Origin of the sequence: Streptomyces sp. NPDC048275 (assembly GCF_040652275.1) — a bacterium.
Classification (GTDB): Bacteria; Actinomycetota; Actinomycetes; order Streptomycetales; family Streptomycetaceae; genus Streptomyces.
In genome coordinates this window covers 1-48,125 of sequence record NZ_JBEZLR010000076.1, presented here as the reverse complement: position 1 = coordinate 48,125, position 48,125 = coordinate 1, and the positions used below count along the sequence as shown (strand labels likewise).

Below are 48,125 nucleotides of genomic sequence, written 5' to 3'. Positions count from 1 at the left end.
TCCGCGCACCGTGCAGACGTACACACTGGGCTTCAAGATGGTCAAGGACGGAGACATTGACGCCGGGCCTGACGGCTAACGCAACGGCGTTGCACGTCGCGGGACACGGCCATCTAGTGCCGCATCAGGCAACGTTCGCCCTGTAGGGCATGGTGGTGTCGGTAGGCCGTGGTCAGTCGTTGCGGGCAAAGACGTGATGGGAAATCCGCTTCAATCTTCGAGATTGTGACCGCAAGGTCTGAGCCGGTTCGAGTCCGGTAGCCCGCGGCGGTGCGTCTTTGCTCTGGGTCGGTGCAACGGCGCGAGGTGTTTGTGCCCGGTATCTCGTAACCGGTCAGGCTGTGCCCGTGGCAGTGCGAGTACGGGTACGTGAGATCGATGATGACGAGGACCGGCGGCTGCTGCGGATCATCCGCAGGGGTACCGGGTCGGTGGTGACCTGGCGGCGGGCCCAGATGGTGCTGTTATCTGCGCAGGGCATGCCCGTGGAAGGGTGGCCGGCCGAAGACTTTCACCCTCCCGGAACGCCGGGAGATCAAGAGGATCGCCAAGTCCAGGCCGACCGAGCACGGCCTGCCGGTCTCGACCTGGAGCCTGGCCAAGCTGGCCGACTTCCTGGTCGTCGAGGGGGTGGTCGACGACATCAGCCACGAGGGCCTTCGCCTCCTGCTCCGCGAGGAGGGAGTCTCGTTTCAACGCATAAAGACCTGGAAGACCTCACGCGACCCGGACTGTGCGGCCAAGAAGGCCCGCGTGGAGCATCTCTACGCGATCGCCGACGGTGAGGTCGTACCCGAGGAAGGCGAGGCCGACGTCGTCCTCTGCCTGGACGAGTTCGGGCCGCTCAAACGTTCACAGCCGGGACAGGGATTGTGCCGGAGGGCTGCTATGCCACAAGGCGGTGCTGACCCTGCCGCAGCAGATCACGCTCCGTGGCACTTCCCCCACGGACCGCACCCGCGGCGCTGCCCTGACGTCACCCGATGCTTTGCTCAGAGTCGGCTGCCGCGTACTCCACGACGAGCGGGCTCGCCACCACGCATCGCACTCAGGCGACATGCGAGGAGCGGCAGCTCTCTACGACCGACTTGGCCATGACTGTCAAGGCTTTTTCGGACCTTATGACGTGCGAGCCCTGAATGCCTTCGAGGGCGTCGCACGATAGATCACCAGATCAGGTGCAAAACCTGACATCTAAACCCGATATGGCTCGCGCTCTCCCTCTGTAGGTCCGTATGCCGGCGGCCTGCTCGGATCCACGAACGGAGTTACTGACTTCGGCGTTTTAGGGTCAGTCAGGTCGAGTGGCCCGATGAACTCGCCGCAGCAGCTTGACACGTTGAGCGCCTGAGGTGTTTATCCTGCCGTACTCGGCGTGCCTCACGCGCTGGCCGAGTGGCTCACCATGCTCATCGTCACCCGCGAGGGTGACCGCCGTTGCAAGCTCCCGCCGGGAGCCCCCGCGCACTCATCGGGGATTGCAAGTAGAGGGTTCTCGCGCGGGACTCCCGTCAGAGACAGGACGGGCAGGTGCCTGACTGCTGACGCGTCGGCCCGTGCGCCTGGGTCGGCCGAGGACGACTCCGGCCAGGACCAGGACCAGTCCGCACAGTTGCTGAACGGTCAGCACCTCGGCGGCGACCGCTGTGCCGAGCAGCACGCCCGTGACGGGGTTGAGCAGTCCGATCAGGCCCACTGTCCCCGCAGGCAGGTGCCGCAGCCCCGTGAACCAGGCGGCGAAGGCCAGCGCGGTGGCGACCAGGGCCACGTAGCCGAAGGCGAGGACGGCTGGCGTGGAGAGCGCGGGGGGTGGACCCTCCACGACTGCCGCGGCCGGGAGCAGGAACAGGCTTCCGGCGGTGAGCTGCCAGGCGGTCGAGGCGAGCACGTCGGCGTCGGTGCTCCACCGTTTGGCCAGGATGTGGCCGAAGGACGACACCAACATGGCGGCGGCCGAGGCGAGGACTCCCGGCACGCTCACCCTTTCTGCCCCCGTGAGCAGCATGAGACACACTCCGGCGAGCCCGATCGCGGCGCCGGCCAGGTGGGCGGTCCGGGGCCGCTCGGATACCAGGGGCCAGGCTATGAGCATCATGGTCAGCGGGGACACCGCCATGACGGTCGAGGCGACGCTCGTCGGCAGCATCTGGGATGCGACGTAGACGAGGACGAAGAACACGCTCACGTTCAGCAGGCCGAGCATCGCGGATCGCCACCACCACGCGCCACGCGGCCGCTGCCTGCACAGGGCCAGCAGGATGAGGCCGGCTGGCAGCGCACGCAGAGCAGCTCCGTACAGCGGGCTGCCTGCGGGGAGGAACTCACGCGTGACGAAATAGTTGGTCCCCCATGCCACCGGTGCGACCGCGGTCAGTGCCACCCAACGCGCATTAGCTTCCACGGAAGGCAATATAGCTTCCAGGGAAGCTATATTGGTGTCCATGGAAGACCGGCACCCGTTGGACCGCGTAGCCCGCATTCAGGCCGACTGGCGCCGCGAACGGCCCGACCTCGACGTCACCCCACAGGGAGTGATCGGCCGGCTGCACCGCCTGGCAGACCAGCTCACCGAAGAACTCTGCCTTGTATACGGTCGCTACGGTCTCAGCGAGGGGGAGTTCGACGTCCTGTGCGCACTACGCCGCGCCGGCCAGCCCTACGAACGGGCACCTGGCGAGCTCGCCGCGCACACCATGGTCACCACCGGCGCGATGTCGAAGAGAATCGACCGCCTGGAGCGGGCCGGACTCGTCACCCGCCGCCGCTCCGACGACGACCAACGCGGCCGGATCGTCGCCCTCACCAAGCCCGGGCGCGAGCTGATCGACCGTGCGTTCACCGACCACATGCGCAACGAACGCCACTTGCTAGACCTGCTGCTCCCCGCTGAGGCCGAGATGCTCGAAACACTGCTCACGACCTGGCTCTCCCGCATGGAACATCCGCGCCTTCCCAGCGGCGAGTGACCCGCACCCCTTCCGGCCTGTGACCAGTACAAAGAGGTTCAGGCACAGCTCTTCAAGGGCCGGAGGGCTAGAGCCTGTCTCTTTGAGGCTTCTAGGGGCGCCATTCCTGGCGGTAGGCGGGGTGTTCGGCGTACGACTGCGCGAGGACGCGGATCGCATAGGTGAGGCCCTCTTTGCGGGAGTCTGCTGGGTCCATGGCGTTGTAGTCCCGTGCCAGCATTTCGATCAGATCGAGCATGGGCAGGTGGCTGTCGAGCAGGGCTTCGCCGCCGAAGGTGTGGGCTACGTAGGCGTAGGCATGGTTGTCCTCCTCGATACGTGCGCGGAGGAACTTCAGGAGGTCGACCATGCGCTCATCTTCGCGTGCCGACCTTCTCGTCTGGGCGCCGCGTGCCCGCCATCGTCTCCGTGGTCAACCGCTTGTCCAGATGAAGATGGCGGCGAGGTGGAGTGCGGCCTGATAGGCGAGGGCAAGTTTGTCGGTTCGCGCCAGGCCGCGCCATTGCTTGAGTCGGGCGATCCAGCGTTCGACAGTATTGCGCTCTTTGTATGCCTCGGCATCGAGGCCGGGCGGGCGGCCGCCAGCGCGGCCTCGCCGGAGGCGGTGTCCGATCTGGTCGGCGGGCTGCGGGATGACAGCCCGGATGCCGCGTCGTCGGAGATGCGAGCGGAAGGCGCGGGAGGAGTAGGCACGGTCCGCGAGGACTGCGGCCGGTCGGGTTCTCGGTCTCCCGAGTCCGGTTCGCGGAACCCTGATCCTGGCCATGACGGCCTCGAAAGCCGGTGCGTCACCGGCCTGACCATCGGTGACGTGCAGGGCCAACGGTCGTGCACGACTGTCGCTGGCGAGGTGGACTTTCGTGCTCAGACCACCGCGGGAGCGTCCGAGTGCGTGATCGTCAGGTTCTGAACGGCCACGCACCCCTTTATTTCTTGCTCCGGCAGCGTGCCGGTGGGCCCGGCAGACGGTTGAGTCCACTGACACTGTCCAGCCCACATCCGTCACTGGGGTCCGCTGCGGACAGAATCGCCGCGAGAAGTCGTTCCCAGGTGCCGTCAACGGCCCATCTGATCAGGCGTTTGTGCGCGGTCTGGAACGAACCGAGCTCGCTGGGCAGGTCTCGCCATGGCGAGCAGGTGCGGTATTTCCACGCGATCGCCTCCAGGGTCCGACGGTGGTCCGCCCACCGTCGCCCACGGACCGGATCGGCCGGCATCAACGGCTCGGTAGGCCCAGCCGTTGTCCGTGAGGACCCGTTCGATGCGGGTGATGCCGTGGGTGTGGAAGAAGGCGGCGGCGCGGGTGAGGAAGCCCGCGTGGGTCGCGACTTTTTCGTCCGGGTGTATCTCGCTGTAGGCGAGGCGGGAGTGGTCGTCGACCGCGGAGTGGATGTAGTCGAATTTCATGCCGCGGATCGGTCGGCCGGCGTCCCGCCCACGGACTTTGTGGCCTCCTCCGTCGGGGATCCGGCCGAGTTTCTTCACGTCGATGTGGATCAGTTCACCCGGGCGCTCGCGTTCGTAGCGGCGGATGGTCTGGCCGGTGGGCCGGTCGATCCAGGCGAGGCGGTGCAGGCCATGGCGGGCAAGGATCCGGTGCACGGTCGAGGAGGGCAGGCCCAGTACCGGGCCGATCCTTGCGGGGCCCAGTTTGCGTGCTCGCCGTAGTTCGCATACGCGTGCCTCGGTCGCGGCCGGGGTCCCGTGCGGGGGCGGCTGGAGCGGTCGTGCAGGCTGGCCTGGCCCTCGGTTCGACACCGTCGCATCCACTTGTGGGCGGTGGCCCGGGAGATGCCCATTTCGGCGGCGACGTTGGCCACCGACCGGCCGGATACGACACGTTCGACCAGCAGAAGCCTCCCGAAGACGGTCAGCCCTGATCGCAGTGACTTGGCTTGGCTGTCAGACCTGCCTGCCATAGTGCCGCTGTGGATGACGAGATCTTCTGGAACATGATCGAGAGTAGCCGGCGGCAGACTCAGGACCCGGACGAGCGCCTGGCCTGGCTGCGGGGGCAGCTGGCCCTTCGGCCCGAGTTGGACGCCGTGCGGTTCCAGATATCTCTGGATCGTGTCCTCGCCCCGACATTCACCTGGGACGTGTGGGCAGCCGCGGATCGAATCATGGGCTGGTGTTCCGACGACAGCTTCTTCTACTTCCGGCTGTGGCTGGTAGGGCTTGGCCGGGACATGTTCGAGCGGGTGGCCCGTGAACCGGACGCGCTGGCCGAGGCGCCGGAGGTTCAACGCCTTGCAGGGCGGTTCCCGAGGTCCTGGGCGGACCACGAGTGGCCCGAGTGGGAGGAACTGGACTATGTCGCGGGACAAGCGTTTGAGGACGTGACCGGCAAGACTCACGACGACTTTCACGACGTCATCGATGCCCAGAACTTCGAGGATCCCGAGCCGAAGGACCCGGCTGGTGAACGCTGGGACGTGAATCGCGGCGAGGAAACCGCGCGTCGCTTGCCACGACTCAACGCACTGTTTTCCCATCTCTGAGGCAAAGTGACGGGCTCACGGTGCACCTTGTCGCCGAGGAGGGTTGCGTGAGCACTGACCGCGTCGGTTCATGGTGAGCAATCCGGTCCCTGGTGGTCGGCGAGGGCGGTTACTTTCCGTTGTGCCACCTGATTTCATCCGGGGACCCCCAACAGCTGGGGTTATGACGACGGGGCGGTGGCGTGTCCCAGGAACGCTGTGGTGGTTGCCACGAACCGGTCGGCGTCGTCGAGCCACGGGTAGTGTCCGGCGCTGGGCTGGACGACGAGTTCGGCGTTCGGGAAGAGGTCCGCGAACTCGGCCATGGTGTGAGGAGGCGCTCCCAGGTCAGCTTCCCCGGCCAGGAGGAGGACGGGCGGGGTGAACTGGGCGAGCGCGGTGCGGGTGGTGTCCGGGGCGAAAGCGCCGTCGGCGCCGAAGGCAGCGACTATCTCCGGGTTCATCCGTTCGTCCCCGGCGGCCTGATGCGCCTGGGCCGCCTCGTCCCAGCGGCCGTAGGAGAAGGGTGCGATGGCCTGCCAGCTGTCGGCGGTGGCCTTGCCCGCCACGATCGCCTCCAGGGCTGCGAACGCCTCCGGGAACCACGGTTCGTCCCGGCGGAGTTGTGCGGTCTCCAGCCGGAGGTCTCCTGCGATCGTGAGACCCACGGCCCTGACGCTTGGCGTGATCAGCGCGAGCTTGCTGACCTTTTCCGGATGACGGCTCACGTAGAGCGCGGCCAGATTGGCGCCGGCGCAATGCGCGAGCAGGTCCATCTGGGCGAGGCCAAGGTGCTCGCGCAGGGCCTGTACGTCGTCGACGAGTCGGTCGCAGCGGTAGGAGGCGATGTCCTGTGGTGTCGCGGACTGGCCGGTGCCCCGGAGGTCCAGCCTGATCAACTGCCGGTGGGCGGAGAGGCCGCCGAGGTCGCCGAGGTAAGCGGAATCCGTCGGGCCTCCGGGCAGGCAGACCACCGGAGGGCCGTCTCCGAACACGTGGTAGGCGAGCTTGGTCCCGTCGTGCGCGGAGAAGGTAGGCATGGCCGGGACATTGTCAGCGGCGTTCGGATCGGACAACTGGGTTTCCATGACGTGCTCGTTGTGGAGTAGGTCAAGCAGTGCCTCGTGCTGGTTTGACCTGTGGGAACGCCAAAGGGGCTTGCCCGAGGGTATTCATCCAGCTCGTTGCGTTTCTGATGGGGGCGCCGCCGAGTCCGGTGCTCTCCGTGCCGCGTTCTCCTGGGCTTCGAGAAGCTCTTCACTGTGCTCGATTGCCCAGCGTCCGAGCGCCATCATGGGGCCCTCGACGAGGCTCTGCCCCAAACTTGTCAGGCTGTACTCGACGCGAGGTGGCGCTTCGGCATGTGCGTGGCGGTCGACCAGACCGCTGGAGAGCAACCGATGCAAGGCGTCGGTCAGGACCTTGTCGCTGATGCCGCCGATCGTGGCGCGCAACTCGCGGCGCCGGCGCGGGCCCGCGCGAAGAGCCGCCAGCACGACGGGATCCCAGGTGTGGGCGAAGAGATCGGTGGCCGCGCGCAGACGGCAGTCAGCGACCAACTCGTAGCAGTGGCCTTCGTGATCAGTCATCTCGTCGCCCATCATCGCGCGGTCGTTGCGCACCGATCGGTGCGTAACGCCTTCCCTAATGTGACTGCCCAACTGACTGCCACTTGAGAGGAAGCGATGATGCGCATCGGGATCCTGGGAACAGGGACGCTGGCGGCGGCCTTGGGCGAGGGCTGGTCACGCGCAGGGCATGAGGTGGCGATCGGCGGGCGGTCGCAGGTCAAGGCGGAGAAGCTTGCTGAGCGGTTGGGCCACGGAGTCCTCGCCGTCGCGCCGCGTGAGGCGGTCATCGGACGCGACGCGGTACTGCTCGCCGTGTCATGGGACGGCGTCGAGGACATGCTGGCACTGGTGGGCGCGTCCGACGGCTTGCTCGAGGGGACGCCGTTGATCGATCCCACGAATGCTGTCGCGCATGGTGTCGGCGTTCTGCTCACCGAGCACGGTGAGTCGATGGCGAGGCGGATCGCCGGGCTTGCTCCAGGAGCTCATGTCGTCAAGGCGTTCCATCTCTTTCCCGCTGGTCAGTGGACGAGCTCTCCCGGCGGTGGCCCCTCCAGCGTGACTGTGGTGATGTGCGGCGACGATTCTGCGGCACTGCATGTCGTCGGCGAGTTGGTGCGTGACGTCGGCGGGACGCCAGCGATTCTTGGGGCGCTGGATCGCGTCCGCCAGCTGGAGGAGGTGGCGGGCTTCGTCATCGGATTGGCGTTCGCAGGCTTCGACCCCAACTCCGCAGTGCCTCGCGTGCCCTCATCGCCGGTGATGGACTGACCCGCTGTCCGCATCAGACGGGGAGAGCCAGTCCAGACTCGCGGTCCGAGGGCAGTGGAGATCGCCACTGACCGTAGCCATTGTCAACCGGATCGCGGATTTGCTAATCCACTGCTAACGAACCACCTTCATTGCTAACGAAGTCGCGGATCCTGGAAACGGGGTGGTTGGGTCAGCGGTCGGTGGACAGGGCCAGGAGTTCGGCGAACAGGCAGCCGCCGTGGGCGAGTTCGTCGTACGTTCGTGTTCGGCGATCCGGCCGTGTACCAGCACGAGAACCCGGTCGGCGATCTTCGTGTTGACCAGCTGGTGGGTCACCACGATCGTGATCCGGCCTGCCGCGATGGTCCTGATCTCTTCGAGGATGGCGTGCTCGCCGCGGGCGTCCATCTGGCTGGTCGGCTCGTCCAGGATCAGCAGGCTTGACCTGCAGTACAGGGCGCGTGCGCAGGCCAGGCGCTGCCACTGCCCGCCGGACAGTTCCGTCCCGCCCCACAGCTCCCTCGCCAGCAGCGTGTCCAGACCTTCGGGCAGTTCCTCGACAGCCTCGCGTAGCCCGACCTCCGTCAGGGCCCGCCAGACCAGGTCATCGCCCAGTTCGCGGGGCTGGCCGAGAGTGACGTTGTCGCGGACGGACAGCGGCCACTGCGCGAAGTTCTGCGGCACAACCAGCAGCTCGTGGACGCCATCGCCCTCGTCAGCGACGACGAGATCCGAGGCGCCATACACTTCGCCTTCGAGCGACTCAAGATCGTCCTCGAACCAAGCGGCGCAACCGCCCTGGCCGCCCTCCTCGCCGGACACATCGCCAACCACCCCCGGCGGATCGGCATCATCTCCTCCGGAGAAACATCAACACCCAGCGATTCACCGACATCATCAACGGCTGACAAACGCGGTCCCAGCACATGAGCCCCAGCGGCCGCCCCTGCCGCCGGGGTGACACTCCACCCGGTCAGCGGCAGAGGGCTGACTGCGCACCCACGTCCAGGTCAATGCCTACGCCTCCTGGAGCGCGGCAGAGGGGTTCGGCACCCACTGGAACGATCACTACGTGATCGTCGTACGGGTCGAGGACGCCAAGCGCCGGCGGCTCTTCGGGCAGGCCCGGCGCGCGCCGATGCACGGTCACCTTTGCCGGCGAGAGCACCGGCGTGCTCTCAGCGACAGCCACTCGTCTGGTACTAGCGGTGCCTGCGGGCGCGGGCGATGGAAGGTTGAGAGGTACTGGTCCGCGGTGCCGTCATCGACATGTCCGACACGGGCACTCCTTGGACGGTGGCCGCCACCTGGCGCCAGCAGACCGCCTGCGATGTGGACGTCGTCGCGTTCGCGGTCGACGCACAGGAACAGGTAGCGGGCGACGAGGACTTCGTCTTCTACGGCGCCCCCGAGCACCCAGACGGCACCATACGGCTCGCCACGGACGGCCCGACGGAACAGGCCGTCACCGCCGACCTGGAGCGCCTGCCCCTGGAGATCCACCGGGTCGATATCGCCGCCGCGATCGACGGCGCCGCGACCTTCTCCGACGTCGGAGCCATCGAGATCACCGCCAGCTGCGGGATCGGCGTGGCACCGACCGCCCGAGCCACCCTCGACGCCGCCACCACCGAGCGCACCATGATCCTCGCCGAGATCTACCGCAGGGGAGAGAGCTGGCGGCTGCGCGCCGTCGGCCAGGGCTACGACCATGGCCTGGCCGACTTTGCTCGCGGCTACGGCGTTGACGTCGCCGAATGACCGACGAGCTCCCAACCGGCCAGCTGCTGCTCCGGCTGGTCGTGACGCTCGTTTGACGCTCTGGGCACCCGAGGACCCATCCAAAAGAGCCATAAACTGGCACTGACCTGCGATTATGGCAGGTGCCTCCCGTGGTGATCTGTTTCCGATGACCCACCACGTGGAGTGCGTTGCCATCCTTGAACCTGTCGCTAAGGGCTCCTGTTCCGCACGGTCACCAGCGGGAACGGGAGCGGGCCGCCGCATCGTGTGGTGCGGCGGCCCGGCTCTTCCTGCCGTGTACGGGATCTGCTGGAGAGCGAGCGGGGACGGACCCGGTTCAGGAGTTCGCCGCCCGCAGCGTCCGCGCTGCCACCTCCAGCCCTTCCAGCTGCCCCAGCTCCATGTCCTCGTGCTCGATGTTCACTGCCATGCCGGGGTCGACCTTCCGCAGGGCGTCGAGGAAGCCCTGCCAGAACGCCTCGTCGTGCCCTCGCCCGACCGCGACGAAGTCCCAACTCGACTCGGCGGGCCAGGCGTTGAGCGTCCAGTGGCCGCCGAGTCCGAGCGGGTCCTCGGTGACCCGGGTGAAGCGGTCGTCGAGGACGCCGTTGACCCGGCAGCGTTCGTTGATCCGCGTGTCCTTGGCCGCCGCGTGAAAGACCAGCGGGCCCAGGTCCTCGATGGCAGCCACCGGGTCGATGCCCTGCCAGAAGAGGTGGCTGGGGTCCATCTCGGCCCCGATGTGCGTCGCGCCGACCCGCTCGACCAGCCGCTTCAGGGTCGCGGGGTTGAACACCAGGTTGTGCGGGTGCATCTCGATGCACACCTTCACACCGTGCTCGGCCGCCAGTGCCTCGATCTCACGCCAGAAGGGGACGGCGACGGTGTCCCACTGGTACTCCAGGGAGTCCAGGTAGGCGCTGTGCCATGGGTTGACGTTCCACGCGGGCGTGGCGCCGCCCGGCTCGGCGGCGGGCAGGCCCGACATGGTGACGACACGGCGTACGCCGAGCAGCCCCGCCACCTCGATGGCGCGCCGCAGGTCGGCCGCGTGCTTCGGGCCGGCCACGGGATCCGGGTCCAGCGGATTGCCGTTGACGTTGAGGCCCGTGAGCTCGACTCCCGTTTCGGAGAAGACCTTCAGGTAGTCCTCCGGCGCCAGCGCCCCCGACAGCAGCTCCTCCACCGGCAGATGCGGCGTGGCCAGGAAACCACCCGCGTTGATCTCGGCGCCGGTCAGGCCGAGGGACTTGATGACCTCCAGTGCCTCCCGCAGCGGACGGTCGTGCAGGATCGCCGTGTAGATGCCGAGCTTCATGCGGCCAGTTCCTTTCGCATACGGTCGAGCATGAACGCCGAGGACTCGCGGGCGCGTTCCTCCCAGGCGAAGACACACGCGGTGGCGATTCCGTCGAAGTTCATCTCGCGCAGGGTGCCGAAGAGGACGTCCCAGTCCACCTCGCCCTGGCCGATGTCGAGGTGCTGGTGGATGCGGGCGGTCGTGCCGGGCGGGTTGAGGATGTAGCGCAGGCCGCTGGATCCCTTGTGGTTGAAGGAGTCCGCGATGTGCAGGTGCTGGAGTTTGTCGCCCGCGTACCGCAGCATCGCCGCGATGTCCGCCGTGGGGTCCGAGCCCGAGAGGTGGAAGGAATGCGGGGCGCAGTAGAGGTAGTTCACCCAGGGCTTGTTGATCGCCCGGATCAGGTCGACCGCGGGGGTGTTCTCCTCGCAGAAGTCGTCCGGGTGCGCCTCCAGGTTGAGCGCGATGCCCTCCCGCTCGAAGATCGGCAGCAGCTCCTCCATCGAGCGCCAGAACGCGGCCTCGCTCTCGGCGGCCCGCTCGGGGCGTCCGTTGAACTCCGAGTTCATCAGCGGACATCCGAGGTCCGCGGTGATCTCGATCATCCGCTTCCAGTACCGTACGGCGGTCTGCCGCTCGGTCTCGTCGGGTGAAGACCACTTGTAGAGGGGGAGCACCGAGGACAGTTGCACGCCGTGCGTACGAAGCGAGTTCTTCAGCTCCGCCACGCGCTCGTCGTCCGCCCGCGGATGCAGGAAGAAGGGCATGAAGTCGTCACGCGGCGACAACTCGATGTACTCGTAGCCGAGTTCGGCGACGGTGCGCACCATGTCGTCGATGGGCAGCGCACGGAACATGTATGGGTCGATGGCGATCTTCACGCGGCACCTCCATAGAAGGCGGGACGGGGCTTCATGTCGACGGTGACGACCGGACCGCCGGACTCCAGGGACTGGACGGCGGCGTTGGTGATGACGGTCGCGGCGTAGCCGTCCCACGCGGACGGTCCGCTCGGCTCCTGGCCGGCCGCGATGCCCCCGATCCACTCGCGGAACTCGGTGTCGAAGGCGTCCACGAAGCGGCCCTGCCAGTCCTGCAGGACCGCAGAGCCACTCACCCCTTCGGTGCGCACGGCGACCGCGGCCGGGTCGGGCAGCCGGACCAGGCCCTTCTCGCCGACGGTCTCGCATTGGATGTCGTATCCGTACTGGCAGTTGACGAAGACCTCGAGGTCGATACGGACACCGCTCGCGGTCTCGAAGAGCATGATCTGCGGGTCGCGCAGGTGCTCGTGCCGGTGGGCGGTGGGGCGCGGGGTGATCACTTGCGCGGAGATGATCTCGTCGTCGAGCAGCCAGCGGAGGACGTCGATCTCGTGGACCGCGGTGTCCTGCGCGGCCATCCGGGAGGTGTACGACTCGGGGACGGTCGGGTTGCGGTGCGCACAGTGCACGATCAGCGGGGCGCCGATGTTCCCGGCGGCGATCACCTCCTTCATCTGCCGGTAGCCCGCGTCGTAGCGGCGCATGAAGCCGACCTGGACGAGGCGGCGCCCGTGTGCGCGCTCGGCCTCGACGATCCGCAGACAGTCCTCGGGCGTCGTCGCCAGGGGCTTCTCGCAGAACACCGGCTTCCCGGCGGCGATCGTGCCCAGGACGTGCTCGGCATGGGTCGGGCCCCAGGACGTGACCAGCACCGCGTCGACGTCGGCCGCGGCGATCAGGTCGGCGCCGGAGGCGTGCACCCGGGCGCCGACCCGGGCCGCCGCCTCCTCGGCACGCGCGGCGTCGATGTCCGTGACCGCGGTGACCTCGGCGCCGGTGACGGTGTCGGTGAGCCGGCGGATGTGTTCCTGGCCGATCCACCCGGCGCCGATGACCCCTACGCGCACAGTCATGGGTTTTCCTTTCTACGGCCCCCGGGCCGTCGTTGGCCCGGGGGCATGGGGGTGTTCAGGAGAAGCGGGCCTTGAGTTCCGTCTCGAGGTTCTCGAGGGTGCGACCGCGCGTCTCGGGGACGTAGAGCTTCACGAAGGTGACCGCCATGAGCCCGAGGGCGACGAAGACGAAGAACGTGCTGGACACGCCGACCGCGTCGACCAGTACCGGGAAGACGAGCCCGATGGTGAAGTTGGTGATCCACAGGGCGAAGGCCGCGATGCCGAGGCCGAAGCCGCGCATCTTCAGCGGGAAGATCTCGGACAGCATCAGCCAGGTCACCGGGGAGATCGCGCCCTGCTGGAAAGCGAGGAACATGACCGTCATGGCGAGCACGGCGTAGGCGCGGCCGTCCCCGGCGGGCAGGGTGAGAGAGAAGACGGCGATCATCAACTGAGCGACGATGGTGCCGAGCTGACCGACCATCAGCATCGGCCGCCGGTTCACCTTCCGCAGCAGATAGATACCGACAAAGGTCGCGAGCACGGAGATCACACCGTTGGCGATGTTCGCCGTGAGCGCGCTGTCGGCGGCGAATCCGGCGTCCGTAAGGATCTGGGTGCCGTAGTACATGATCGTGTTCACGCCGGTGATCTGCATGACGATCGCGATGCCGATGCCGATCCCGACCAGCTTGCGGACCCACGGGACCTTCAGGTCGGACCAGCCGCCGAGCTTCGCCTTCTCGTCCTCCACAGCGAGCGCGGTGACCTCGCGCATCTCCGCCTCGGCGCGCTGCTGCGAACGGACCTGCTTCAGCACGTCCAGCGCCTCGGAGTAGCGCGCCTTGGAGGCCAGCCAGCGCGGGCTCTCCGGCATCACCAGCATGCCGAACCAGAGCGCCACGGCGGGCAGCGTCGAGACGACCAGCATCCAGCGCCAGATCCCGTTGCCGTCCCCGCCGACATTGGCTATGACCGCGTTGAAGGTGAAGGCGGCCAGCTGGCCGGAGACGATCATCAACTCGTTGCGGGTGACCAGCCCGCCGCGGCGCTCCGCGGGGGAGATCTCCGCGAGATAGACCGGCACGGTCACCGAGGCGCCGCCGACCGCGAGGCCGAGCACGAAGCGCGCGACGACCATGAACGTGGTGTTGGGAGCCAGGGTGCAGGCCAGCGCCCCGATGAAGAAGAGCACGGCGAGCAGCAGGATGTTGCGGCGGCGCCCGCGGGCGTCGGAGAGCCTGCCGCCGAAGAGCGAGCCGAAAGCCGCGCCGAGCAACAGCGAACTGGTGACCATGCCCTCGGTGAAGGGGGTCAGGCCCAGGTCGTCGGTCATGTACGGCAACGCGCCGTTGATGACGCCCGTGTCGTAACCGAAAAGGAGTCCACCGAAGGTGGCGATCACGGTGATGACCCGCAGGCGCCGGGAAACCGCCGGCGGTGCGTCGTCGATCAGCGTGGAGGGTGGTGCGGTGCGTGCCTGTGTCGCGTCGTCCCTGACGTCCATGGCCGCCTCCTACCGGTTGTTGCTGGGGCGTCGGGTTCCGGAGAGGCCGCAGCCGGCCAGGTGCTCACGCGTGCGTACGGCGATGGGGAGCGGCACGTCGGGAGCGCACGGGTACAGGTCCTGCTCGACGATCACGAACAACTCGGCGTCGAGTGTGGCGAGTTCGACCACGACGTCGGCCGGGTTCGGCACACCGGCCGGGGGCGACACGCACACCCCGCGTTTGACGGCCTCGCCGAAGGAGAGATCCTCGGCGGCGACCTGGGCCAGGACCGTCGGGTCCATCTGCTTGATGTGCACGTAGCCGACGCGCTCGCCGTACCGCCGGATCAGGTCGAGGTTGTCCCCGCCGCCGTACGCGACATGCCCGGTGTCCAGGCAGAGATTGGTGTAGCGGGCGTCGGACTCGTTGAGCAGCCGCTCGATCTCCGGCTGCGTCTGGATGTGGCTGTCGGCGTGCGGATGCACGACCAGCCGTACGTCGTACTCTTCGAGGAGCAGCTTCCCGAGCCGGTCGGCGTTCTTGCCGAAGCCGGCCCACTGAGCAGCCGTCAGTTCGGGGGACTCCGTGAAGTCGCCGGTCTTCTCGTCCCGGTACATGGGCGGGATGAGGACGAGATGGTGGGCGCCCGCGGCGGCGGTCAGAGTGGCGACCTGCCGGACGTGGGCGAGCATCTCGTCCCAGGCCTCCGGGCGGTGCAGCGCGCCGAACGCGGTGCCGCCGGAGACCTTCAGGCCGCGGACTGCCAGCTCCTCGGCGAGGACGGCAGGGTCGGTGGGAAGGTATCCGTACGGTCCGAGCTCCAGCCACTCGTAGCCGGCCTGTGCCAGCTCGTCGAGGAAGCGGCTGTACGTGACCTGCTGTTCGTCCTCGGGGAACCAGATGCCCCAGGAGTCGGGGGCGGAGCCGAGACATAGGTTGCCCGCGACGGTGCGGAGCGGGGATGGCGCCGTTGCCATGATCCAAGTCCTTCGGGATGTCGGGATGGGGGACGGGGGTGTTTCCTGACGTGGGGGCTCTCTGCGGGGGGTGTGCGGGTTCAGCTGGAGGTGGGGAAGTTGAACCCGGCGCTCACCTGCTGTGCGGGCTGCGGCCAGCGCGTGGTGACGACCTTCGGCCGGGTGTAGAAGCGGATGCCCTCGGGGCCGTGGATGGGGGAGTCGCCGATGAGGGAGTCCTTCCAGCCGCCGAAGGAGTAGTACGACATCGGCACGGGCACCGGCACGTTGACGCCGATCATGCCGACCTTGACGTTGCGCTGGAAGCGGCGCGCGGCCTCGCCGGAGGCGGTGAACAGGGCGGTTCCATTGCCGTAGGGGTTGGAGTTGATCAGGGCGATCGCCTCGTCCAGGGTGTCGACGCGGACGACGGCGAGGACCGGACCGAACAGCTCCTCCTGGTAGGAGTCCATTTCGGTCGTGACGTGGTCGAGGAGGGAGGGGCCGGTGAAGAAGCCGTCGGCGCACTCGGGGTGGTCGTCGATTTTCAGGCCGCGTCCGTCGACGACGACGGTGGCACCCTGGGTGGCGGCGGTGCCGACGGCGTCCTCGACGCGCTCCTGGGCGGTCCTGGTGATCAGCGGGCCCATCTCGGTGCCGGGGGCGTCGCCGGGGCCGACCTTCACCTCGCGGGCCTTGCGCTCCAGCACCTCGACCAGACCGTCGGCCGCCGCTCCGACCGCGACGGCCACCGACACGGCCATGCAGCGCTCGCCCGCCGAACCGTAGGCGCCCGCCGTGATGTGGTTGGCGGCGAACTCCAGGTCGGCGTCGGGCAGGACGACGGCATGGTTCTTGGCGCCGCCGAGCGCCTGGACGCGCTTGCCCCGCGAAGTCGCGGTCTCATGCACGTACTTGGCGATCGGGGTCGACCCGACGAAGGAGACCGCCTCGATACCGGAGTGACCGAGGATCGCGTCGACCGCCTCCTTGCCGCCGTGGACGACATTGAACACGCCGTCGGGGAGGCCCGCCTTCTTGTACAGCTCGGCCACGAAGTTGGCGGCCGAGGGGTCGCGCTCGCTGGGCTTCAGGATGAAGGTGTTGCCGGTGGCGATGGCGATCGGGTGCATCCAAAGGGGCACCATGGCGGGGAAGTTGAAGGGCGTGATGCCCGCGACGACTCCCAGCGGCTGGCGGAAGTCGTGCACGTCCACCCCGCGCGACACCTGGTCCGAGAAGGACCCCTTCAGCACGTCGCCGAGGCCGCAGGCGAACTCCACGACCTCCCGGCCGCGGGTGATCTCGCCGCGCGCGTCGTCGACGGTCTTGCCGTGCTCGGCGGAGATGATCCGGCCCAGCTCCTCCTCGTGCTCGACGAGCAGCTGCCGGAAGGCGAACATCACCTGGGTGCGCTGGGTGAGCGACGACTCGGACCAGGTCTCGAAGGCCTGGGCGGCCGCCGCGACGGCGGCGTCCACGTCGGCGCGTGAGGCGAGTGCGACCTGCGCCTGTTCCTGACCGGTGGCCGGGTTGAACACGGGCGCCGTCTCCGGGCCGGCGCCGGGGGCGGGGGAGCCGTTGATCCAGTGCTGGATGGTCTTCACGTGGGGGTTCCTTGTCAGAGGTAGTGCCGCTGGGTGAGCTTGTGGGCGGCGTACGTCTCGTACGCGCCGCGGGTGGAGTCCAGAGCGGAGGCCTGGCTGACCGGCACGTCCCACCAGCCGTGCGCGGGCGGGTTCGGGCCGTACAGATCGGTCTCGACGTGCACGACGGTGGTGCGGTCGTTGGCCTTCGCTTTCTCCATCGCCGTACGGAACTCGTCCACGGAGGCGGCGTGCAGGACGTCCGCGCCGAGGGAGGAGGCGTTGGCGGCGAGGTCGACGGGCAGGACGTCACCGTCGATGAGGCCCGAATCGCCATTGCGGAAGCGGTACTTGGTGCCGAACCGCTGCGAGCCGAGCGACTCGGACAGTGCACCGATGGAGGCGAAGCCGTGATTCTGGACGAGGACGATGATGACCTTCAGGCCTTCGGAGACCATGGTCACGATTTCCTGAGCCATCATCAGATACGAGCCGTCGCCGACGAGTACGACGACCTCGCGGGACGGATCGGCCAACTTGACGCCGACGCCGGCGGCGATCTCGTATCCCATGCAGGAGTACGCGTACTCGACGTGGTAGGCCTTCGGGTCCCGCGCCCGCCACAGCTGCTGCAGGTCGCCGGGCATGGAGCCGGCGGCGTTGATGACGACGTCACGGTCGCCGAGGACGTCGTTGAGGGCGCCGAGGATCTGGGTCTGGGCGGGGAGCTCGCCGGTGTTGCGGTCCGAGGCGAAGCACTTGTCCTCGATCTCCCGTGTCCGGGCGATGAGTTGACGGATGCGGTCGCGGTACCCCTGATCCACCTCCCAGTCCGTCAACGCCCCCGCGAGTGCTTCGATGCCGAGTCGGGCGTCGGCGACCAGCGGCTCTGCCGAGTGCTTCACGGCGTCCAGGCGGGCCACGTTGAGGTTGACGAACGTGACGTCCGGGTTGCCGAACACCGTGTGGCTCGCGGTGGTGAAGTCGGAGTACCGGGTGCCGATGCCGAGGACGACGTCAGCGTCCTTCGCCAGCTCGTTGGCTGCGTACGAGCCGGTCGAGCCGATGCCGCCGACCGCGCAGGGTTGGTCCCAGGACACCGCGCCCTTGCCGGCGTGCGTGTCGGCGACGGGGATGCCGGTGGCCTCGGCGAAGGCCCGCAGCTGGATCTCCGCTCCGGAGTAGACGGCTCCGCCGCCGGCGACGACGAGTGGCTTCCTGGCCGTACGCAGGAGAGCTGCGGCCCGCTGGATCGCCTGGGGTTCCGGCACCGGGCGGCCGATGTGCCAGACCCGGCGCCGGAAGAACGCGACCGGCCAGTCGTACGCCTCGGCCTGGACGTCCTGCGGCAGCGCGAGGGTGACGGCGCCGGTCTCGACCGGGTCGGTCAGCACCCGCATGGCGGCCAGCGCGGCCGGGATCAGCTGCTCGGGGCGCGAGATCCGGTCGAAGTACTTGGATACGGCCCGGAAGGTGTCGTTGACCGTGACGTCCCCGCCGCGGGTGTCCTCCAGCTGCTGCAACACCGGGTCGGCGGCGCGGGTGGCGAACATGTCGCTGGGCAGCAGGAGCACCGGCAGCCGGTTGGTGGTGGCCAGCGCCGCACCCGTGATCATGTTCGTCGAGCCGGGTCCGGTGGACGCCGTACAGGCAAAGGCCGCCAGCCGGTCACGCATCTTCGCGTACGCCACCGCAGCGTGCACCATGCCCTGCTCGTTGCGGGCCAAGTAGTAGGGGAGATCCGCCTCTTGGGTGACGGCGGCCTGGAGCAGCGCCTGCCCGATCCCGGCGACGTTGCCGTGCCCGAAGATGCCCCACGCGCCGGGGATCAGCCGCTGCTCCTGGCCGTCGCGTTCGCTGTACTGGTTGGCCAGGAAGCGGACGAGCGCCTGGGCGGTGGTGAGCCTGATCGTTTCCATCACTCGGTCTCCTTGGCGCCGAACGGCAGCCGGGGGTCGGTCTCCTGGGACTCCCAGGTGCCGCGGACCCAGCCGTGCGCGGGGTCGTCGCAGATCAGCCAGGCGCGGTCCTGGCCGGGACCCGCCATGACGTTGAGGTAGTAGAGGTCGTAGCCGGGCGCGGCGATCGAGGGGCCGTGCCAGCCGTGCGGGATCAGGACGGTGTCGCCGGAACGGACCTCGGCGAGCACGTCGATCGGGCGCTCCTGGCTGCCGTAGACCCGCTGGTAGCCGAAGCCGCCCTCGCCCGCGACCTCGAAGTAGTAGATCTCCTCCAGCTCGGACTCCACGCCCGGGCGCGCCTTGTCGTGCTTGTGCGGCGGGTACGAGGACCAGTTGCCGCCGGGCGTGAGCACCTCGCACACCAGCAGCTGTTCGGCCTCGAACGTGCCGGGCAGGCAGTAGTTGTTGACCTGCCGGGAACAGGCGCCGGCGCCGCGCAGCTCCACCGGAATGTCCTCCTTGCGCCCGTACCGAGCGCGGAGGCCGCCGCGCTCGGTACGGGCGGAGGGCAGCGCATACGTCCCGCCGCACGCGCTGCTGATGAGGGCCTCCGACGCGCGCGGCAGGTACGCGAAGTCGGTGACCGAGGTGAACACCCCTGTTCGGCCGTCGAGTTCGAAGGTCTGCCCGTCGACGGTGACGGTGCAGCCGCCCGTCAGTGGCAGGACCAGGAACTCGGACTCCCCGGTCGGCAGGGGGTGCGTCTGGCCCGGCTCCAGGGTGAGGATCCTGAGGCCGGAGCAACCCCAGTCCGCCGACTCGGGCGTGACCAGGAGGTCGTAGGGGCCCTCGGCCGAAGTCCCCTTGGGTAGGTGGTACTTGCTCCCATTGCTCACAGCAGGCTCACCGCCCGGTCCACGGCGCCGGCGACGTCGCCGGTGGAGGGGTAGAGGAGGGAGCGGCCGACGACCAGACCCTGTGCGGTGGGGAGTTTGAGGGCCTTGCCCCAGGAGGCGAAGGCCGCTTCGGGGTCCTTGACCTCACCGCCGAGCAGCAGCGCGGGCAGCGTCGAGGAGGCGAGGACCCGTTCCATGTCGTCGACGACCGGCAGCTTCAGCCAGGTGTAGGCGGTGCGCCGGCCGAGCCCTGCGGCGATGGTGATCGACTTGATGACGGCGTCGGGGGAGAGGTCGTTGCGAATCCTCCCGTCCTGCCAGGTGGAGAGGAACGGCTCGACCATCGCGATGAGTTGACGGTCATTCAGCTCGTCGACCGCGTGCGCGGTGTTCTCCAGGACCGACGGGGTCGCCGGGTCGTCGAGCGCGATCCGCGTGAGCATCTTGCCGCCGTCGAAGCGCATCGCGGCGATCGTCTCGGCGTCGTATCCGGTGAACCGGTCGTCGATCTCGAAGACCGAACCCGCCAGCCCGGCCCGGTTCATGGAGCCGAAGACGCTCTTGCGGTCCAGGACGCCGAGCAGCAGCAGGTCTTCGAGGATGTCGGCGGTGCCGAGGACGCCGGTGACGCCGGGTCGTTCCAGGGCTGTGCACATGCGGTCGAGCAGTTCGAAGCGGTCGGCCATGGCGGACGGGGCGCCACCCACCGCGTTGGCGCCGCGCGCCGGGTGGTCGGCGGCGATGATCATCGCCTTGCCGTGCTCACCGAGAGGTGACGAAGCTCTGACGCGCCGGGCGGCCGCCGCGGCGATGGCACCCGGGTCCTTGACCCTGGCGTCCACGATCCGGCTCACCTTCTCAGACCGCACTGCTCACCTCTCGCAGCTTGTTGTCGACCTCGGCCTCGGTGGGCATGGCGTCGGAGCACGCGAGGCGGCCCGCGACCAGGGCGCCCGCCGCGTTCGCGAAGGACACCGCGCGTGCGGTGTCCCAGCCGGACAGCAGGCCGTGGCAGAGCGCGCCGCCGAAAGCATCACCGGCGCCGAGCCCGTTGACGACGTCGACCGGGACGGGCGGGGTCTCGCAGACGCCGCCGTCGCGGTCCATGGCCAGGACGCCCTTGGGGCCCTGCTTCACGACGGCCAGTTCTACACCGGCGCCGAGAAGTGCCTTGGCGGCGGCGTACGGCTCACGCTCCCCGGTGGCCACCTCGCACTCGTCGAGGTTGCCGACGGCCACGGTGGTGTGCCGGAGAGCCTCCGCGTAGTACGCACGCGCCTCGGCGGTGTCCTGCCAGAACATGGGCCGCCAGTCGAGGTCGAAGACGGTGGTCCCGGACTTGGCCCGGTGCGCCAGGGCCGCGAGTGTGGCGGAGCGGCTCGGCTCCTCGCTCAGGCCGGTGCCGGTGATCCAGAAGATCTTGGCCTGGCGCACGGCGTCGAGGTCCGTTTCGTCCGGGCGTAGGTCCAGGTCAGGAGCTTTGGGCAGCCGGTAGAAGTACAGCGGGAAGTCGTCCGGCGGGAAGATCTCGCAGAACGTCACCGGGGTCGGCGCGATGTCCGACGTCCCGACGAAGCGACTGTCTACGCCGTAGCTCTCGAGGGCCTTGCGCACGAAGTCGCCGAACGGGTCCCGGCCCGTCTTGGTGATCACGGCGGCGCTGCGTCCGTGCCGCGCGGCGGCCACGGCGACATTGGTGGGGCTGCCGCCCAGGTACTTCCCGAACGAGGTGACGTCCGCAAGCCCCACGCCTGTCTGGAGCGGGTATACGTCCACGCCTACTCGGCCCATGGTCAGCACTTCGAACGACATCACGCTGGTTGTCCCTTCGCTCCGGAGATCCCGGGCTGACGAGTTGTGACTGCCGCGCTCTACTAGCGCGCTCTAGTGCGAGTACGATGGCCTCTGTCCAAATGTCATGTCAATAGGTTGTTGCCGCGAGATTTCGTGAGCGGCTGACGGGGTGGGGAGCGCGGGAGGATGGGTTCACAGGTGGACGGGTCGGGGAAGCAGCGCCCCACCATGGCGGATGTGGCCACACGGGCCGGGGTGTCCCGGGCGCTGGTCTCGATCGTCTTCCGCAACCAACCGGGAGCGAGTCAGGACACCCGCGAGCGAGTGCTGCGCGTCGCCGACGAGATCGGCTACCGCCCCGACAGCGCGGCCCGGCTCCTTGCTCGCGGCCGTAGCCGCACGCTCGGTGTGATGCTGACCGTCCACCAGTCGTTCCAGGCGGACCTCGTCGAAGGCATCTACCCGGAGGCCGAACGCCTCGGTTATGAGGTCCTGCTCTCCGCCAACGCTCCGGGCCGCAACGAGGCCAAGGCGATCGAGGCCCTGCTCAGCCACCGCTGCGGCGCGTTGATCCTGCTGGGACCGGGGTCCGACGCAGCCGACCTGGACGCTCTCGGGCACCGCACGGTCGCCGTCTCGGTCGGCCGCCGGGTGCCGGGCGCCCACCTCGACAGCGTCCACACGGCCGAGAGCAAGGGCGTACGACAGGCCATGGACCATCTGATCGAACTGGGCCACCGGCGGATCGTGCACATCGACGGCGGCCGTCAGTCCGGCTCGGTGGAACGCCGCCGCGCTTACCGCGCCGCGATGCGCCACCACGGCCTCGCTGAAGAAATCCGGGTGATTCCGGGCGCCCACGACGAGGACGCGGGCATCGACGCGGGCCGACTGCTGGTCGCGGAGCGCGACCGCGGGCAGCCCCTACCGACAGCGGTCCTCGCGGGCAACGACCGTTGTGCGACGGGCCTGTTGATGGCGCTCACGCGCGCGGGCGTCGACGTTCCGGGCGAGGTGTCGGTCGTCGGCTACGACGACAGCCACCTTTCCCACCTGATGCCGCTCGGCCTGACGACGGTCCGTCAGGATGCCCTGCTCATGGCGGAGTACGCGGTGCGATTCGCCGTGGAGCGGCTGGAGAACGGGGAGTTGGAACTCAGGGAGGCGGTACTGGATCCGAAGCTGGTGGTACGGGGGACCAGCGGCCCGCCTCGCGAAGGGCGAGAGGTGTAGGACGGGTCCGCCCTGGATCGGGGCTTCTCACACCGGCTTCACTTCGTCGCTCTCCCCGCGCGCATGGCCCGTGCCGGCAACCCGCGTGGCACCACAGCGATGTGGATCCACGATCACCTCGACGGACTGGGGCGTGATGAGGACTTCGCCTCCTGGTGTCCCCGCGATGGCCGTCCGGGGCTCTCGCCTGCCGGGCTGACCATCGCCGATGGAGGTGGCTGCGGCGTCGCGGACCAGGGCCACTGCTTCCTTGAGCTGGTGGGTGAGGCAACGGCCGTCATGACGCCGCATCCGAGTTGGCCCCGTCGCCCAGGCGGATCATCGTGCGACGGCCGGACAAACACGGAGTGCGTCTGCGTCAGGGGGCAGGTGACCGTGCCGGTGCGATTCCGTACTGGCACGGTGGCGCCCGCGACGAAGTCTCTACGCGCTTGTAGGTGCAGCCTGTTGTACGACCTCGAAGGACCACAGTGTGGACCCGCTCGCTGCCGGCTTGGGGCGCTCGCTGCTCTCCGCGTCACCGCTCTGGTGGGCCGCCTTCATGGGGCCCTCCATCCAGGCTTGGAAGGACTCCTCGTCACGCCACCGCGTGTAGACGAGGTAGCTGTCGGTGCCCTCGACGGGGCGGAGGAGTTCGAACCACTCGAATCCGTCGGAGTTCTCCACGGCATGGGCACGGGAGGCGAAGCGCTTCTCCAGCGTCTCCCGCTGCTCGGTGGGGACGGTCAGTACGTTGATTTTGACGACGCTCATGTCCCCATCCTGCCGTACGGCGGTCGCCAGGCGAGGAGCGGCTCGTACAGGTGTGTCTCCGCTGGGCACCGCCCGGCCACGTGAGCGCCGCGAATGCCGCCGGCAAGGGCGTGCAGGCGGCGTCCGGGTCGAGGTCGGTGATGTCCAGGCAGAGGAAGGGCGGACAGGGCTCATCGCCGTGCGCGCCCAGCAGGGCGTAGGCGTCGGCGGCGTGCAGGCCCTGGTCCAGATCGCCATCGCCGCGATGGTCCCGCCCCGCGAACGCGGCCGGTACAGCGGCTACCTCAGCAGCGTCACGGCTCTGTCCACCATCGGCGGACCGCTGCTCGGCGGTTTCATCGTCGACACCTCATGGCTGGGCTCGCGGTGGTGCTTCCTCATCAGCCTCCCGGTCCTCCGACGCGACAACGTGAAGATCGACTACCTGGGCGCAACTCTGATCGCCCCGGGCGTCAGCCTGGTGCTCATCTGGATCTCGTTCGCCGACAGTTCGTTCGGCTGGGCGGCCCTCCGGTTCATGGCGCCGTTCGTGGAGCCGACGTGCTGCGGCGGACCACGAGGCGAGGTGTCATCGTCGTCTGCATGGCGCGGTCGCGGTGACCCTCGACCCGCTCGATGAGCATCTTCGCGGCGGTGGCCCCCATGGTGTGGCCGGCCTGGTCGACGCTGGTGAGCTGTACGGGCGTCAGTGCGGCGAGGGCGGTGTTGTTGTAGCCGGCGAGGGACAGGTCGTCCGGCACGGTCAGGCCCAGTTCGTGTGCCGCGCGGTAGACGCCGAGAGCGGCGACGTCCGCGCCGGTCATGATGGCCGTGGGCGGCTCAGGGCTGGCCAGCAGCCGCATCCCTGCTTTGTAACCGCCGTCGTCGGAGTAGGCGGCGTGGAAGACGTGTGCCCGGTCCCCCAGGCCATGGCGTTCCATCGCCTCCAGATATCCCTCGGTCAGCACGATTTCGGGGGTGCGCTTCCACAGGCTCGACTTGGTTCCGGGCGACGCCACCAGGGCGATCCCGTGGTGGCCGAGGGACACGAGGTGGTCCACGACGAGCCCCGCTCCGACGCCGTCCGCGTCCACGACCGAGTCGTGGACGTCGGCGTTGTCGTGGTGGCCGATGACGACTGTGGGTGTGGTGGAGGCCATGGCGAGTACTTCGCTGCGCGGTGTGCCGGGGGCGATCAGGATCAGGCCGTCCATCTGGCGGTCCGCCATCGCGCGAATGGTTCTGGCCTGGTTGTCCGCACCGAATCCGGCCGCCCCGATCAGCACGGTGTACTCGCTGTCGTGCAACTGGTCGCGGATGCCCTCGAGGATGTCGGCGAAGAAGGTGTTGCGGATGTTGTCCAGCAGCACACCGATCGTGTAGGTGCGACCGCGCATGCCACGGGCGGCGGCGTGCGGCCGGTAGTCCAGTTCGGCCATGGCGGCCCGGACCCGCTCCTGCATCGCGGCGCTCACCCCGTAGGCGTTGCGCAGCACTCTGGAGACCACGGCGGTGGACACGCCGGCGTGCTGAGCCACATCCGTGATCGTCACGCGCTTCTTCTGCTTCGGCGCCGATCCCATGCCTGGCAACCCCCGAGTCTTCAGTGATCTATACAACGTTCTCCATGATGGCATGCGCAAGCCGCTGGCCTGGAACTTTTTTCTACGAGGTTACGGGCTTATGTCTTGACGCAACAGTGGGTGGAGTGCAATCTAGTCCCCACTTCGGATAGAGAACGTTATCTAAAACGTCTCCCGTTCGGGCCCTCGGCCCTGGACCTTGCCACCCCGTACCTGAAGCTTCACTGCCGAGAGGGAGCCAGCTGTGATCGTTGATTCGTCCCGTGCCTCAAGAGCACGGATCACCGGCCTGACCGCGAGCGCCGCCGCCGTGGTGGTGTTCGTCTCCGCATGTGGCGGCACGGGTGGGGGCTCCGCTTCGTCGCCCAAGAACTTCAGCTATCTCACGAACGTCGAGAACGCCACGGTGAAGACGGCCCTGGGCACGTTGTCGAAGGGCGCGTGCGCAGCGGAGAACAAGGCGCTGCCGCTGAAGGTGGACACCGTCCCGCAGACGAGCCTGGACCAGAAGCTGCAACTGCTGGCCGGCCAGAACGCCCTGCCGGTGCAGTTCGCGGCGGGGAACGCCCCGGCTCTGACCGATCAGCTCTACAAGTCAGGCAAGATCGCCGACCTGGAGAAGAAGCTGACGGATCTGGGCGTCTACGACCAGATCGAGCCCTCCGCCGTCTCCACCATCAAGGCGCTCTACGACGGCAAGCTCGAGGTGCTGCCGTACGAGTACAACATCGAGGGGATCTTCTACAACAAAAAGATCTTCAGCGACAACGGGCTGTCGGTGCCCGCCACCTGGGACGAGCTGGTGTCCGCCGCGGCCAAGCTGGAGTCGAAGGGCATCCAGCCGTTCTCCGCCTCCGGTCAGCAGGGCTGGCCGATCACCCGGCTGGTCAGCGGCTACCTGTACCGCAGCCTGGGCCCGGACGCGCTGAGGGACGTCGCCGACGGCAAGGCCAAGCTGACCGACCCGGCCTACGTCAAGGCGGCCCAGGAGGTCGCGGACCTGGGTAAGAAGGGCTACTTCGGCAAGGGCGTCGGGTCGATCGACTACGACACGTCGTTCAACACGTTTCTGACCGGCAAGGCCGCCATGTTGTACATGGGCAGCTGGGCCCTGATGAACATCGCCGACCCCGAGCAGGACAAGATCGGCGCCGAGAACGTCGGCTTCATGCCGTTCCCCGCGGTCGCCGGCGGCAAGGGATCCATCGACCAGTACCCGTCCAACGTCGGTCTGGCGATGACCTTGGGCGACAGGACCTTCGACAGCAAGGTCGGCAACTGGGTGAAGTGCATCGGCACGAACTACGGCAGCACGGCGCTGAAGGACCAGGGCTCCATCTCGGGGTTCAAGGCCAACACGCCCGTCAAGGACCCCAATGAGCTGACCGCGCAGGTCCGCAAGACCATCGGGGACTCGAAGCAGAACGTGCTGTGGTTCGAGGCCCTGTTCAGCACCAAGGCAACGACCGTGAGTCAGACCAATGCGGCGAGCCTGCTGAGCGGCAGCATGAGCGCGGCGAACTTCATGCAGACCGTGCAGGACGCGCTGTCCAGTCCGTGAGGTCCGGCGCTGCCGGCTCAGGAGCACCAGACGCACCGCTCCTGACCCGCCGCCTCACCCGACAGGCTCGGCTTCCCAAAGAAGTGGACACCACTCATGCACCGCGTACTCGGTGACCGCAGGGCCATCGCGATCCTGGTAGGTCCCGCCCTCCTCGTCTACTCCCTCATCATGCTGATCCCGATGGTGTGGTCACTGGGCTACTCCTTCACCAAGGGCAACACCATCGACGGCTTCACCGGCAACGGCGTCGCCAACTTCACCCGCCTTTTCGACGACCCGGCCGTCGGCGACGCGCTCTGGTTCACGCTCAAGTACGCCGTCGTCGTGACCATCGGACAGGTTCTCGCCGGCTACCTCCTCGCTCTGCTGTACGTCTTCTTCCTCAAGCGTGCCTCCGCGCTCGTGCGCACGCTGGCGTTCTTCCCGGTCGTCCTGCCGACCGTGGCCGTCGGCCTGCTCTTCCAGAAGCTCTTCCAGGTCGCCCCGCAGACCGGCCCCGTCAACTCGCTGCTCAACGCCGTCGGCCTGGAGTCCATCGACTGGTTCGGCACGGCCGGACACGCCTTCTGGGTCCTGGTCGTCATGGACATCTGGCGGTCGATGGGCTTCTACGCCGTCCTTCTCTTCGCGGGCCTGGTCGACATCCCCGAGGAGGTGCTGGAGTCGGCCCGCCTGGACGGGGCCTCGGGGCTTCGGCTGGTGCGCCACATCGTGATGCCGCTGTCGTTCCCGGTGCTGATGTCGTCCCTGATCTTCAGTATCAACGGAACGCTGAAGGTCTTCGACTCCATAGTCGCCCTGACCAACGGCGGCCCCGGCAGCGGCACCACCCCGCTGACCCTCTACATGTTCCAGACGTCGTTCACGTACAGCGACTACGGCTACGGAAGCACCATCGCCCTGCTGCTGACCGTGGTGTGTCTGCTGGTGACCCTGGTCGTCTTCCGCATCTCGCGGCGCGACCTCACGAAGGGCTGAAGCCATGCCAGTCGACTTGCCCCTCAAGAGCGCGGCGGCCCGCGGCGGAGGCCACGGGCCCGTGGGGACCGGCACCCGGCCGAGGCGTCGCCGCCCGGGACGGATCTGGGTGAAGGTCGTCACCGGCCTGCTGCTCGTCGTCGAGATCTACCCCCTGCTGTGGATGTTCCTGACCTCGCTCAAGTCCAACAGCGACTACCTGAACAACTCCACCTGGAGCCTGCCGACGACGTGGGAGTGGGGCAACTACAGCGAGGCCTGGAGCACCGGCCACATAGGCCTGTACGTCCGTAACAGCCTGCTGGCCGTCGTCCCTTCCCTCGCGCTGATCCTCCTGCTCGGCACCGCGGCCGGATTCGCCCTGCAGATCATGGTCTGGAAGGGCCGCAGCCTCACTCTCCTCATCTTCCTCGCGGGCATCATGGTGCCCTCCCAGATGATCCTGCTGCCCCTGTTCACGGTCTACTTCCAGGCCGGGCTGTCCGGCACCCTGTGGCCGCTGATCCTCACCTACACCGGCACCGGCCTGCCGCTCACGGTGTTCATGATGGCCACGTACTACAAGACGGTGCCCCGGGAGCTGTTCGAGGCGGCCACCATCGACGGCGCCGGCATCCTGCGCGCCTTCTGGACCATCAGCATCCCCATGGTCCGCAACGCCATCCTGACCGTCGGCCTGGTGCAGTTCTTCTTCATCTGGAACGACCTGCTGATCGCGCTGACCTTCACCAACAACCAGGACCTGCGCACCATCCAGGTCGGCCTGCTCAACTTCACCGGTGATTTCGGTGCCACCCAGTACGGACCGCTGTTCGCGGCCATCTGCATCAACATCTTCGGCACGCTCGTGATCTACCTGTTCCTGAACCAGAAGGTCATGAAGGGCCTGACCGGAGGGGCCGTCAAGGGCTGAACCCCGCACAACTCCCCGCACCCTGCCGGTCGTTGCACCGCCCACATCACGGAAGGTCCCCCCATTGATGTCCCTTCAGCCTGCCCCGGTGTCGTTCGAGCACCTGCCCGACAGTCTCGGTATCGGCGTCGCCGAACCGCGCCTGTCGTGGTCGCTGCCGTCCGGCGCGGGTGCTCAGGACGGGTACGAGATCGAGCTCGACCGCGGTGGCCGAGTCCACCGCACGGGTCATATCGACGGCGTCGACCAGGTCTTCGTCCCGTGGCCCGGCGAGCCCCTCGCCTCCCGCGAACGTGTCACTGTCCGGGTGCGGGTGTGGACAGGGCCCGGGGAGCCGTCCGAGTGGAGCCCGCCCAGCGTCGTGGAGGCCGGCCTGCTGGAGCCGGCCGACTGGTCGGCCGTCCCGGTCGGAGCCCCCTGGTCCGAGAATCCGGACAGCGACCGGCGCCCGGCCCGCGTCCGCAAGGACTTCACCCTCGTACGACCCGTCGCGCGCGCCCGCCTCTACATCACCGCGCACGGCCTGTACGAGGCGGAGATCAACGGCCGCCGGGTCGGCGACGACGCGCTGTCCCCCGGCTGGACCGTCTACGGTCATCGCCTGCGCTACTACACCTACGACGTGACCGACCACCTCACCGAGGGCACCAACACCCTCGGCGCCTGGCTCGGCGACGGCTGGTACCGCGGCCTCCTCGGCTTTGACGGCGGCACCCGCAACATCTACGGCACCGACCAGTCCCTCATCGCCCAACTCGAAGTCACCCACGACGACGGCACCAGCACCGTCATCGCCACCGACAGGTCGTGGACCGCCGCCTTCGGGCCGATCCTCACCAGCGGTCTGTACGAGGGCGAGACCTTCGACGCCCGCCCCGACGACCCCGACTGGGCGACCCCGCAAGGAATATGGGACGGCACTCCCGTCGCCGTGGGAAGCCGCGACCCCCGCACCCTCGTGGCCCCGCAGGGACCTCCGGTGCGCTGCACCCAGGAGGTCGCCCCGGTCACGGTCACCCGCAAGGACGACGGCCGCCACCTGCTCGACTTCGGGCAGAACCTCGTCGGCCGACTGCGCATCACCGTCGACGGGCCGGCGGGCACGACCATCACCCTGCGCCACGCGGAAGTCCTGGAGAACGGCGAACTGGCCACGCGCCCGCTGCGCGGAGCCCAGGCCACGGACACGTACATCCTCGCCGGCGACGGCCCCCGTACCTGGCAGCCACGGTTCACCCTGCACGGCTTCCGCCATGCCGAGATCACCGGCTGGCCCGGCGACCTTCCCGAGGGCGCCGTCACCGCGCTGGTCCACCACACCGACATGCGCCGCACCGGCTGGTTCGAGTGCAGCGACGACCTGGTCAACCGCCTGCACGAGAACGTCGTATGGAGCATGCGCGGCAACTTCGTCGACATCCCCACCGACTGCCCGGCCCGCGACGAACGCCTGGGCTGGACCGGCGACCTGCAGGTCTTCGCGCCCACCGCGAGCTTCCTCTACGACTGCGCGGGCATGCTCGACTCCTGGCTCGCCGACGTGGCGGTCGAACAACTCCCCGACGGGACCGTGCCCTGGTACGTGCCGGTCATCCCCGGCGGCCCGCAGTGGACGCCCATCAAGCCGGGCGCCGCCTGGGGCGACGTCGCCGCTCTCACTCCCTGGGTGCTCTACCAGCGCTTCGGCGACCTCGAACTGCTCCGCCGGCACTTCGCCACCGGCCGCGCCTGGGTCGACCTGATAGAGCGGCTCGCCGGACCCGGCCGCCTGTGGCACACCGGCTACCAGCTGGGGGACTGGCTCGACCCCAGCGCCCCGCCGGACGACCCGGCCGCCACCCGCACCGACCGCTACCTCGTAGCCACCGGCTACTTCGCCTGGTCCGCCCGCCACCTCGCCCGGTCGGCAAGGGAGTTGGGCGACACGGAAGCGGCGCAGCGGTACGGCACGCTGGCCGACGAGGTCGCCCAGGCGTTCCGCGGCCGCTACGTACTGCCGTCGGGCCTCATGACCAGTGACAGCCCCACCGCGTACTGCGTCGCCCTGGCCTTCGGTCTGCTCGACGATCCCGCGCAGCGCCAGTACGCCGGTGACCGTCTCGCCGGCCTGGTCCTGGAGGACGACGCCCGCATCGCGACCGGCTTCGTGGGTACGCCGCTGATCTGCGACGCGCTCACCGACACCGGCCACCTCGACGTCGCCTACCGGCTGCTCACGCAGACCGAGTGCCCGTCGTGGCTCTACCCGGTCACCCAGGGGGCGACGACCATCTGGGAGCGCTGGGACAGCCTGCGCCCCGACGGCACCCTCAACCCCGGCGGGATGACCTCCTTCAACCACTACGCCCTCGGCGCCGTCGCCGACTGGCTGCACCGCGTCGTAGGCGGCCTGTCCGCCTCCTCGCCCGGCTACCGCACCATCGCCTTCCGGCCTCGCCCCGGGGGCGGCATCACCTGGGCCAACACCCGCCACGAGACCCCGTACGGCACAGCGGCCCTGTCCTGGGAACTGACCGCGGCCGGCATGACCGCCCGCGTCACGGTGCCCGAGGGATGCCGGGGGACGGTGGAACTCCCCGGCCGCGAGCCACTGGACGTGGGTCCCGGCGACCATGTCGTCGACACCGGCGGCCTTCGTCAGGACGCCGCCTGAAGACCCGGTGCCGGGCCGACCTGACACGGCTCGGCACCGTTCCAGCCCCACTGCTGAACCACACCGCAGTACCGCCCGAGCACCAGCACCTCCCCTGAGCACCTTCACCTCCCGTCCGAAGGAGCACGGAAGTAATGAATCGTTTCAGAGGTATGACCCGCCGTCAGGTCGTGACCGCCGCAGTGCTGGGTACCGCCGGCGCCATGGCCACCGGGACCCCCGCCTTCGGAGCCGCACGGACCGAGCGGACCGCCCAACCGTGGCGGGACACCGCCAAGTCGCCGGACTGGCGCACCGATTCCCTGCTGTCGGCGCTGACCCACGACGAGAAGGTCATCCTCGTCACCGCCGTGGAAGTCGCCGACACCAAACCCCTTGAGCACCTGGGCATCCCGGCGATGACGCGCGTGGACGCCTCGGACGGCCTGCGCGGCGACACGGGCGTGACCGCCTTCCCCGCACCGAACGCACTGGCCGCGACCTTCGACACCGCGCTCGCGGAGGAATACGGGCGGGCGATCGGCGCCGAGGCTCGCGCCAAAGGCTGGAACGTCCTGCTCGGTCCGACCCTCGACATCGACCGCGACCCCCGCCACGGCCGTGAGGCGGAGTCGTACGGCGAAGACCCCCTCGTCAACGGTGCGATGGGCGCCGCTGTGGCGAAGGGCTTCCAGAAGAACCACGTCATCGCCCAGCTCAAGCACTTCACCGTGTACAACCAGGAGGACGGCCGCAACTCCCTGGATGTCAGGGTCTGCGAGCGGGCGCTGCGCGAGGTCTACTACCCGGCCTTCGAGCAGGCGATCCGTGAGGGCGGCGCGCTCTCGGTCATGGGCTCGTATCCCAAGGTCAACGGCGTCTACGCCTGCGAGAACGAGCACATCATCACCGCGCTGAAGAAGGATCTCGGCCTCAAGGGCTACCTGGGCACCGACTATTTCCCGTCGGGTGACCGGGTGGAGGAGTTCAAGGCAGGTGTCGATTCCGGTGCGCTTGTTCCGGATACTCCGAAGGAGGCCTTCTCCGACGGCCGTATCCCCGAGGAGCGCACCCACGACGCGGCCCGCCGCATCCTGTACGCGCTCTTTGCCTCCGGCGCCTTCGATCATCCGCTGCCCGCACCGGCCGACGTCGTGACCACGCCCGAGCATCAGGCGCTGGCCCGCGTGGCGGGGGAGCAGGCCACCGTGCTGCTCAAGAACCGCGGCGGCATCCTCCCGCTGTCCAGGCGGAAGACCGTCGCCGTGATCGGCCCCGCCGGCAAGGATGCCATCACGGGTGTCGAGGGCTCCTCCTACGTCGCCCCCGGCGACTTCACCACGGCCGTGGACGCGATCAAGGCCAGGACCCGTGCCGACCGCGTACTCGTCGCGCAGGGGTCGTACGGCGACGTGGCGCTGCCGGTCATCCCTGAAGCGGTCTTCACCACCCCCGACGGGCAGCCGGGGCTGCACGCCGAGTTCTTCGCGGGCGAAGCCTTCGGAGGAGACCCGATCGCTACCACGACCACCCCGAACGTCGACTTCCGCGACGGTAACCCGGTTGACGGCCTGCCGGCCCAGTGGTCGGCCCGCTGGACTGGCACCTTGACCCCGCCCACCACCGGCCTGGTGCGCTTCTCGACGCTGCTGTCCGGCGCGGCGAGGCTCGTCGTCGACGGGGCGACGGTCTTCGACGGGTCCCGCGCACTCTGGGACTTTTTCTTCGCACCGCAGGAGTACACCCTCGGGGGCGTCACCCGCCTCACGGCCGGCACGCCCGTCGAGATCACCGTGGAGTACTCCACGAAGGACGTCGGCTTCAACGGCCCGAGCGTGAAGCTGTGCTGGCAGCCCGACTCCCTGATCCCGGAGGCCGTCGAAGCGGCGAAGAGGGCGGACGTCGCCGTGGTGTTCGTGAACAACTTCGCCGGTGAGGGGGTGGACCGCGACAACCTGAGCCTGCCCGGCGACCAGGACCAGCTCATCGAGGCCGTGGCGGCGGCCAACCCTGACACCGTGGTCGTACTCAATACCTCGGGCCCGATGCTGATGCCCTGGCTGGACAAGGTGAAGGGAGTCCTCCAGTCCTGGTACCAAGGCGCCGCGACCGGCACGAGCATCGCGCGCGTCCTGTACGGGGACACCGAACCGGGCGGCCGTCTGCCGGTCACCTTCCCCGCCGACGAGGAGCAGGGCCCGTCCAGATACACGGGTCCGAAGAGCGGCGGGGTGGGCGGCACCATCACCTACGACGAGGGCATATACGTCGGTTACAAGTGGTACGACGAGCACCACCAGAAGCCGCTGTTCCCCTTCGGCTTCGGCCTGTCGTACACCTCCTTCGCGTACGACAGGCTGCGCGTCGAAGGCATCGATCTCGCCGACGGGCGGGATGCCGCCTCAGTCCGGGTCGAGTTGCGCAATACCGGGCGGCGCACCGGCTCCGACGTCGTGCAGGTCTACATCGGGCACTTGCCGACCAGGACGGCCACCCCCGAGAGGCAGTTGGCCGGCTTCGCCCGGGTGTCCCTGAAGGCCGGGGAACGGGAGACTGTCAAGGTCGAGATCGACCGCCGCAGGCTCTCGTACTGGGACGAGTCCACGAGCCGTTGGATCACCCCGACCGGCAGGGTCCCTGTCTATGTCGGCTGCTCCGCCGCCGACATCAAGCTCGCAGGCAGCATCACAGTCAAGTAGCCCCTGGATCGCCCCCCGCCGATGCCTTGGCCCAGGTCACGGACCGGTTCTCCGCCGAGCTCGGAGGCCGGCCCATGACGCTGGTGCCCACCGGGTGAGCGCCCACGGTTCGCGGGCACTCGGACCGGCGGATCCGAGGGTTGTCAGATGGCCCGCAGCCGGCCCTGGGGCCGGCCGACGGCCTGCGCCGTTCTCTCGTCCGTGGCGAGGAACACGACCAGTTGCTGGGCGTCCGAGTCGGCGTCGAGCAGTCCGGTGCCGCTCTCCACTCGCATGACGAAGGGATCCCCTGGTGGCAGTCCTTGCGCTGCCATTGCTCCGCGACGGTGGCCGCATCGTCACGATCTCGTCCGTGGCGACCCGGATGGCCAACCCCGCCCAGACGTCCTTCGCCATGACGAAGGGTGCGGTCGAGACGATGAGCATGACCTTGGCCAACGAGCTCGGGGTCCGGGGGATCACGGTGAACGCGGTTGCTCCCGGCGCCACTCGGACGGCGACCAACGGATCGTTCTTCGAAGCGCCGGGCCTGGCCGAACTCATCGCTGGAACGACGGCGCTCGATCGGCTGGGCGGGCCCGACGATGTCGCCGACGTGGTCGCGTTCCTAATGCTCGCTGGATGATGAAGTACGGCGCTCGCACGTTCACCGCGAAGAGGTGGTCGAACTCCTTCCTCGTCGTGGCTCCGAGCGGGCCGGCAGGCGCAGCCGCCGCGTTGTTGACCAGGATGTCGAGTGGCCGCCCAGCCAGACCGGCCTCGACTCCCGCGAAGAGCGTCTCGACGTCGTCATCCACGCCCAGCTCTGCCCCGACGGCGAGCGCGGTTCCGCCGTTACGTTCGATCTCTTCGACCGTCGACGTCGCACCGTCCTCGTCCGTGCCGAAATGCACGATGACCACTGCCCCCTTTGCCGCCAGCCGGGCCGCGATCGCCTGCCCGATGCCGCGCGATGCTCCAGTCACGAGAGCCGTCCTGCTGGTCAGATCACTCATGTCCACCACCCCATGATGTTAGTGACTACCAATCTGGTAGCCACTACCACTCCGGTAGGGTCTATCACATGCCAGACCAGCACTCAACACTGCGAGAACAACGGCGAGCCGAGACACAGCGCACGATTCAGGCACACGCTGTGCGGCTGTTCACCGAGCGCGGATACGACGCCACGACCGTGACCGACGTCGCCGAAGCCGCGGGCGTGTCGCCCATGACCGTGTACCGGCACTTCCCCACAAAGGAAGACCTCGTGCTCGTCGACCAGAACGGTCGGCTCGTCGCCGAGCGGATCATCGCGTCGTCCGCCGCGCAGCCCCTGGTCCGCCGCATCGGCAGCGCACTCATCGACTCGGCCGCGACGTTGACCAGTGACGGCCACGGAGACGACCTGACCGCGGGCGAGCAGTTCCTGCTCGCCCGCCTCCGGCTGATGATCTCGACGCCGGCCTTGCGCGCCAAGCACCTGGACAACCACTACGCCCTTCAGCAGGCGATCGTCGACGCCCTCGGGGGTGATGCCACCGATCCCGATACGGCGTTCCACGCACACGCGGCGGCCAGTGCCTGCCTGGCCGCCATGCACACGGCATTGGTGCGCTGGGCCGAGGGCGACGGGCGGACCGAGTTGCCCGACCTGATCGCGAAGGCGCTCGCTGCCGCCTTCGGTGATGACATCGTCGATACCGCCCCGGAGGCGTGAGAAAGACCCTCCGAGCAATCACCTGAAGCGACCGACGCCCGCCAAGTCGATCGCGCAGCCGCGACCCACGACGTCTCGGCGAGGGCGAGATGGCCACCGAGATCGTCCCCTTCACTACGTTCTGGATCACATGGCCCAGGCGGCGGCCAGGAAGCTGAAGAAGCTGCGGTGCCCGCCCGACCTGCTCGGCGAGGCGCTCGCGGTCGCCGAGACCGTCGCCGGCAAGTCGCTGCCGGTGGCGATGATGGCCAAGGAAGCGGTCGGCCGGGCCTTCGAGACGACGCTCACCGAGGGCCTCCGCTTCGAACGACGCCTGTTCCACGCGGTGTTCGCCACCGCCGACCAGAAAGAGGGCATGGCAGCCTTCGCCGACAAGCGGCCGCCCGAGTTCCGCCACCGGTAAGCGTTCGGGGAGAGCCGGTTCCGGCCAGGTCGAAGGGAGTGGGCCCTGCATGCACCCGGGAGTACCGTGAACTCGCGGTCGGGGTCTTCGCCGTGCAGGAGAAGATGCGCAAGCTCGCCCCCGCCGCCGAGATACCCGCCACACCCGTCCAACTGACCCCCGTCATCGAGGAGCTGCGCCATCTCTCCGAGCGGACCCGCGACATCGGCGAACGGCAAGCGGGGGCGGGGCCGCGATGTGCGGCCCCGCCCCCGCCGTCATGCGCGTCCGCGGGCGGGCGAGGGGATCACTTCAGGCCGAAGGCCCGGGTGATGCTCTGGTCCACGCTGTTGCCCCTGGCGTCGCGGGCGGTGGCCCGCAGGGTGACGAACCGTGCTGCGCGCGGCGCGTCGAGGCTGGTGTGCCAGCTGTTGCCGCTGTGCCGGAGCCGCGCGGTGTGCCAGGTCGCGCCGTCGTCGTAGGAGACCTCCAGGCCCACTGTGCGGATGGCGGCGGTGTCCGTCGAGGCGGACAGGTGGGACGCGGTGAGCGTCAGGTCGGCGTGGCGCCCTGTCCTGCCCGCGACGTCCGTGTCGACCGCGTAGTCCAGCTGGATCAGCGGCATTTGGGCCTGCTCGCCCGCGGCGCCCGCGCGGGAGGTGAAGCCCCACTCGGTGCGGGTGGACGTGGAGTAGGGGCCGGACCACGTGTCGCGGTCGTTCTCCGACACCAGACGGTAGGGGAGCGGGCCGGCGCCGAGGCCCGGGACGGTCAGGGTGTACTGGTATCGGCTGGTCTCCTTCACCAGTGTGTCGCCCTGGTACAGCTTGAGAATGTTGCGGACGCCGAAGTTGCCGTAGGTCGCCCCGAGATGGTCGTTCCCGGAGTCGCCCCAGCCGGGGACGAACACGTACAGCGTGTCGTCCTGGCGGACCGGGGCGGTGCCGTTGCCCAGGCGGGGCCGCTGGACGGGCCCGAACCACCGGACGCTGCTCGTCGTTCCCGCGCGGTAGGTCGCCGCAGGCGCGAACTGCTGCTGCTCGCCGGGGATCTCAGCCCGGCCCGACCACTGCTCGCCCGCCGTGACGTAGTCCGTGCGCTCCCCGAGCGCCGGGGCGATCGAGGAGTTGAGGGCGCTGGGCCCGGACCTTGCGATGTCCTCGCGGTAATCCAGCGCCCTCCCGGCGCGGAAGTTGCGGAAGGACACCTCGACGCGGGCCAGTTCACGCTGGGCCGCCCGGTAGACGGGGTCCGCCGGGACGGCGCCCTTGTAGTCGTGGACCAGTTCGTACACGTAGTCGGTGGTCGGGCTGGAGGTGACGTCGAGCCGGGTGCGGCTCTTCCCCAGTCCGGCGATCAGCTGCTCGCCCTCGTCCTGGGTGAGGCTCGCGATCGTCAGCGGCGGCGGGTTCGGCGCCCCCCAGGGGGAGTCGCTCCACGGGTCCAGGCGGCCGGATCCGTTGTGGACGACCAGGAGCAGTTCGGCGCCCGCGGCGGCGGCAGTGGCGGCCTGCTCCTCCACGGGCACGGTGCCGTTGCGGCGCACCACGACGGCCTTGCCCCGGGCGTTGCCAGAGGCGTACGCGGCAGCGGCGCCGTCACCGGCGAACATCGCGTCGAGCCGGTGTCGGCCCTGCGACAGCGGGGTCGCGCTCCGGTGCACGACGAGGTCGTCGAAGGCCCGGTCGCCCGAGGCCACCGTGAGAGCCGGCTCCTCCAGCCGCCAGCGTGTGCCGAAGACGAACTCGCCCTCGGCGACCTTCTTGGTGGGCAGGGCCCAGACGCTGTCGTACGACCTCCCTGGCCAGCGCGCGGAGGACGACCAGTCGTCGTCGGCGAAGCCGCGGTAGTACTCGATGCGGGAGCCGTCGGGCGTGCTCGGCTTGGGTGCCACCGCCCTGACCTGACGGGCCCGGGTCGCGTCGAAGACGGCGGTGCGGTCCTGGTCGAGGACGACGTCCGACACCGCCATCAGGCCCAGCCCGAGCGAGTGCGGGCCGTGGGAGCCTTGGAGGTCGGCCTCCATCCACGCGGTGTACGAACCGGGCGGCAGCCGCAGGTCCACGGTGCCCGACTCGTCGATCCGCACCGGCAGCCACAGCTTCTTCGCCGTCAGGATGACGGTGCCGCCGATCGGCTTGCCGCTGCGGTCCTTGGCCTTCAGCGTCAGTTGGTGGCGCTCGCCCTCCCGGCCGGCGCCGAGCGAGGTGCGGGTCAGGACCGCGCCGGACGGGCCGGTGGCTGTCAGGAACCCGGCCACCATCTGGTCCGCGGCTATCTTGTCGAAGTGCGCTGTCACCTTCACCGAGGCGGTGCCGTGCGCCGGGACGGTGACCTGCGAGGCCGACAGGGTGAACGGGCTGGTCTCCGCGCCCGAGGCGCGCACCGCGAGATCGAGGGTGACCGGGCTGCCGGCGCTGTTGGTGTAGGTCACCTTCCGCTCGGTGGTCGTTCCGGCGGGCGTCGGCCAGGTGCGGAAGCCGAAGTCGGCGCTGCCGGTGGCGAATGTGCTCGCGGCCGTCGTCGTGGCGATGTCCAGGCGGCCGGTTCCGCCCTCGAACGGGGTGTACCGCGGCGTGGCCTTGGTGGTGCTGACCAGGGCGTTCTTGAGCTGACGGCCCGTCCAGTCCGGGTGCTCGGCGGCCAGCAGCGCGGCGGCGCCCGCGACGTGCGGAGTGGCCATGGAGGTGCCGCTCAGGGTCTGGTACGAGCCCGAGCCCTCGGCGGCGTACTGGGAGCGCGCCGCCAGGATGTCCACACCGGGAGCGGTCAGGTCCGGCTTGACGCCTCCGTCGCCGGCCCGGGGGCCCCGGCTGGAGAAGTCGGCGAGGGAGTCGGAGCCGTCCACGGCGCCGACGGTCAGCGCGGCGGCCGCGGCACCTGGCGCGCCCACCGAGAATCTGTCGGGACCGGCGTTGCCCGCAGCGATGGTGAACAGCGCCCCGGTCTCCTCGCTGAGCGTGTCGACCGCCATGCTCAGCGGGTCCGTGCCGTCGGTGGGCTGGCCGCCCAGGCTCATGCTGATGATCTTCGCGTGCTGGTCGCGGGCCGCCCACTCCATGCCGGCCAGCACCCACGAGTCCTGGCCGTAGCCGTCGTCGGAGAGCACCTTGCCGATGTGCAGCTTCGCGCCGGGCGCGACGCCCCGCTCCTTGCCGTCGGACGCGGCGCCGGTACCGGCGATGGTGGAGGCCACATGCGTGCCGTGGCCGTTGCCGTCCACGACCGACTCGCCGGGCACGAAGCCCTCGGCCGCGGCGACCCGGTCGGCCAGGTCGGGGTGGTCCGTGTCCACGCCCGTGTCGAGGACCGCGACGTCCACTCCCTCACCGGTGTTGCCGGAGGCCCACACCTGCGGCGCGCCGATCTGCGCGGTGCTGTCGGCGAGGTCCACCTTCACCTTGCCGTCCAGCCAGACCTTGGCGAGGCCGCCCTTGAACCTGGGCCGTTCCCCGCTGTCGCGCGCCGCCGCCCCGGCGTCGTCCCCGGTGATCGACGACCAGAAGGCGTCCGACCGGTCGGCGCCCAGCGCCGCGCCCTGGATGCTGTCCAGCGTGCGCACCTTGCGGGCACCCTCCGGCACCGGCAGGGCACGCGAACGAGCGGCGGCATCGGTGTAGGTGACGATCAGCGGCAGCCGGTCGCGGTGCGCGTCGTCGTAGCCGTCAGCCAGGAGCCGCGTGACGTTGAACAGCTCCTTGTCCAGCAGCCCCGCAGCGACGTACGGCAGGGCGCTGTGCGGATAGACGTACGTGTTCTTGCCGGCCCGGTTGGTTTCGAAGCCGGTGTACCGGCCGTCCGGGTCCTGCACGGTCCGGCTCGACGTCCCGTCGGCGGCCCGGGTGACGGTGACCTTGTCGCCCGTCACCAGGGTGACGCTACGAGCGGTGCCGAGCGCCGCGGGCGCGGTCGCGGCGGACGCGGGGGATGAGGCGGAGAGCGGTGCGGGGGCCGCGGAGGCCAGGGCGGGCGACACGGCCAGCACCGCGGTGGCGGTGCACAGCGCTGTCAGCCTGCGTCTGCGGAAAGGCAGAAACGACAAGGGAGACCTCATGGTTGTGCGTCGGATGGGACGCCGAGGATTATGCGATCACCCCGGCCGCCCAAACTGGCTCCCGTCTGACGCAGTTGGGCCATGTCGCAGAGTGGACGGGCCGGACCGGGGCAAACAGGTGCCATGCCCTTTCGGGGCGCAAGCAGACCGCGCTCGAGACCGGCCCCATCAGCGGTGTCTCCGTCTTTGCCGGCGCTCCTCGGCCAGACAGCCATGCTGGAAAGGCTCTGTGTCGACCGTGAGCTCGACGAGGCCCTCACTCATGGCGGCGCGCCGACCAGCTCCACCTCGCGCTCGTCTGTGGCATCGAGGAGAAGACGGCCAGCCGCTGCGCGGAGTCGGCACGCGTGCCTTTTGGATGAGGCTGCCGAGCAGCCATCGCAGTAAAACCCGCTCGACCTGGTCACCTCCTGGCAGAGATCCTTGGGCATGGAGTTCCTCTGCTACCACCGCGACCGGCCCGGCTCCGTAGCGCTGCGCGACGAGCTGCTGGAAGAGCACTGGTCCTACATGGACCGGTACGCGAAGGAGATGATCGCCCGGGGCCCGACCCTCGCCGACGACGGCGACACACCCACCGGCAGCATGCACATCGTGGACCTGCCCGATCCCGCCGCTGCCCGCGCGTTCGCCTTCGACGAGCCGAACTATCAGGCCGGCGTCTACCGGGACGTGCTGCTGCGACGGTGGCGCAACACGCTGGGGCGCACCATGTGGGACTTCCCCGGCGGCCGGACCGGTGGCACCCGATACCTGGTGCTCGGCCTCGGCGCGGGGGATGCCGCCGACCTCGCGGTGCCGCCCGACCGGGACGAGCTGATCGCCTACGGGCCGCTGCTGTCCGACAGCGGCGCCACCTGGCTGGGCACGGCGGCGTTGGTCCGGGCGCCGGACCCGGAAACGGCACGCGCCATCCTGACCCCGGACCGGTACGCCGACATTGAGGTGCACAACTGGCAGTTCGGCGGGCGGCCGTCGTCACCTGAGGACGTCCAGGCCGATGTCACCGCCGAAGACCTTCGGACCGCTCAGCATCCTCGTGTTTCACCCGAACCTACGGATCCATCGGCCTGACGCACACCGGTGGATCCGTAGGTTCGCGCTGAAGGACCTTCAGTTTCCATGGGGCGGCAGCTGAGCTCGGCCGCATTTTCTTGACGGGTTGCGGCTCTGCTCGACGGGCTGGCGATGTCATTCGGAATGGGGGGGCAGGGGCGTGGGCGAGGGGGGACTCGACGGTCGGCTCAGGTCGGCGGTTCGGGCGGGGGATGCCGAGACGGTACGGGTTCTGCTGGAAAGGGGCGCGGATCCGGACGCGGTGGACGCGAACGGACTGCCGGTACTGTGCGTGGCCGTGGCGGCGTACGACGGACAGGTCGCCGACGTGTTGGTGGAGGGCGGTGCGGACCCTGACCGGGTGCTGCCGGACGGGACCACGCCGCTGTCGCGCGCCATCGACGGCAGCTCCCCGGAGGTCTTCTCGGCGGTGCTGGGCAAGGAGCCCGGACTGCGGCTTCCGGAAGCCGCCCGTGAACGGCTGCCCCGAGCGTGCCCGCTGATCATGTTGGCGCACCGGGAAACTCCAAGTCCCCGACGGAGTCGAGCTCACCGGGCCTGCGACCCCTGGCGACGCACGCCCGTGGCCCACCGGCGAAGCGCTGTGACAGCCTCCGCGCGGTCGGCGGGGGACAGGCCCGCGATCGTGACGTGGTGGTTGCCGCCCGGCACCCACAGCACGCGCGCGTCGCGGGGGCCGGGCCGGAAGGGCTCTGCGACGGACGGGTCCTGGGTGCCGTTGACGAAGAGCAGCTGGCTGGCGCGCCGCCGCACCCAGCGGTCGATGTCGGGCATGGCCTCGGCGTCGAAGTGCATCGGGACGTCGCGCGGCACGAAACTGCGGGGTTCGATGGCGTCCGGGTACTGCAGAAGTCCGTCCAGATGGTCGGTGGGAACGTCCAGGTAGCCCATTTGTGTGCCGAGTTGGTACCAGTAGGGGATGTAGCTCCGGGCCGTGGAGTCGGCGTAGACGGGAAGGGCGGCCGTCTGTTCCAACCACGCGTACAGCGCGTCGGTGGAGGCCTCCGGGCCGGGAATGGCGGTGGCGTCCGCAGCGGTGCGGTTCTGCCAGAACATGAACGGCACCCGCAGGACGGCGATCTCCAGTGCCTTGTCGGCGCTGCCGATGATGCGGAAGGTGTTATTGGTGGCGGCTGCCCAGGCCTCGTAGCGGGCGACCAGGTATGTGCGGCGCAGCAGCATCTGTCGCTGTGCCGTCTCCAGGGCGTCGCGGGCGGCGGCGGTGCCCACGTGCTCCAGGAACCGTATATAGGCGGAGTCCTCGCGGTCGTCGACGTTGTTCGGGGCGGAGTAGGCGACGGTGCCGTCCACATCGTGGGGGTGGAAGCGGCGGTGGTACACGCTGGCCATGCCGCCCTTGCTGCCGCCGGTGGAGATCCACGCGTTGGGGTACAGCCGGCGGAAGAGGCGGACCACGCGGTGGTGGTCGTCGGCGGCTTGGCGGACCGTCAGGTGGGTGAGGTCGAGGGCCGCCGGACGCGAGGTGCCGAAGAAGCGGTGCTCGACGCCGAGCTGGTTACCGCTCAGGAGGACGGCCGGTTCGGTCCGCCGCGGCACGAGCGGCACTTCGTATCCGGTGCTGAACAGGACGGTGGGTCGGTCGGCGGCGGTATGGAGCAGGGTGAGGCGCTGCTCGAAAGTCCCGGCCCCGGGGTCGTTGTGGTCGACCGGTTGGCGCAGGCCTAGCACGAAGAAGCGGTATCCAGGCTCGGCGCCCGGCCGTTCCTCGATGACCCGCAGGCCCGGAAGCGCCCGCAGGGCGTCCACCACGTCATCGGCCCCTGCGCGGGTCCGGTCCGCGGCCCGCGCAGGCACGACGGTCAGGCCCGCCGCCGAGGCCGCCGATGCGGCAGAGGTGAGCAGACGTCGTCTCGTGAGGGTGCGCATGCAAGTCCTTTCCAGTGCCGACTGCCTCAGTACATCGGCCGGCGGCACCAGGGAGATCCCGCGCGCGAGGGAACCCTCTCCCCCAGCTGGGGGAGAGACCACATCACGGGGACTCCTGAGCCGCCGCTCCGCTTGCTGCCCTGTCGGCGGTGAGCGCGATGTCAAGGGCGGATGGCGCGCCACGAACAGACCAACGACCTACTTTGCGGACGCGACGTAGCAGGCTCTGGCCCCTGCAGTGGGCGAAGACTCGCCGTTCTCCGACGGGTCCGCTGCGCTCCGCGAGGCCGAAACGGGGCCGAGGCTGGGTGGACAGTGTGCGGAGCACGGACGCGCGCTCCGCGAGCTGTACCCGCTTGCGCAGGCGCTGTTCGCTGTCCGGGGTGCCGCCGCAGGCGCGGAATAGGCAAGATCCGACAGGATGCCGGCGTCGAGGTCCCGGTTCGCTGCGGCGTGGGAGGCGTGGAGCGCCCATCCAGTGTCGCTGTGCGGCGGTGTGCTCGCCCTGGTCGAAGTGCAGCCAGCCGGCGTGTTGGGCGGCAGAGGAGGCCACTTGGTGCAGTCGGCGTCCGTCGAGAGCGCCGGTGAGGCGCTGCGGCTCGATGGTGGCCCATTCCTTGGCGACTCCGACCAGGCCTCCTTTGGGGCGGCGCGTGCCCTTGCGGCGGCGGTTGACACCCCAGAGGCGAACATGATGCGCGGCAAGGTGGCAGTCACGTAAGGCAGTTGAACATGTGCGGGGTGGGTGGTGGATCGGCCCGTGGGTGGAGCACTGGGTGCATCGTCGGGTCGAGATGCGTGCTTCGGTGGTGGCAGCGGCCACCAGTCCGTCACGACGTGCCCTCGGCTGGGAGTTCCAGGCGCAGTTCGTAGCCGCCGTCGGCCGTTGGGCCGGAGGTGACAGTGCCACCGAGGAGTGCGGCGCGCTGACGCAGGCCGACCAGCCCGTGGTGGGCGCTGGGCAGGGGGAGAGGGGGTCGGGTCGGTGCGGTGTTGGTGACCGTGGCGCGGATGGCGCCGTCCTCGTGGCGGATGCGAACCGTCGCGGTGGTGCCGGGGGCGTGCTTGCGTGCGTTGGTCAGTGCTTCTTGGATGGTGCGGTAGATGGCGCGCTGGACGGTGGGCGGAAGGTCGGCAGGCAAGTCTGCCTGCAGTTTGGTCTCGATGCCGCTGTTGGTGACCAGCCGCTCGAGGTCGGCCAGGGACGGCTGCGGTGTCAGCTCCGTGGGGCGGCCCCCGGCGGCGCGCAGGACGCTGACCATGTGCCGCAGTTCGTCCAGGGTCTGTACGCTCAACCGCCGGATGGTGGCGGCGGCTTCTTTGACTTCGGCGTCCCGGGTGCCGACCTGGAGGGCTCCGGCCCGCACCGCAATCAGGCTGACCTGGTGGGAGACCACGTCATGCATCTCCCGGGCGAGCTGCGCGCGTTCCTTGGCCAGCACGCTCTGGGCGGTCAGCAGCCGCTCGTGGTCGCGCGCCTCGGAGATCTCGGCGAGCCGCTGCGACAGATCACGTCGGGCCTGGACGAGTTGGCCCAGGAAGACAGGAGCGGCCGCCGTCGCCGCCGTGTAGCCCAGAGTGATCAGGGTCGAGGAGGCCGTGAAGTCGAAGTTCGGTGACGGCCAGGAGGTCATGTCGCTGATCGTGAACGCAGCAGCACAGATGGCCAACAGAGTGCGGTGGCGGGTGAGTGAGGCGAGGGTGTACAGAGCGGCCAGCGCGGCGAGGATCGAGTCGGAGAACAGGACGGCGGGCAGGGTCAGCAGGAAGGTCAGCAGCGGCATGCGACGGCGCAGCACAAGAGCGAGGGCAGCGGCCACGGCGCACACCATGCGCAGCGGCTCGTCCGTGTCGAAATGGGCCCAGACGTCGAGCAGCGCGACCGCGACGAGGGCGGCGTCCAGCAGCGGGGCTTGCAGACGGCGGGGGATCATCCCCGCTCCTGGTCCCGCGGCGGTTTGAGAAGGCCGGCCCGTTCGGCGAGCAGGGCGGCCTGAACGCGGCCGTCCACCTCCAGTTTGGTGAGGATGGCGCTCACATGGTCCTTGACCGTGCCGGTGCTCAGGTGCATCCGTATGCCGATGTCGGTGTTGGACAGTCCCTCGGCGATGAGGACGAGTACGGTGCGCTCGCGGTCGGTCAGCCGGGCGACGCCGCGGGCAGCCGGTTCCTGAAGGCCGGCGTTCAGGTAGCCGTCCACGACCGTTCGGGTGACCTTGGACGCCAGCACGGTGTCGCCGTCGGCCAGGGCCCGCACCAGGAACGGCAGCTCCTCGGGGTCGGTGTCCTTCAGCAGAAAGCCGGTGGCGCCCGAGCGAAGTGCCTTTGCGACGTATTCGTCCATGTCGAACGTCGTGAGCATGGCCACCACCGGAGGGTGAGGCAGCCGACGGAGGCCGGCCAGGACGGTGAGGCCGTCGACGTCCGGCATCCGAATGTCCAGCAGCACGACGTCAGGACGTATCTCCTGCGTCGCCTGAAGCGCCTGGCCGCCGGGAACCGCCGCCACGACCTCGATGTCGTCCGCCGTGTCGAGGATGTGCTGAAAACCCGTACGAATCATGGCCTCGTCGTCGACCACCAATACCCGGATCACGCGTGCTCCACTCGCTTTCGGACCACTGTCCGATTCGTACCACGCCGAGGGGTACCCTGCGGGCTTCCGACACCCAATCCGGCCGGGTGGCGGGGCTACGTCAGCTAGTCGGCGGGGGTGGTTCCGGACATCTGCCGGATGGTTTTGACTGGCCGCGTCTCCGACCCTGGATCACATGACGCACGACGTTCCAGAGGCCGCGCCGTCCGAGGCGGCATCCGCTGCCGGGGCAGGCCCCTGCGCGTCCCATACGTCGTCAACAGGACGGCTGATCGTCCTCGACCTGGCCTGCGGCCTGACTGTTTTCGGCATGTACGCAGCCCACGTCGGCCTTGAGCCTTCCGTGGGCGGCCCGCTGGAGGTGGCACGTGGCCGGTCCTCTGCCCTGCTCGCTCTGCTTGCCGGCTTCACCCTGGTCCTTCTCACCGGCCGGCCGCAGCCGCAGACCGGTCGCGCAGGGCGGCAGGCCATGGGCAGGGCACTGATCCGCTCCGCCGCCCTGATTGCCCTGGGATACGCCCTGACCTCCCTGGACACCCCGGTCGACGTGATCCTTGCCGCTTACGGAATGGTCTTCGTCCTCGCTCTTCCGCTGTACCGGCTGCGGGCTCGCACCCTGGCCGTCATCGCCGCGGCGACCGTGCTCGTACTGCCCCAGGCCCTGTATCTGCTTCGGTCTGTGGTCGAGGGCGGAAGCTGGGCCGATGCCGCCATCGCCCACGATCCGCCGGCCCGGATCGCCGGTTCGGACGGGATCGTCGAATTGTTCATCACCGGCGAGTATCCGGTACTGACCTGGCTGCCCTTCGTCATCGCCGGAACGGCGGTGGCGCGGCTCGACCTCACCCGGCCCGGCATACACGCCAAGGTCGCCCTCCTCGGCGGCGCGCTGGCCGCACTCGGCTACGTCGGCTCTTGGCCGGCTCTGCACCTGGTCCCGGGCACGCAGGCCGCCGTGAGCGCGGCGACGGATGGTGGGTCGGCCGCATCGGCGTGGTGGTCCGACGCCGTGGGCGACCCCACCACCAGTACCCCGGACTGGCTGCTGGTGGCCGCGCCGCAGAGCCAGACGACAGGGTCGATCCTGGGCAGCGCCGGCGTCGGCCTCGTGGTCGTCGCGGGCTGCCTCATCGCCACAAACCGGTCGGCGCGCCTGTCGTCGCCGGCCGCGCCCGTCATCGCGGTCGGCTCGGTGTCCCTGACCGCCTACTTCGGCCACATCATCGCCATCAAGGCCCTGGGCACCGAGGACCTGCCTGCCTCCGCTGCCCTGCCAGCCCTGGTCGGCTTCGCCGCGGCTGCCATGCTGCTGGCCCTCGCCTGCACCCGGACCCTCCGGCGAGGACCACTGGAATTCATGCTGCACGCCGCCACCACACCCGCCCGCCTGATCAACTAACCGGGGGTCGATGACTAAAAACTTTAGGGGGCACAACCTGCGCCGACGATTCCACGGCACCCGCGGTTTTCGAGGGTCTCACCCCATCCGGTGTCATGCCGGGCCAGGACGGAGGTAAGCCGATGTCGATCAGCCTGACATTCATGTGCGCGCCAGCAGGGGACACCACCACGGATACAGTCCTCGGTGACGGTCTCCTCAGTGAGGGGGGCCTGCGTGAGGCACGCGCCGCCCGCGCAACACTTCCTCCGTACTCGCTGGCCATCCGGGCACCGTCGATCCGCTGCGCGGAGACCGCCGGCGCTCTCGGCCTGGAGACCACACTCGAGCCCGCACTACGCGACTTCGACTACGGCATGTGGCGCGGCCGCACAGTGGCCGAAGTCGTCATGGACGACCCCTACACGTACTCCGCCTGGCTTACAGACCCGGATGCCGCACCAACCGGAGGCGAGTCCGTACGCCAGCTCTGCCGTCGAACCGCCCACTGGCTGAGCAGCCTGCCGCATGACACGGGCCGCACATTGGCCATCACCGAACCAGCCGTCGTCCGGGCCTCGCTCGTCCATGCCCTGTCCGCACCAGCACGAGCCTTCTGGCACTTCGATGTGCCCCCCTTGTCGCCGGTCTCCCTTACCTTGCGTGGTGGCCGCTGGCACGTTCGGCCCGGCGACATCACCCCTGAAAGAGCCGGCACCACTCGCGCTGCTCCTATGCCCTGTTCCGCACAGAATCGGCGGGTGCTCCTGTGGGGCGAGGCGGTGACCGACGAGCGGTACGACCTCATCGCCCGGGTGTGACCCCCCTCTGCGGCACCAAGCGGCGATCACGATGCCGGGGACAGAACGTCCCACCTCTCGGGTGCTGGTCGGAGCACCGGCGGCGTCGAGGTGACGTACGCAGCGAGCGCGAGAAGCTGCAAGAGGCCGGTACGAGGAGGATCTGCATCTAGTCAGTAGTGCTTCGTTAGGTTCTGGTTCCCCACGAGCCTTCGTGTCCTCCGTGTCGTCGCACACGAAGCAGGCTCAGACCGCCCAACAGGATCAACGCTCATGTCCACCGTGTGTGTCGCCAACCCCTGCCTACATGCTCATACAGAGAGTCGCCCAACATCCTGGATGTCGCCGAGGGCGGACAGTCGCCTGACCTGGAGCGGAGAAGCCGGACGGTGGAGCCAGCCGGGGGCGAGCCGGCGCAGTCCGCGCAGCAGGGTTGTCGGAATACGTCCTACTTGCCGCTGTTCCGGGCGGACCGGTGAGGTTCGGCGTCACTGCGGTGATGAGGGAACGGGCCGTGTCCCGCGACGTGGTGTAGGGGATCAAGAGCTACGCGTTCCGGTTCGAGACCCGTGGCGATCTCTGCGGAGACTGCAGCCCACGAAG

General features: G+C 69.0%; 36 protein-coding genes and 12 pseudogenes. 22 read left to right on the top strand and 26 right to left on the bottom strand.

Features of this window, described 5'->3' with window-relative positions:
• Window positions 1-347: 347 nt before the first annotated feature.
• Window positions 348-846: pseudogene (locus AB0D57_RS33935) on the top strand (IS630 family transposase); the annotation flags it as partial.
• A 529-nt stretch (window positions 847-1,375) separates the two neighbouring features.
• Window positions 1,376-1,453: pseudogene (locus tag AB0D57_RS33930) on the top strand (IS5/IS1182 family transposase); the annotation flags it as partial.
• 15 nt (window positions 1,454-1,468) lie between these two features.
• On the opposite strand, the gene AB0D57_RS33925 reads toward AB0D57_RS33930, so the two are convergent.
• Window positions 1,469-2,443: an EamA family transporter gene (locus AB0D57_RS33925; RefSeq protein ID WP_362081959.1), complete on the bottom strand. Its 975-nt coding sequence runs from the start codon at window positions 2,441-2,443 to the stop codon at window positions 1,469-1,471.
• Between AB0D57_RS33925 and AB0D57_RS33920 the strand changes: the two genes are divergently transcribed.
• On the top strand, window positions 2,442-2,966 hold the full coding sequence (locus AB0D57_RS33920; protein ID WP_362081956.1) for a MarR family transcriptional regulator: 525 nt from the start codon (window positions 2,442-2,444) through the stop codon (window positions 2,964-2,966). The two genes, AB0D57_RS33925 and AB0D57_RS33920, sit on opposite strands and share 2 nt — an antisense overlap.
• Before the next feature lie 91 nt (window positions 2,967-3,057).
• Here the strand turns inward: AB0D57_RS33920 and AB0D57_RS33915 are convergent, their stop codons facing one another.
• From AB0D57_RS33915 to AB0D57_RS33905, 3 genes and pseudogenes are all read right to left on the bottom strand, one after another.
• Window positions 3,058-3,315, bottom strand: a complete 258-nt coding sequence (locus AB0D57_RS33915; protein WP_362081953.1) for a DUF6221 family protein — start codon at window positions 3,313-3,315, stop codon at window positions 3,058-3,060.
• A gap of 63 nt (window positions 3,316-3,378) precedes the next feature.
• Window positions 3,379-4,183, bottom strand: a protein-coding gene (locus AB0D57_RS33910; protein ID WP_362081950.1) for an IS5 family transposase whose coding sequence is annotated in 2 segments (ribosomal slippage) — window positions 3,379-3,966 and window positions 3,968-4,183 — 804 coding nt in all. Because the reading frame shifts where the segments join, the coding sequence is not laid out codon by codon here.
• A gap of 4 nt (window positions 4,184-4,187) precedes the next feature.
• Window positions 4,188-4,885, bottom strand: a pseudogene (locus tag AB0D57_RS33905) (IS481 family transposase); the annotation flags it as partial.
• A 9-nt stretch (window positions 4,886-4,894) separates the two neighbouring features.
• On the opposite strand from AB0D57_RS33905, the gene AB0D57_RS33900 reads away from it, so the two are divergent.
• Entirely contained in the window at window positions 4,895-5,467 is a 573-nt protein-coding gene (locus AB0D57_RS33900) for a DUF4240 domain-containing protein (RefSeq protein WP_362081947.1), read from the top strand.
• A gap of 161 nt (window positions 5,468-5,628) precedes the next feature.
• On the opposite strand, the gene AB0D57_RS33895 is transcribed toward AB0D57_RS33900, so the two are convergent.
• Both AB0D57_RS33895 and AB0D57_RS33890 read right to left on the bottom strand, forming a co-directional pair.
• Window positions 5,629-6,486, bottom strand: a complete 858-nt coding sequence (locus AB0D57_RS33895; RefSeq protein ID WP_362081944.1) for an alpha/beta hydrolase — start codon at window positions 6,484-6,486, stop codon at window positions 5,629-5,631.
• A gap of 132 nt (window positions 6,487-6,618) precedes the next feature.
• Window positions 6,619-7,068, bottom strand: a complete 450-nt coding sequence (locus AB0D57_RS33890; protein ID WP_362081940.1) for a helix-turn-helix domain-containing protein — start codon at window positions 7,066-7,068, stop codon at window positions 6,619-6,621.
• Between the two features lie 66 nt (window positions 7,069-7,134).
• Between AB0D57_RS33890 and AB0D57_RS33885 the strand changes: the two genes are divergently transcribed.
• Window positions 7,135-7,788, top strand: coding sequence for an NAD(P)-binding domain-containing protein (locus AB0D57_RS33885; RefSeq protein ID WP_362081937.1), 654 nt, complete (start codon window positions 7,135-7,137; stop codon window positions 7,786-7,788).
• Between the two features lie 172 nt (window positions 7,789-7,960).
• Here AB0D57_RS33885 and AB0D57_RS33880 read toward each other — a convergent pair.
• Window positions 7,961-8,457 (bottom strand): annotated as a pseudogene (locus AB0D57_RS33880) (ABC transporter ATP-binding protein); the annotation flags it as partial.
• Here AB0D57_RS33880 and AB0D57_RS33875 point away from each other — a divergent pair.
• The 3 pseudogenes from AB0D57_RS33875 to AB0D57_RS33865 form a co-directional block, all read left to right on the top strand.
• Window positions 8,455-8,678 (top strand): annotated as a pseudogene (locus AB0D57_RS33875) (pyridoxal-5'-phosphate-dependent protein); the annotation flags it as partial. The pseudogenes AB0D57_RS33880 and AB0D57_RS33875 overlap by 3 nt on opposite strands.
• A gap of 86 nt (window positions 8,679-8,764) precedes the next feature.
• Window positions 8,765-8,911 (top strand): annotated as a pseudogene (locus tag AB0D57_RS33870) (cupin domain-containing protein); the annotation flags it as partial.
• Window positions 8,912-9,009: 98 nt separating this feature from the next.
• Window positions 9,010-9,531: pseudogene (locus AB0D57_RS33865) on the top strand (TerD family protein); the annotation flags it as partial.
• 319 nt (window positions 9,532-9,850) lie between these two features.
• Here the strand turns inward: AB0D57_RS33865 and AB0D57_RS33860 are convergent.
• From AB0D57_RS33860 to iolC, 10 genes are all read right to left on the bottom strand, one after another.
• Entirely contained in the window at window positions 9,851-10,831 is a 981-nt protein-coding gene (locus AB0D57_RS33860; protein WP_362081934.1) for a sugar phosphate isomerase/epimerase, read from the bottom strand.
• Window positions 10,828-11,694: a sugar phosphate isomerase/epimerase gene (locus tag AB0D57_RS33855; RefSeq protein WP_362081931.1), complete on the bottom strand. Its 867-nt coding sequence runs from the start codon at window positions 11,692-11,694 to the stop codon at window positions 10,828-10,830. The genes AB0D57_RS33860 and AB0D57_RS33855 overlap by 4 nt, the downstream gene beginning before the upstream one ends.
• Window positions 11,691-12,710, bottom strand: a complete 1,020-nt coding sequence (locus tag AB0D57_RS33850; protein ID WP_362081928.1) for a Gfo/Idh/MocA family oxidoreductase — start codon at window positions 12,708-12,710, stop codon at window positions 11,691-11,693. Before AB0D57_RS33850 ends, AB0D57_RS33855 begins: the two co-directional genes overlap by 4 nt.
• 55 nt (window positions 12,711-12,765) lie before the next feature.
• Window positions 12,766-14,199 carry a sugar porter family MFS transporter gene (locus AB0D57_RS33845; RefSeq protein WP_362081925.1) on the bottom strand — a complete coding sequence of 478 codons (1,434 nt, stop codon included), beginning with the start codon at window positions 14,197-14,199 and terminating at the stop codon, window positions 12,766-12,768.
• A 9-nt stretch (window positions 14,200-14,208) separates the two neighbouring features.
• Window positions 14,209-15,159, bottom strand: coding sequence for a TIM barrel protein (locus tag AB0D57_RS33840; protein WP_362081922.1), 951 nt, complete (start codon window positions 15,157-15,159; stop codon window positions 14,209-14,211).
• A gap of 80 nt (window positions 15,160-15,239) precedes the next feature.
• Window positions 15,240-16,745, bottom strand: coding sequence for a CoA-acylating methylmalonate-semialdehyde dehydrogenase (locus AB0D57_RS33835; RefSeq protein ID WP_362081919.1), 1,506 nt, complete (start codon window positions 16,743-16,745; stop codon window positions 15,240-15,242).
• Window positions 16,746-16,759: 14 nt separating this feature from the next.
• Window positions 16,760-18,643: a 3D-(3,5/4)-trihydroxycyclohexane-1,2-dione acylhydrolase (decyclizing) gene (gene iolD / locus AB0D57_RS33830; protein ID WP_362081916.1), complete on the bottom strand. Its 1,884-nt coding sequence runs from the start codon at window positions 18,641-18,643 to the stop codon at window positions 16,760-16,762.
• The gene (gene iolB, locus AB0D57_RS33825) at window positions 18,643-19,521 is read right to left on the bottom strand and encodes a 5-deoxy-glucuronate isomerase (RefSeq protein WP_362081913.1); all 879 of its coding nucleotides are present in this window, start codon (window positions 19,519-19,521) and stop codon (window positions 18,643-18,645) included. The genes iolD and iolB overlap by 1 nt, the downstream gene beginning before the upstream one ends.
• Window positions 19,518-20,390, bottom strand: a complete 873-nt coding sequence (locus AB0D57_RS33820) for an aldolase (protein ID WP_362081910.1) — start codon at window positions 20,388-20,390, stop codon at window positions 19,518-19,520. Before AB0D57_RS33820 ends, iolB begins: the two co-directional genes overlap by 4 nt.
• A complete protein-coding gene (iolC, locus tag AB0D57_RS33815; protein ID WP_362081966.1) occupies window positions 20,380-21,333 on the bottom strand; it encodes a 5-dehydro-2-deoxygluconokinase in 954 nt (317 codons plus the stop codon). The genes AB0D57_RS33820 and iolC overlap by 11 nt, the downstream gene beginning before the upstream one ends.
• Window positions 21,334-21,543: 210 nt before the next feature.
• On the opposite strand from iolC, the gene AB0D57_RS33810 reads away from it, so the two are divergent.
• Entirely contained in the window at window positions 21,544-22,548 is a 1,005-nt protein-coding gene (locus AB0D57_RS33810; protein ID WP_362081963.1) for a LacI family DNA-binding transcriptional regulator, read from the top strand.
• Window positions 22,549-22,575: 27 nt separating this feature from the next.
• Here the strand turns inward: AB0D57_RS33810 and AB0D57_RS33805 are convergent, their stop codons facing one another.
• Window positions 22,576-22,839: a hypothetical protein gene (locus AB0D57_RS33805; RefSeq protein WP_362081907.1), complete on the bottom strand. Its 264-nt coding sequence runs from the start codon at window positions 22,837-22,839 to the stop codon at window positions 22,576-22,578.
• A 132-nt stretch (window positions 22,840-22,971) separates the two neighbouring features.
• On the bottom strand, window positions 22,972-23,301 hold the full coding sequence (locus AB0D57_RS33800) for an antibiotic biosynthesis monooxygenase (protein WP_362081904.1): 330 nt from the start codon (window positions 23,299-23,301) through the stop codon (window positions 22,972-22,974).
• Between the two features lie 169 nt (window positions 23,302-23,470).
• Between AB0D57_RS33800 and AB0D57_RS33795 the strand changes: the two are divergent.
• Window positions 23,471-23,782, top strand: a pseudogene (locus tag AB0D57_RS33795) (MFS transporter); the annotation flags it as partial.
• 34 nt (window positions 23,783-23,816) lie between these two features.
• Here the strand turns inward: AB0D57_RS33795 and AB0D57_RS33790 are convergent.
• A complete protein-coding gene (locus AB0D57_RS33790) occupies window positions 23,817-24,863 on the bottom strand; it encodes a LacI family DNA-binding transcriptional regulator (protein ID WP_362081901.1) in 1,047 nt (348 codons plus the stop codon).
• A 244-nt stretch (window positions 24,864-25,107) separates the two neighbouring features.
• Here AB0D57_RS33790 and AB0D57_RS33785 point away from each other — a divergent pair, with 244 nt between their 5' ends.
• From AB0D57_RS33785 to AB0D57_RS33765, 5 genes are all read left to right on the top strand, one after another.
• Window positions 25,108-26,424 (top strand): extracellular solute-binding protein, encoded by a 1,317-nt coding sequence (locus AB0D57_RS33785; protein ID WP_362081898.1) that lies wholly within the window; start codon window positions 25,108-25,110, stop codon window positions 26,422-26,424.
• 96 nt (window positions 26,425-26,520) lie between these two features.
• Window positions 26,521-27,405 (top strand): sugar ABC transporter permease, encoded by an 885-nt coding sequence (locus tag AB0D57_RS33780; RefSeq protein WP_362081895.1) that lies wholly within the window; start codon window positions 26,521-26,523, stop codon window positions 27,403-27,405.
• A 4-nt stretch (window positions 27,406-27,409) separates the two neighbouring features.
• Entirely contained in the window at window positions 27,410-28,318 is a 909-nt protein-coding gene (locus AB0D57_RS33775; protein ID WP_362081892.1) for a carbohydrate ABC transporter permease, read from the top strand.
• An 88-nt stretch (window positions 28,319-28,406) separates the two neighbouring features.
• Entirely contained in the window at window positions 28,407-30,971 is a 2,565-nt protein-coding gene (locus AB0D57_RS33770; protein WP_362081889.1) for a family 78 glycoside hydrolase catalytic domain, read from the top strand.
• Window positions 30,972-31,105: 134 nt separating this feature from the next.
• A complete protein-coding gene (locus tag AB0D57_RS33765; protein WP_362081886.1) occupies window positions 31,106-33,649 on the top strand; it encodes a glycoside hydrolase family 3 C-terminal domain-containing protein in 2,544 nt (847 codons plus the stop codon).
• A gap of 143 nt (window positions 33,650-33,792) precedes the next feature.
• On the opposite strand, the gene AB0D57_RS33760 is transcribed toward AB0D57_RS33765, so the two are convergent.
• Window positions 33,793-33,924 carry a hypothetical protein gene (locus AB0D57_RS33760; RefSeq protein WP_362081883.1) on the bottom strand — a complete coding sequence of 44 codons (132 nt, stop codon included), beginning with the start codon at window positions 33,922-33,924 and terminating at the stop codon, window positions 33,793-33,795.
• Window positions 33,925-33,953: 29 nt separating this feature from the next.
• Here AB0D57_RS33760 and AB0D57_RS33755 point away from each other — a divergent pair.
• Window positions 33,954-34,259: pseudogene (locus tag AB0D57_RS33755) on the top strand (SDR family oxidoreductase); the annotation flags it as partial.
• On the opposite strand, the gene AB0D57_RS33750 reads toward AB0D57_RS33755, so the two are convergent.
• Window positions 34,189-34,644, bottom strand: a complete 456-nt coding sequence (locus tag AB0D57_RS33750) for an SDR family NAD(P)-dependent oxidoreductase (protein ID WP_362081880.1) — start codon at window positions 34,642-34,644, stop codon at window positions 34,189-34,191. The pseudogene AB0D57_RS33755 and the gene AB0D57_RS33750 overlap by 71 nt on opposite strands.
• A 68-nt stretch (window positions 34,645-34,712) precedes the next feature.
• Between AB0D57_RS33750 and AB0D57_RS33745 the strand changes: the two genes are divergently transcribed.
• Both AB0D57_RS33745 and AB0D57_RS33740 read left to right on the top strand, forming a co-directional pair.
• Window positions 34,713-35,348, top strand: a complete 636-nt coding sequence (locus AB0D57_RS33745) for a helix-turn-helix domain-containing protein (protein ID WP_362081877.1) — start codon at window positions 34,713-34,715, stop codon at window positions 35,346-35,348.
• A 178-nt stretch (window positions 35,349-35,526) separates the two neighbouring features.
• Window positions 35,527-35,751 (top strand): annotated as a pseudogene (locus AB0D57_RS33740) (enoyl-CoA hydratase-related protein); the annotation flags it as partial.
• Between the two features lie 286 nt (window positions 35,752-36,037).
• Here AB0D57_RS33740 and AB0D57_RS33735 read toward each other — a convergent pair.
• The gene (locus AB0D57_RS33735) at window positions 36,038-39,772 is read right to left on the bottom strand and encodes a S8 family serine peptidase (protein WP_362081874.1); all 3,735 of its coding nucleotides are present in this window, start codon (window positions 39,770-39,772) and stop codon (window positions 36,038-36,040) included.
• 441 nt (window positions 39,773-40,213) lie between these two features.
• Here AB0D57_RS33735 and AB0D57_RS33730 point away from each other — a divergent pair.
• A pseudogene (locus AB0D57_RS33730) lies at window positions 40,214-40,762 on the top strand (YciI family protein); the annotation flags it as partial.
• Window positions 40,763-41,000: 238 nt separating this feature from the next.
• Window positions 41,001-41,264: pseudogene (locus AB0D57_RS33725) on the top strand (ankyrin repeat domain-containing protein); the annotation flags it as partial.
• A 125-nt stretch (window positions 41,265-41,389) separates the two neighbouring features.
• Here AB0D57_RS33725 and AB0D57_RS33720 read toward each other — a convergent pair.
• The 3 genes from AB0D57_RS33720 to AB0D57_RS33710 form a co-directional block, all read right to left on the bottom strand.
• Window positions 41,390-42,748, bottom strand: a complete 1,359-nt coding sequence (locus AB0D57_RS33720) for a S28 family serine protease (RefSeq protein ID WP_362081870.1) — start codon at window positions 42,746-42,748, stop codon at window positions 41,390-41,392.
• 830 nt (window positions 42,749-43,578) lie between these two features.
• Window positions 43,579-44,682: a histidine kinase gene (locus tag AB0D57_RS33715; RefSeq protein WP_362081867.1), complete on the bottom strand. Its 1,104-nt coding sequence runs from the start codon at window positions 44,680-44,682 to the stop codon at window positions 43,579-43,581.
• Complete coding sequence (locus AB0D57_RS33710) at window positions 44,679-45,344, bottom strand: response regulator transcription factor (RefSeq protein ID WP_362081864.1); 666 nt, start codon at window positions 45,342-45,344, stop codon at window positions 44,679-44,681. The genes AB0D57_RS33715 and AB0D57_RS33710 overlap by 4 nt, the downstream gene beginning before the upstream one ends.
• A gap of 175 nt (window positions 45,345-45,519) precedes the next feature.
• Here AB0D57_RS33710 and AB0D57_RS33705 point away from each other — a divergent pair, with 175 nt between their 5' ends.
• On the top strand, window positions 45,520-46,743 hold the full coding sequence (locus AB0D57_RS33705) for a hypothetical protein (protein ID WP_362081861.1): 1,224 nt from the start codon (window positions 45,520-45,522) through the stop codon (window positions 46,741-46,743).
• Between the two features lie 143 nt (window positions 46,744-46,886).
• Window positions 46,887-47,543 (top strand): histidine phosphatase family protein, encoded by a 657-nt coding sequence (locus AB0D57_RS33700; RefSeq protein WP_362081859.1) that lies wholly within the window; start codon window positions 46,887-46,889, stop codon window positions 47,541-47,543.
• The last annotated feature ends 582 nt before the right edge of the window (window positions 47,544-48,125 follow it).

Excerpts from the sequence above, each read along its gene's own strand:
- AB0D57_RS33920 (WP_362081956.1), top strand. The coding sequence starts at position 2,442 with ATGGAAGACCGGCACCCGTTGGACCGCGTAGCCCGCATTCAGGCCGAC.
- AB0D57_RS33925 (WP_362081959.1), bottom strand. The coding sequence starts at position 2,443 with ATGGACACCAATATAGCTTCCCTGGAAGCTATATTGCCTTCCGTGGAA.
- AB0D57_RS33915 (WP_362081953.1), bottom strand. The coding sequence starts at position 3,315 with ATGGTCGACCTCCTGAAGTTCCTCCGCGCACGTATCGAGGAGGACAAC.
- AB0D57_RS33895 (WP_362081944.1), bottom strand. The coding sequence starts at position 6,486 with ATGCCTACCTTCTCCGCGCACGACGGGACCAAGCTCGCCTACCACGTG.
- AB0D57_RS33885 (WP_362081937.1), top strand. The coding sequence starts at position 7,135 with ATGCGCATCGGGATCCTGGGAACAGGGACGCTGGCGGCGGCCTTGGGC.
- AB0D57_RS33860 (WP_362081934.1), bottom strand. The coding sequence starts at position 10,831 with ATGAAGCTCGGCATCTACACGGCGATCCTGCACGACCGTCCGCTGCGG.
- AB0D57_RS33850 (WP_362081928.1), bottom strand. The coding sequence starts at position 12,710 with ATGACTGTGCGCGTAGGGGTCATCGGCGCCGGGTGGATCGGCCAGGAA.
- AB0D57_RS33845 (WP_362081925.1), bottom strand. The coding sequence starts at position 14,199 with ATGGACGTCAGGGACGACGCGACACAGGCACGCACCGCACCACCCTCC.
- AB0D57_RS33840 (WP_362081922.1), bottom strand. The coding sequence starts at position 15,159 with ATGGCAACGGCGCCATCCCCGCTCCGCACCGTCGCGGGCAACCTATGT.
- iolD (WP_362081916.1), bottom strand. The coding sequence starts at position 18,643 with ATGGAAACGATCAGGCTCACCACCGCCCAGGCGCTCGTCCGCTTCCTG.
- iolC (WP_362081966.1), bottom strand. The coding sequence starts at position 21,333 with ATGTCGTTCGAAGTGCTGACCATGGGCCGAGTAGGCGTGGACGTATAC.
- AB0D57_RS33810 (WP_362081963.1), top strand. The coding sequence starts at position 21,544 with ATGGCGGATGTGGCCACACGGGCCGGGGTGTCCCGGGCGCTGGTCTCG.
- AB0D57_RS33805 (WP_362081907.1), bottom strand. The coding sequence starts at position 22,839 with ATGCGGCGTCATGACGGCCGTTGCCTCACCCACCAGCTCAAGGAAGCA.
- AB0D57_RS33800 (WP_362081904.1), bottom strand. The coding sequence starts at position 23,301 with ATGAGCGTCGTCAAAATCAACGTACTGACCGTCCCCACCGAGCAGCGG.
- AB0D57_RS33790 (WP_362081901.1), bottom strand. The coding sequence starts at position 24,863 with ATGGGATCGGCGCCGAAGCAGAAGAAGCGCGTGACGATCACGGATGTG.
- AB0D57_RS33780 (WP_362081895.1), top strand. The coding sequence starts at position 26,521 with ATGCACCGCGTACTCGGTGACCGCAGGGCCATCGCGATCCTGGTAGGT.
- AB0D57_RS33775 (WP_362081892.1), top strand. The coding sequence starts at position 27,410 with ATGCCAGTCGACTTGCCCCTCAAGAGCGCGGCGGCCCGCGGCGGAGGC.
- AB0D57_RS33765 (WP_362081886.1), top strand. The coding sequence starts at position 31,106 with ATGAATCGTTTCAGAGGTATGACCCGCCGTCAGGTCGTGACCGCCGCA.
- AB0D57_RS33760 (WP_362081883.1), bottom strand. The coding sequence starts at position 33,924 with ATGCGAGTGGAGAGCGGCACCGGACTGCTCGACGCCGACTCGGACGCC.
- AB0D57_RS33750 (WP_362081880.1), bottom strand. The coding sequence starts at position 34,644 with ATGAGTGATCTGACCAGCAGGACGGCTCTCGTGACTGGAGCATCGCGC.
- AB0D57_RS33745 (WP_362081877.1), top strand. The coding sequence starts at position 34,713 with ATGCCAGACCAGCACTCAACACTGCGAGAACAACGGCGAGCCGAGACA.
- AB0D57_RS33720 (WP_362081870.1), bottom strand. The coding sequence starts at position 42,748 with ATGCGCACCCTCACGAGACGACGTCTGCTCACCTCTGCCGCATCGGCG.
- AB0D57_RS33715 (WP_362081867.1), bottom strand. The coding sequence starts at position 44,682 with ATGATCCCCCGCCGTCTGCAAGCCCCGCTGCTGGACGCCGCCCTCGTC.
- AB0D57_RS33705 (WP_362081861.1), top strand. The coding sequence starts at position 45,520 with ATGACGCACGACGTTCCAGAGGCCGCGCCGTCCGAGGCGGCATCCGCT.
- AB0D57_RS33700 (WP_362081859.1), top strand. The coding sequence starts at position 46,887 with ATGTGCGCGCCAGCAGGGGACACCACCACGGATACAGTCCTCGGTGAC.